Consider the following 57,671-nt stretch of genomic DNA (forward strand, 5'->3'; position numbering starts at 1 on the left):
TTTTCCGGCTCTTTACTATCAATATCCTTCCGTAAAAAATTCTTTAATGAGCGGGTTGCAAAGTTATAATGGAACAGCGGGGTATTTCAATCCTTTAACAGGAGAAGCACAAGTAAATGATCGAATCCCAAAAACAAGTTACCCAACCACTACCTGCCACGAAATGGCGCATCAGCTTGGATATGCTGCAGAAAATGAAGCGAATTTCATAGGGTTTTTAGCTGCAAATTACAATGAGGATGTCTATTTCAAATATGCTAGCTATCGCATGGCTTTTGGATACCTCATTCAGGAGGTTAGAAAAAGAGACCCTAAAACAGCTTCAGAACTTTGGAAAAAGATTCATATCGGAATTCTGAAAGATTTTCAAAATAGCAATCAATTTTGGAAAGCCTATCAAAACCCATTTGAGCCCTGGGTTAAAAAAGGCTACAATGTGTATTTAAAAGCCAACAAACAAGAAAAAGGGACTGCTTCTTATAATTATGTAGTGGATTTGTTGATTTCTTACTTTGAAGAAAAAAGTTAATTTTTTTTTATTAATTTAGACAGCTATAACAGTTTCAAAAAAATATCTATGAAAAAAGTATTCTTGTTCTGCTCCTTTTTGATGGTGTTCTCTGCCAAAGCTCAGGAGTACTTTCCAACAAATACAGGAGTTAAAACAACTCCGAGTACGATGGTCGCAATCCAAAATGCTACCCTCTATGTGACTCCTAAAAAAATCATAAAAAAGGGAACCTTACTAATTAAAGATGGAAAAGTGATTGATGTCGGGAAAACTGTAAAAATCCCAAAGGGAACGAATCTAATCGATGCAACAGGCAACACAATCTATCCTTCATTTATTGATGTATATAGTGACTTCGGAATTTCAAAACCAAAAAAAGCCGAAACTAATAGCAGAACACCTCAATATGATGCTACCAGAAAAGGCTATTATTGGAACGATCATATCCGACCAGAAACCAAAGCAAAAAACCATTTTGTATTTGACACCAAAAAAGCTACTGAATATTTAAAAGCGGGTTTTGGAGTTGTCAATACACATTTACAAGACGGAATTATACGAGGAAATGGAATCTTGGTGGCATTGAACCCAAATTCTTCTGATGCCTATCGAATGTTGGATCAAAATTCTGGTCAATACTTATCGTTTACTAAAAGTGTTCAATCACGTCAGGCCTATCCAACCTCAAAAATGGGCTCAATGGCTTTATTGCGTCAAACCTATTTGGATGCAGATTGGTATGCTAGTGGAAATGCAAAAAACAAAGATGCTTCTTTAGCAGCATTGAATGCCAACAAAAACCTGGTACAATTCTTTGATGGCGGCAATCTTTTAGATGTTTTAAGAGCAGACAAAGTTGGTGACGAATACGGAATACAGTATACTATTGTAGGTGGGGGTGATGAATTTGAACGAATAGATGACATTAAGAAAACCAATGCCAATTTCATCATTCCAATCAATTTCAGAAAAGCCTATGATGTGAGCAATCCATTGCTTGCAAAAAACATTGCTGTGAGTGATCTGCGAAGATGGAATCAAGAACCTAGCAATCTAGCAATTTTATCAAAAAACGAAGTCCCTTTTGCATTGACCACACATACATTGAAGTCCCTTGAGAATTTTCATAAGAATCTGCAAAAAGCTATAAAATATGGCTTTGATAAGGAAAAAGCTCTCGAAGCTTTGACTACAAAACCTGCAGAAATACTTGGAAAAACCAATATTGGAAATTTGAACGTGGGAAGTTATGCCAATTTCATCATTACCTCTGGAGATGTATTTGACCCAAAAACAATCCTCTTTGAAAACTGGGTTCAAGGCACGAAAAATGTTATTACCGATCGAACTATCAGAAACCTTACAGGAAGTTACAACTTATCTGTACACAATACCAACTACACTCTAAACATTACTGGACAAGGTACCAAGCAGAAAGGAGATATCACTTTAGGGGATAAAAAAATAAAATCACAGTTCTCTTATAAAGACAACTGGATTCGCATAACCATACTAGGAGACGAAGGGTACGTCAGATTGGTAGGACAAACCGTGAATGTAGCAAATGTCATGCAAGGCATTGCCTATGATGCTTCTGGAAAGAAATCGGAATGGTCAGCTGCGAAGCAAATTGCCAGAGAAAAAGAAAAGAAAAAAGAGGAAGAGAAGAAAAAAGATAGTTTGGTCTTTTCTCCTGTCAGTTATCCCAATGTTGGCTATGGAAACGTTCGTATTCCCACCCAAGAGACTATTTTAATTCAAAATGCAACTGTTTGGACCTCTGAAGAGGAAGGTATTTTGGAAAACACGGATGTCTTACTAAAAGAGGGTCGTATTGCAAAAATTGGTAAAAATATCCGTCAAAGAAATGCCAAAGTCATCGACGGAACTGGAAAGCACTTAACTGCTGGTATTATAGATGAACACTCTCATATTGCTACTTCAGCAGTCAATGAATCTGGGCATAATTCTACCGCTGAAGTTAGCATCGAAGATGTGGTGAACCCAAACGACATGAATATCTATCGGAACTTAGCAGGAGGTGTTACCACCATTCAAATTTTGCATGGATCGGCAAATCCAATTGGGGGGCGTTCTGCCATTATCAAATTGAAATGGGGTGAAAATGCAAACGGATTATTGATAAAAAATTCACCCAAATACATCAAGTTTGCCTTGGGTGAAAACGTAAAACAATCCAATTGGGGAGAAACAAATACCATTCGTTTTCCACAAACAAGAATGGGAACAGAACAAGTTTATATGGATTATTTCCAGAGAGCGAAGGAATATGATGCCCAAAAGAATAGTGGAAAACCTTATCGTAAAGACCTCGAATTGGAAACCTTAGCAGAAATCCTTCGAAAAGAGCGGTTTATTTCCTGTCATTCTTATGTACAATCTGAAATTAATATGTTGATGAAGGTTGCTGAAAAATTTAATTTTAACATCAATACATTTACCCATATTCTTGAAGGCTATAAGGTAGCAGACAAAATGAAAGCGCATGGTGTGGGTGCTTCTACTTTTTCTGATTGGTGGGCCTATAAATATGAGGTTTTGGATGCCATTCCATACAATGCTGCAATTTTAGCAAATCAAGGAGTTACCGTAGCTATCAATTCTGACGATAGAGAAATGTCTAGAAGATTGAATCAAGAAGCAGCAAAAACCATTAAATATGGAGGGATGTCGGAACTGGAAGCTTGGAAAATGATCACAATCAATCCTGCTAAATTGTTGCATTTAGATGACCGTACAGGAAGCATCAAAGAAGGAAAAGATGCCGATGTGGTTCTATGGAATCAGAATCCACTATCAATTTATGCAAAAGCAGAAAAAACAATCATCGATGGTGCAGTTTATTTTGATATTGCAAGCGATTTAGAAAAACGAAAAGCCATTCAATCCGAAAAAGGTCAATTAATCAAAATGATGCTGGATGCAAAAATGAAAGGTGGAGAAACACAAATGCCAAAGAAAAAAAGAAATCAAAACTTCCACTGTGATACAGAATAAAAAAAATAAACCAAATCAAATGAACAATAATCTGATACCAGCTTTGCTCTGCGTTTTTTGGATAGGAAATCTCTTTTCACAACAAACACCAGCACCAAAACAAACACAGGCCTATAGTATAGAGGGGGCAACAGCACATCTCGGAAATGGCAAGGTCATTGAAAACGCATTACTGATGTTCAATGATGGGAAAATTACTTTTGTTGGCAATGCAATGTCAAAAATTGCCCGTCAAGGGATTCTTATCAATGCCCAAGGCAAACATCTCTATCCAGGATTTATCGCTGCAAACGCATCCCTAGGTCTAGTAGAAATTGATGCCGTAAGAGCAACTGATGATGAAGATGAAGTGGGTACCATGCTGCCTCATATCAGAAGTCTAATTGCATACAATTCAGAAAGCAAAGTAATTGAAACTATGCGTCCAAACGGCGTGTTGATGGGGCAAATCACCCCTAGAGGAGGGACTATTTCTGGAACTTCATCAATCATGCAATTTGATGCTTGGAACTGGGAAGATGCTGTTGTTCAAAAAGATGATGCCATTCATATCAATTGGTAGGAAGTTTTACTCGGGGTCGATGGTGGCTGGGTGAAGATCCTGCCTTAAAAGAGGATCCAAAATACATTGAAAAAATCAATGAAATTAAAGACTTTTTTTTAGATGCTAAAAGACATATAGAAAGTAAGCAAGCAGTCGAAAACATCCCTTATAACGCAACAAAAGGATTATTTGATGGATCACAACGTCTTTTTGTTCATGTAAATGGTGAACGTGAAATTACTGATGCTATTGCTACAATAACAAAGCTAGGCATTCAGAAGTTGGTTTTAGTGCATGCCAAAGGTGCTGAAAATGTAGCCGATTTGATACTCAAAAATAACATTCCAGTAATTATTGATCGCTCTCATAGAATACCAGATGGGGAAGATGACGATTATGATTTGTCTTATAGAACAGCTCAGATTTTAATAGCAAAAGGAATTACTGTTAGTTTGGGAATGGAAGGACAAATGGAGCGAATGAATACAAGAAATCTCCCTTTTTATGCAGGAACCTATGCTGCATATGGAATAGATAAAGAAGAAGCCTTGAAATTGATTACTTCCAGTACCGCTACGATTTTAGGAATAGACCATTTAGTTGGTACCTTAGAAGTAGGAAAACAAGCAACTTTATTTATATCGGAAGGAGATGCTTTGGATATGAAAGGAAATATTTTGACTGATGCATTTATTCAAGGTAGAAAGATTAGCTTAGAAACTCACCAAACCAAATTGTGGAAGCGCTATTCAAATAAATACAAAGCAGAATAAGATCATTTTGTAAATCATTTTATACGTATCAATTTAAAAAATAGGTAGGATATTTGTTCAAAAATTAGTCTTTCCCCAAAACATACAAATTAGTATCTTTGCAATAATGAAAGTCATTACCAGCCCCCAAAATACTTATATAAAAAATTTACTAAAACTTCAAGACAAAGCTCGAGAGCGCAAAAAACAAGCGCTCTTTCTTATTGAAGGAAAACGTGAAATTTCATTAGCCATCAAGGGTGCTTATGAATTTGAGACTGTATTGTACGATGCAGATTTAATTTCTGAAAGCGAAATTTTGCATCTTTTCAATTCCAATATCAACAGAATCGAAATCTCTAAAGAGGTCTATCAAAAATTAGCCTACAGAGATTCAACAGAAGGGATTATTGCTTTAGTAAAAACTAAGGATTTTTCCCTGAAAAATATTGAGTTTAAGAATAACACTCCCCTTATTTTAATTGCCGAATCCCCAGAAAAACCTGGAAATATTGGTGCATTACTGCGAACAGCTGATGCAGCGAATATTGATGCCGTTTTGATTGCAAACCCCAAAACAGATTTGTATAACTCAAACATTATTCGCTCGAGTGTGGGTTGTGTTTTTACCAATCAAATTGCAACAGGGAGCTCAGAAGAAATCATTGCTTTTTTAAATCAGCATAAGGTACACATTTATGCAACCACTCTTCAGAATTCAAACGAATACCATAAAGAAAATTATACGACAGCTACAGCAATTGTAGTGGGAACAGAAGCAACGGGACTAACAGCCATTTGGCGAGAGAAAGCCACACAAAATATAAAGATACCTATGCAAGGGCAAATAGATTCCATGAATGTTTCTGTTGCTGCTGCTATCGTACTTTTTGAAGCCAAAAGACAAAGACAATTTATTTAATATGGAAGTTTTAGGAATAGATATTGGAGGAACAGGAATCAAAGCAGCAATTGTTGAAACCAAGACAGGAGAATTAATTTCCAAAAGACACCGAATCGATACCCCAAAACCTGCGACCCCTGAAGCTGTTGCAAAAGTGGTAAAAGAAATGGTTTCTTATTTTAATTGGAAGGGAATTGTTGGCTGTTGTTTTCCTACCATTGTAGTGGATGGAAAGTGCAAACACCCCGGAAACTTAAGTGAACAATGGGTCGATGTCAAAATTGACAAACTTTTCAAAAAAACTTGTGAAGGGTTGCCTTTTTATGTAAGTAATGATGCCGATCTAGCCGGACTTGCTGAAATAAAGCTAGGAGCTGGAAAAAATAGCAACGGAAAAGTATTTGTAATCACTATTGGAACCGGCATTGGCGCTGGTTTATTTTATAATGGAAAATTAATTCCCAATGTAGAATTGGGGAGAATTTATCATACAGATGGAGAAATTATTGAAAAATTTGCTGCAGATTCCGCAAGAAAAAGAGACGGGTTATCATTAAAACAATGGGCAGAAAGATTTGATCTATTTTTAATTCATATCAAAACAATACATACTCCAAAACTCTTCATTTTAGCAGGAGGTATTAGCAAGAAATTTAAAGAATTTAAAGGACATTTAACCGTAGATGTTCCAATAAAAGTTGCAAAATTTAAAAATAATGCAGGCATCATAGGTGCTGCCTTGTACGCAAAAAAGAAGCACTAATGGAAGCCACAACCGTATTTTACATTCTTATTTCTATACTTGTACTCAGCTTTATTGTAGACAGTATTTTGGGTGCACTCAATGCAAAGCATTTTAATGACCCAATCCCTGCTGAATTGTCAGACGTTTACGAAGAAAATGAATACAAAAAATCTCAAGACTACAAGAAAACCAACGAGCAATTTTCTAAAAAAACCACTATCTTTTCTGTTGCGCTTACACTCAGTTTTTTCTTTTTAGACGGATTTAAATACGTCGATGGTGTTGCACGAAACTATACAGAGAATCCGATTTTGGTTGCCTTACTCTTCTTTGCAATCATCATGTTTGGTTCTGACATCTTAACCACTCCTTTTTCTTATTATAAAACTTTCGTCATCGAAGAAAAGTTTGGATTTAACAAAACCACAAAAAAACTATTTTGGATTGACAAACTAAAAGGCTGGTTGATTTCTGCGCTTTTGGGTGGAGGAATTTTATCGCTAATTATTTGGTTTTATCAAATTGCAGGAGCTAATTTTTGGATCTATGCTTGGATATTAGTAGCTACATTTTCACTATTGATCAATCTTTTTTATTCAAAACTAATCGTTCCCTTGTTCAATAAGCAAACTCCTTTAGATGAAGGTGAATTAAAATCTGCCATCAAAACTTATGCACACAAGGTAGGTTTTACTATCGATAACATTTATGTAATTGATGGATCTAAACGATCCACTAAAGCTAACGCCTATTTTTCTGGTTTTGGCACTCAAAAAAGAATCACTCTTTTTGATACATTGATTCAGGATTTACAAACCGACGAAATTGTGGCAGTATTAGCGCATGAAGTAGGACACTATCAAAAAAAACACATAATTTTTAATTTAATGACCTCTATCCTACTCACCGGACTTACTTTATTTCTCCTATCATTATTCATCAATATGCCCATTTTTTCAGAAGCTCTGGGTGTTTCTGAACCAAGTTTTCATATTGGTTTTATTGCCTTCGGAATTTTATATTCTCCCCTATCAGAAGTTACAGGTGTAATGATGAATTATATTTCGCGAGTATTTGAGTATCAGGCAGATAATTTCGCCAAAGAAACCTTTGCTGCTGAACCCTTGATTAGCTCACTTAAAAAACTGTCCAAAAACAGTTTAAGCAATCTTACTCCCCATCCTGCATATGTTTTCATGCATTATTCCCATCCAACTCTGTTAGAAAGAGTTCAAAATTTAAAAAAGGAATAGTTGCTTATGTAATTTCTTTGTCCTATTTTCACATAGGAATGAAATGCACTAAATTTAGATGGAATACAAGGTTTCTGAAGAAGAAGAAAACAAGGAAATAGCAAGTCGTTACAAGGATTTGCTAAAGGGTACTTATGAAGTTTTATCAAAGGACGATAGAGACTTGATTCGTCATGCCTTTGAAGTTTCTGTCGAAGCGCATTCTGCACAAAGACGAAAGACAGGAGAACCCTACATTTACCATCCCATAGCAGTTGCAAAAATTGTTGCCTATGAAATTGGATTAGGAGCTACTTCCATCGCAGCGGCCTTGTTGCACGATGTAGTTGAAGACACCCACTACACTATAGAAGATATTGAGCAACTTTTTGGTGAAACAATTGCTCGTATTGTAAATGGTTTGACTAAAATTTCTCGTTTGAACAAGGAGCAAGACGCTTCAATTCAAGCAGAGAACTTCAGAAAAATGCTATTGACGCTCAATGACGATGTTCGAGTAATTTTAATAAAAATTGCCGACCGATTGCACAATATGCAAACCATGGATGCAATGCCAGCGGATAAACAAATCAAAATAGCATCAGAAACTTTATATATCTATGCACCCTTGGCGCATCGATTGGGATTGTACAATATTAAAACCGAATTGGAAGATTTGGGTTTAAAATATACCGAACCCGAAGTTTTTAAAGACATTAAAGCCAAGATTAAGGAAAGTAAAGAAGAGCAGCGTAATTACATCGATACATTTTCGGAAACCATTCAAAAAGGCTTAAACAAAGAAAATTTCAACTATGAAATAAAAGGGCGTTTCAAATCCATTTTCTCGATTCGAAGAAAAATGAGAAAACAGAATGTATCTTTTGATGAAGTGTACGATAAATTTGCGATTCGAATTATATTTGAGCCTAATTCAGTTGATGAAAAATTTGAAGCTTGGAAAATTTATTCTATAGTAACTGATTATTTCAAACCCAACCCATCTCGTTTAAGAGATTGGATTTCGCAACCCAAATCAACTGGGTATGAAGCCCTACACATAACCGTAATTGGTCCGGATGCTCAATGGGTTGAAGTACAGATTCGATCCAAACGAATGGATGAAATTGCAGAAAAAGGCTATGCAGCGCACTTTAAATACAAACAAGGAAAAATCAACGAAAATGGTCTGGAAGGTTGGTTGAATAAATTAAAGGAAACCCTAGAAAACCAAAGTTTAAATGCAGTAGATTTTGTTGAAGACTTTAAGCTGAATTTATATGCAAAAGAGATTTATGTATTTACCCCAAACGGGGATTTAAAATCCTTACCAAAAGGAGCTTCAGCCTTAGATTTTGCATTTTCTATTCATACCGATGTAGGACTAAAGTGTCGAGGAGTGAAAGTCAATGGGAAACTAGTCCCATTAAGTCATATTCTTAATAGTGGAGACCAAATTGAAGTCATTACTACCTCAAATATCAAACCCAATTCAAGATGGTTGGATTTTGTGATTACGGCTAGGGCAAGAACTAAAATTAAGGCCGCCCTAAAAGACGAAGAAAAAAAGATTGCTGACGAAGGAAAGGCTATTTTGAACCGAAAATTACGTCATTTAAAAATTGCTTTTAACGATAAAGTGGTGAATGAACTGGTTACCTATTTTAAACTCAGAACCAGTTTCGATTTGTTTTTCAGAATCGGGAGTGGAGCCATAGACAATACTCAGCTCAAGAGTTTTGTGACACAAAGAAATAATACTTTCATCAGTTTTTTTAAAAATAAACTCCGAAAATCTCCAAATAAAGATTTTATTGAAGAAGAAGAAGTTACCCATAAATATGATGCCCTAGTTTTTGGAAATGATGAAGAAAAACTAGAATATAAACTCTCTAAATGTTGCAATCCAATTGCTGGAGATGCTGTTTTTGGGTTTATCACCATAAATGACGGTATCAAAATTCATAAAAAAAATTGTCCAAATTCAATTTCTTTACAGTCAAATTATGCCTATCGTATTATCAAAACAAAATGGATCGATTCTACCAAACAGGATTTTAAAGTAATTTTACAGATCAATGGAGTTGATAATGATGGAATCATGAATAATTTGACACGAATTATATCGAACTATATTGGCGTTTTTATTCACAGCATTAATATTGCTGGAAATGAAGGAGTTTTTGATGGTAAAATTTCAATCAGTGTCAACAATAGAGCACAACTTAAAAAGCTGATTTTCAGTATTCAAAAAATCGAAGGGGTGAAAAAAGTGGTGCGTGTTAATACTTTGTAAATATCATTTATTTAAAAGCATTAATTAATTCATAAATTACTGTAAATTTGTTTTTGAAAAAATTAATAGATGAGTAATTCTGAAAACAATCAGGAAGTTGTAAAAAAAGTGTTTACTTCTTTTTTAGAAGACAATAAGCACCGAAAGACACCTGAACGTTTTGCCATTCTTCAAGAAATTTATGCTGTAGACGATCATTTCGATATTGAATCTTTGTATATCAAAATGAAAAATAAAAACTACCGCGTAAGTAGAGCCACGCTCTACAATACCATTGATTTGTTACTTGACTGTGGATTGGTTCGAAAGCATCAATTTAATGGCCAATCGATGGCGCGCTACGAAAAAAGCTACTTCGACAAGAACCACGATCATTTAATTATTACGGATACAGCAGAAGTTAAAGAATTTTGCGATCCAAGAATACAAATTATAAAAAAAACCATTGAAGAAGTTTTCAATGTAGACATCCATAATCATTCTCTTTACTTCTACGGAACAAAGAAGAAAGAGCAATCAACACATTAATTACAACACAACAAACAACAACACACTAATTACACAACAAATGGCAGTAGATTTATTACTCGGATTACAATGGGGAGATGAAGGAAAAGGAAAAATTGTAGATGTTTTAACCAAAAATTATGATATCATCGCTCGTTTTCAAGGAGGACCAAATGCTGGGCACACATTAATTTTTGACGGAAAAAAACACGTATTACATACCATTCCTTCTGGAATTTTTCACAAAACTGCATTGAATGTTGTCGGAAATGGGGTCGTAATTGACCCAGTTATTTTCAAAAAAGAATTAGAAAATTTAGACAAACACAATATTGATTATACCTCGAAATTATTAATTTCGAGAAAAGCACACTTAATTTTACCTACTCACCGACTGTTAGATGCTGCTTCAGAAACTTCAAAAGGAAAAGCAAAAATTGGTTCTACCTTAAAAGGAATTGGTCCAACGTATATGGACAAAACAGGTAGAAACGGTATGCGTGTTGGTGATTTAGAATTGGATAATTGGAAAGAAAAATACCATGCCTTGACAGCAAAACACCTCGGGATGTTGGATTATTTCAATATTCAGATTGAATATGACTTGGATGAATTAGAGGCTGAATTTGACAGAGGAATTGACAAATTAAGAACCTTACAATTTATTGATAGTGAAGAGTTTTTAAATCAGGCAATCAAAGAAAAGAAAACAATCTTAGCAGAAGGAGCTCAGGGATCTTTACTCGACATTGATTTTGGAACCTATCCTTATGTAACTTCTTCAAACACAACTGCTGCAGGTGCCTGTACTGGTCTAGGAGTGGCTCCAAATAGAATTGGCGATGTTTTTGGAATCTTCAAAGCGTATACTACCCGAGTGGGTTCTGGACCATTTCCAACTGAATTATTTGATGAAGACGGAGAAACAATGGGAAGAATTGGACAAGAATTTGGTGCAACAACGGGGAGAGCAAGACGATGTGGATGGTTAGATTTAGTCGCATTAAAATATGCAGTAGATGTTAATGGAGTTACTCAATTAATGATGATGAAAGGAGATGTACTTTCTGGTTTTAAAACCTTAAAAGTGTGTACTTCATACAACTACAAGGGAAAGGAAATTTCACACTTACCTTACAATATCGAACCCGAAAATGTTTCTGTAAATTATTCAGAATTTAAAGGCTGGAACGAAGATTTAACTAAAATGACTTCTGAAGAGCAATTGCCACAGAACTTATTAGATTATATAGCTTTTATTGAAAGAGAAACTGGCGTTCCTGTTAAAATCGTTTCTGTCGGACCAGACAGAAAACAAACCATCGTTCGATAGTTTTATCTAAATATTAAGACACTTGAGATATTCTTTTCAGTATTTTTGCCTAAAACCTAAAATCTTGAAAAGAATATTTTTTTTGTTTCTAGTGATTCTTCCTTTATGTGCAACTGCACAAGTAAAAAGGATTCTTTATAGTGCAAAGCTTCAAGATACCAACGAAGAAAAATATCCCGGAGCTACCCGATTGATAGGAGAAGTCAAAATGACACATGAAGGGGCTGTCTTAACCTGTCAACAGGCACTCTATTATAAAAAAGAAAACTTTTTTAAAGCGATTGGAAATGTGCTTTTAAAACAAGGAGACACCATTACACAAACCAGTGATTACACTGATTATGATGGGAATTCGAAACAGGTACTTTCATGGGGAAATGTCATTTTAAAAGACCCATCGATGACCTTAACGTCAGATACTTTGCAGTTTGATCGGTTAAATCAGAAATTGTATTATAAAAGTTATGCAACTATAAAAGACACCACCAATACCTTAAAGAGTAAAAAAGGGAATTACTATCTAGAAAAGAAAAAATTTACAGCGATCACTAAAGTACAAGTGGTCAATCCAAAACATACCTTAGTGTCAGATCATTTGGACTATTATACCAATACTGGTTTGACCTATTTCTATGGTCCTACAACTATTACCAATTCATCGGATCAAAACCATATTTATAGTGAAAAAGGGTTTTACAATACCAAAACAGATGTTTCTCATTTTGTAAAAAATGCAAAATTATTTTTAAAAGAACGAACTATCGAAGGAGATAGTCTCTATTATGACAAGAACCGAGGATTTGCCTCTGCTACCAATAATATTATCGTTAAAGATTCGGTTAAAAATTTTTTAACCAAAGGAAATTATGCCGAACTATTCGAGCTAAAAGATTCATTATTTATTGTTAAAAAAGCCCTAGCAATTAGTATTATTGGAAAAGATTCAATGTTTGTACATGGAGATACAATTCTGGTTACTGGTCCTCCTGAAAAAAGAATCATTCGTACCTATAACCAAGTAAAAATATTCAAGTCTGATTTGCAGGGAAAATGCGATTCAATCCATACCGATCAAGCCACTGGTCTTACCAGAATGTTTAGGCACCCAGTTTTATGGGCAGATAAAAATCAGATAACAGGAGATGTAATTCATTTAATTACCGACACAGAAACTGAAAAACTAGACTCCTTAAAGGTATTAAATAATGCATTTATCAATTCGAAAGATTCTTTGGGGATTGAAGATTTCAATCAAATAAAAGGGCGAAATATTTACGGAAAATTTAAGAACAACAGCATTAGAACCCTACTGGTAAAAGGAAATGCTGAATCTGTATACTACAATAGAAATGAAGCTACAGTTTTAGAATCCATTTCAAAAGAAATTGCGAGCAATATCGAATTCACTTTATCTAAAGGCATCATTGAAACGATTAAATATCTTAAAAGTACAGAGGGAAAAACCTATCCCCCTTCTCGACTTCCCGACGACGTAAAACAGCTCCGGGGATTTATTTGGCGTGAAAGTGAACAACCCAAAAAAATGACTGACGTTTTCATAACTGAAAAAATCTCTATACTTTCTAAAAATGCCAAACGCAAAAGAGTCATCGTAAAATCAACTTCTACACCAACCATAGAAGCCACTGTCGAAAAACCAAAGAAACCAGTCAGAACGATCAAGGCTTTGAGTGAACAATAATGAAGAAGGATTTTTTCACATATCAGGCACAAACCACTCCTCACCCACTTGCAATAGAAATATCATATGCAAAGGGTTCGTATATCTATGATACAAATGGGAAAAAACATTTGGATTTTGTTGCAGGAGTTTCTGCAAATAGCTTAGGACATCAACATCCAAAAGTATCTCAAGCAATTAAAGAACAGGTTGACAAGTATTCGCATGTCATGGTGTATGGTGAGTTTGTACAAGAAGCACCAGTGGCTTTGTGCAAATCACTCTCAGAAACCTTTCCAAATAGAAACATGGCTGTGTATCTAACCAATTCAGGAACAGAAGCTACAGAAGGTGCCTTAAAATTGGCAAAGAAACTTACTGGAAGGTCTGAAATAATTGCAGCAAAACATTCTTACCATGGAAATACACAAGGGTCAATGAGTATTTCTGGCGCAGAAGAACAAAATAGAGCTTTTAGACCCCTAGTTCCTGGAGCAAAATTTATACAATACAATAATGAAGCCGATTTAGACAAAATCACATCTAAAACTGCCGCAGTTATTTTAGAAACCATTCAAGGAGGTGCAGGGTTTATTACACCTACCAATAATTTTCTTAAAAAAGTAAAACAACGATGTGATGCAGTTTGTGCAGTGTTGATTTTAGATGAAATTCAAACAGGAATTGGAAGAACAGGAAAGTTTTGGGGGTTTGAACATTATAATGTAAATCCTGATATCGTAATTACGGGAAAAGGATTGGGTGGCGGGATGCCTATTGGAGCTTTCATAGCACCACATAAAATGATGGCATTATTACAAAATGAACCAAAATTAGGACATATTACTACCTTTGGTGGTCATCCTATAATCGCTGCTGCTGGTTTGGCAACTGTTACAGAAATTACTACTAGTAATTTAATTTCTGATACTTTACGCAAAGAACAACTCATCAGAAAACACTTACAACATCCAGCAATCCAAGAAATAAGAGGAAAAGGATTGATGTTGGCTGCTATGGTAGACACAGCAGAATTGGCTTCCGAAATCATTCTAAGCAGCCTAGACAGGGGTCTTATTCTATTCTTTTTACTTTTTGAAAAAAAAGCAATCCGAATTACACCTCCACTCACAATTTCTGACGAAGAAATTATTGAAGGCTGTACCCTATTAAAAGAAGTGATTGACAAAGTAACTCAAAGATAAAGCACTTCTTCATTTTATACAGGAGTCCAAATTCACTCCTTCTCATTAAATTGCGTTAATTTTTTGTTAAGTCTCAGAATAATTGAAACCTTTATTTTTATGGGTCGTCTTTACTGTATAAACAAATAAAAAACACATATTATGAAAAATTTAAAAATTATTATTGCCGTAGTTTCAATTGCTTTATTGACAACTTTTTCTTTACAAGCTACAGAAAAAAACAACTCCAAATCGAATAATGAATTAAGAGCAAAAATCGTTGCTGTCATCGGGACTAAAATGCCGATTCATATTAAAAAAGAAAGCACCGCAACAATTTCCTTTATCATGAATACTAAAAATGAATTGGTCATTTTAAATATTGATTCTGACAATGAAGAAGTTTCATCTTATATTAAAAATAAGCTAAACTATAAAAAAATGGATGTAGAGGGAACTCTAAGGGGAGAAACATATTCTTTAACTTTTAAAGTTAAAGTTAAAAATTAATAGCGTGCTTTTTCCGTTTAATGATAAAAAAACAAAGCTCCTAAATTTCTTTAGGAGCTTTGTTGTATTTAAAATTGAAAAGATAATTAATTGTTTTGCTTTTTAATTAAATTCAATGCTGAACCTTCTTTGTACCAATCAATTTGACCTTGATTGTAAGTGTGATTCGCAATAATACTATCTTTAGATCCATCTGCATGAACCACTTCTAGTGTTAAGGGTTTTCCTGGAGAAAACACATTTAAATCGACAAAGTTAAAAATATCATCTTCCTGTATCAAGTCATAATCAGCTTCATTAGCAAACGTAAGACCTAACATTCCTTGTTTCTTTAAATTTGTTTCGTGAATCCTCGCAAAAGATTTTACCAAAACTGCAGCTACTCCTAGATGTCTAGGTTCCATTGCAGCGTGTTCTCTAGAAGAACCTTCACCATAATTATGATCACCAACAACTATTGTTTTAATATTCGCTGCTTTGTATGCTCTCGCAGTTGAAGGAACTGCATCGTACTCCCCATCTAACTGATTTTTTACAAAATTAGTTTTCATGTTGAAGGCATTTACAGCACCAATCAAACAGTTGTTAGAGATATTATCTAAATGACCTCTATAACGCAACCAAGGACCCGCCATAGAAATATGATCGGTAGTACATTTTCCGTGAGCTTTAATTAACAATTTCACATCCGATAAATCAGTTCCTAAAGGTTCAAATGGAGCTAACAGTTGTAACCTTTCAGATTCTGGATTCACATTGATCACAACACCACTTCCATCTTCTTCTGGGGCAAGATATCCATCATCTTTTACTTCAAAACCTTTTGGAGGTAATTCCCATCCAGTAGGCTCATCTAACATTACTTCTTGTCCCTCTTTGTTAATGAGCGTATCAGTCATTGGGTTAAAATCCAAACGACCAGCAATGGTAATTGCAGCAACCATTTCTGGTGAAGCTACAAATGCGTGCGTATTTGGATTTCCATCAGCACGTTTTGCAAAGTTTCTATTGAAAGAATGAATGATTGAGTTTTTAGGTGCATTTTTAGGATCTTCATATCGTGCCCATTGTCCGATACAAGGACCACAGGCATTTGTAAAAATCTTTGCATCTAATTGTTCAAAAACATTTAAAATTCCATCTCTATCTGCAGTATATCGTACTTTTTCAGAACCTGGATTGATTCCAAATTCAGCTTTAATACCCAACCCTTTGTCTAAGGCCTGTTGAGCAATAGAAGCAGCTCTTGATAAATCTTCATACGAAGAGTTGGTACAAGAACCAATCAATCCCCATTCTACTTTTAATGGCCATTCGTTTTTGTTAGCAATAGCCGTCATATCTGAACCTGCTTTGGTAGATAAATCTGGTGTAAATGGACCGTTTAACAAAGGACTTAACTCTGATAAATTGATTTCAATTACTTGATCAAAATAGTTTTCTGGATTAGCATAAACTTCAGCGTCTCCAGTTAAATAGTCTTTTACTTCATTTGCTGCATCGGCAACATCTGCTCTATCCGTGGCGCGTAAATAACGTTCCATTGATTCATCATACCCAAAAGTAGAAGTGGTTGCTCCTATCTCTGCTCCCATATTACATATGGTTCCTTTACCTGTACAAGACATTCCGATAGCTCCTTCACCAAAATATTCAACAATAGCTCCAGTCCCTCCTTTTGCAGAAACAATTCCAGCCACTTTTAAAATAACATCTTTGGGTGCAGTCCAACCCGAAAGTTTTCCAGTTAATTTTACACCGATTAATTTTGGGAATTTTAATTCCCAGGCCATTCCAGCCATAACATCAACAGCATCTGCGCCACCAACACCAATTGCAACCATCCCTAATCCACCCGCATTTACGGTATGAGAATCGGTTCCAATCATCATTCCATAAGGAAAGCATAATTTTCTAAGACTACTTGGTGAATAATCCCTGCTCCGGGCTTCCAGAATCCTAATCCGTATTTGTTGGATACCGATTCTAAAAAATTAAAAACTTCATTACTCGTGTTCAAAGCACTTTGTAAATCAGTTCCAGCTCCGTTCTTAGCTTGAATCAAGTGATCACAGTGTGTAGTGGTAGGTACAGCAACTTTACTTTTACCTGCTTGCATGAATTGCAACAAAGCCATTTGTGCAGTTGCATCTTGTAAAGCAATTCTATCAGGGGCAAAATCAACGTAATCTTGACCTCTTACAAAGGCTTTACTTGGTGTACCGTCCCATAAATGGGAATACAAAATTTTCTCTGCCAAAGTTAGTGGTTTCCCTGTAATGGTTCTAGCAGCATCTACACGTTCTACAACATTTGCGTAGACTTGTTTGATCATCTCAATATCAAAAGCCATATATGTATATTTTTTAGTATTTTAGTATCGCAAATCTACTATATTTAATGCTAAATTTAAAAATAAATAATAGATTGCTTAAATTATTGAATAAAAAAAAGATATTTGATTCATAACTGAAGATTTAGTTACAAAAACACTTATTAAAAGCTTTAAATTTACGAATATCGTAAAAATTAATTAATAAAAATAGCAGATCAGTAAGCCGAATTCTGTCCCTTTTTTTTAAAAAAGGTTCTTATCATTTATCTCGTTCTAAAATTACTCTTAGAATCTATCTGCCTACCCTTTAGAATCGAGCGAGTCACTCTCAAGCTCTAATTTACATGGCATTGCATCGCATAGAGTTTACCTGGTTTCACTACAGCCGAACTGTACTTGCTTTCTGTTGCACTTGTCCTCAACTTACGCTGGACGGATGTTATCCGCTATGCTACTCTGTGATGTCCGGACTTTCCTTCACGCCGAGACGTGACGATAAGATAGATCTGCTATTGAATACTGTAAAAGTATAAAACTTTCCTCATAAAAAAACCCACTCATAAATGAGTGGGAAAAATTGCTATGAAAAAGAAAAAGTGTTACTGATTGCTCAGCAACACTGCAAATATATATTAAATAATTGTAATCTGATATAAAATAATATAAAAAATTATATTTTTTCCACAAAAAACTATTAATTATTCAATTATGAAAACATATCCTTTACTTTTTCAAAAAATGACTTGTCTGAAGTATTCGGGTTGGGTCTGAAGTTTTCATTGTCTAGCATTTTTTCAAAAAAGGCTCTTTGTTCTTTGTCCAATTCTTGAGGAGTCCAAACATTGATGTGAATTAAAAAATCTCCTGTCCCGTACCGCTCAATGCTTGGCAAGCCTTTGCCTTTTAAACGCAATATTTTTCCTGATTGCGTACCTGCATCAATTTTAATTTTCACTTTGCCCGTTAGGGTTTCTACTTCTTTACTAATTCCTAGTACCGCATCAGAATAATTGATGTATAAATCGAAGTGAATATTGGTTCCTTCTCTTTTTAAGGTTGGATGAGGAATTTCTTCAATAAGAACTAACAAGTCTCCTGGAATTGAATTTTTCCTGGAGCTTCATTTCCTTTTCCTCCTACTTTTAATTGTACTCCTTCTGTAACTCCTTGTGGAATATTAATGGAAACTGTTTCCTCTACGACAATTAACCCTTGTGCATCAGCATTATTGGGTCTGTTGCTGATCATTTCTCCAGCACCAGAACACGCAGAACAAGTTGTAGCAGTTTGCATTCTACCCAAAATTGTATTGGTAATTCGCATTTGCTGCCCTGAACCATTACAGGTAGAACAGGTTTTGTATTGAACTCCGTCTGCTTGTACTTTTCTACGAACTTTTACTTTTTTCTCGACACCTACAGCAATTTCCTCTAAAGTGAGTTTTACACGTATACGCATATTGGTTCCTTTGACACGAGCTTGACGTTGACCGCCACCGCCTCCAAAACCTCCAAAGCCACCTCCGCCTCCGCCGAAGATATCTCCAAATTGGCTAAAGATGTCATCCATGTTCATTCCACCGCCGCCAAAACCGCCGCCACCTTGTGGTCCATCAAAAGCTTGATGTCCATATTGATCATAACGTGCTTTTTTGTTTTCGTCGCTTAATATTTCATAAGCCTCTGCAGCTTTCTTAAAGTTCTCTTCAGCAATTTTATCATCTGGATTTTTATCTGGATGATATTTTATTGCCATTTTCCGATACGCTTTCTTTATTTCTGCTTGAGAAGCCGATTTAGAAATGCCTAATATTTCGTAAAAATCTTGTTTTGCCATATGCTTGCGTGATCCTTATCAGTGATCAGTTATCAATTATGAGCGATCATGGATCACCAATGGTTGTTCTTTGTTTATTGACCTATCACTACTTTAGGATAGCGAATTATTTTATCACCTAGTTTGTATCCCTTTTCAACACAATCAATTACTTTTCCTTTTAAATCTTCCGATGGAGCTGGAATTTGAGTAATCGCCTCGTGAAGTTCTGCATCGAAAACATCGCCAGGATTCGTTTCAATTTTGGAAATACCTTTTTGTTCAAGAGTCGTATAAAATTTTTGATATACCAATGTCACTCCCTTACTTAGTTCTTCAGCTTTTTCATCTTCTTCCAAATGTGACAAAGCACGTTCAAAATCGTCTACAACTGGCAGTAAAGATGTCAATACTTCTTGTCCTGCAGTCTTAAAAAGCTCAATCCGTTCTTTAGTGGTTCTTTTTTTATAGTTTTCAAACTCGGCAAAAAGACGTAAAAACTTGTCTTTTTCTGCTTGAAGCAACTCTTCTGAAGTAGGTTCTTCTACAACCGTTTCGGATGCAACTTCTTGATTTTCTTCAACTTGCTGTGCTTCCTCTGTGTTTTTTATTTCTTCTTCTTTGATATCTTCTTTCGTACTCATCTCTTTTGTAATCATTAAATTTCTTCTATCTATAGGCAAAAATGTTGCCAACAAAAAAATAGTGTCAAACTGACACTATTTTAGGTTGTTGTTTTCGAAAGTTCTTAATTTTCAATACGCTCTATTTTTGCCCCAATAGATTTTAATCGCGCTTCAATATTTTCATACCCTCTATCTATTTGTTCAATATTGTTAATAATGGAAGTTCCTTTTGCAGACAATGCCGCAATCAATAACGAAATACCAGCTCTAATGTCTGGCGAAGTCATGTTGGTTGCTTTTAATTGCGATTGATGGTCGTGTCCTATAACAGTAGCTCTATGCGGATCGCATAAAATTACTTTGGCTCCCATATCAATTAATTTATCGACAAAAAACAAACGGCTTTCAAACATCTTTTGATGAATCAACACAGTTCCTTTTGCTTGAGTTGCTATCACTAAAACAATACTCAATAAATCAGGTGTAAATCCTAGCCAAGGTGCATCTGAAATGGTTAAAATAGAACCATCAATATAGTTCTGAATTTCATAAGAGGACTGTTGAGGAATGTAAATATCATCACCTCTTTTTTCTAGTTGAATTCCCAGCTTTCTAAAAACATCTGGAATTTGTCCCAAATTTTCCCAGCTCACATCTTTAATGGTCATTTCTGAACGTGTCATAACGGCAACACCAATCCAAGAGCCAATTTCAATCATATCTGGTAAAACCCTGTGTTCACATCCGCCCAAAGCATCTACGCCTTCTATGATTAATAAGTTAGAGCCCACACCAGAAATTTTTGCTCCCATAGAGTTTAGCATTTTACTCAATTGCTGAATATAGGGTTCACAGGCTGCATTGTAAATTTTAGTAATTCCTTTTGCCAAAACCGAAGCCATTAAAATATTGGCAGTTCCTGTTACAGAAGCCTCATCTAAAAGCATTTCTGTTCCTTGAAGCTCCTTTGCTTCTACTCCATAAAAATGTTCTTCTTTATTGTATCTGAATGTAGCACCCAAACGGATAAAGCCTTCAAAATGGGTGTCCAATCTTCTTCTTCCTATTTTATCTCCTCCTGGACGCGGTATGTACCCTCTTCCAAAACGAGCCAATAGTGGCCCTACCAACATAATAGATCCTCTTAATGAACTTCCATCTTTCTTAAATTCGGCAGATTCTAGGTATGACAAATTAATTTCATCTGCTTGAAAAGCATAGGAGTTGCTGCTCAGCTTTTCTACTTTGACTCCCAGTTCACTTAAAATAAAAATCAGTTTATTCACATCAATTATATCAGGAACATTATGAACTAAGACTTTTTCTGGCGTTAATAAAACCGCACAAAGAATTTGTAAAACCTCATTTTTTGCTCCCTGAGGTGTAATAGTCCCTCCTAACTGATGTCCTCCTTCTATTCTAAATGATGCCATTGCTACTTATCTTTTTCTGTTTTTATTCTGATTGTTATGATGGGGTTTCTTGTATACAGGTTTTGTATTGTTCTGCCCTTGGGAATTTCGTTTTTTTAATAAATTTTTACTTTCTGAGAGTTCTTCTTTGGTTTCTCTTAGATCAATTTTACCATCAGACAGGTCATATAAATGTTTAAAAATTATTGCATCGTCTACGGTATCTTTATTCCAATTTAAATAGCATTTTTTCATATGATTGGCAATGGTAAATACCAATGCTTCTTTCTTGTCTCCATCTTCCCAACTGAGAGCTACATCAATCATTGTTTGGATATTATTCCCATAATAACGATATCTCGAGGCAGATTTAGGATATGCCAAAGCTTCCGGTTTCTCTTGCAATTCTTCTTTTGATGGTTGTGGATATGGTGATTCAGCATCCAATTTAAAATCAGACATGATGTACAATTGATCCCATAGCTTGTGCTTAAAATCAGGAACATCTCGTAAATGAGGCTGTAAATTCCCCATGACATCGACAATTGCTTTTGCCATTTTATCGCGTTCTTCTTTGCTCTCTAGAGCTACACAATGGTCTACTAATTTTTGTATATGTCTCCCGTATTCTGGAATGATCATTAACGGTCTTTCTGAATTGTATTCTAAATCGAATGTCATCTATTTGTTTTTGTGAAGAATCTTAGTTATTAAAAATAAATAAGAAATTTATATTTAAGGTCGCTATTTCATTCGACCTTACAAGATTGTATGCTACTAATATTTACCGTCGCAAAATAACATTTTATTTTTAGTTTTTTTACTGATTTCAAAAGAATTAAACAAAGTCTTTTATCCGATAATTTTTAGCTTTACAAAACGCAATAACAGGTTTTTTTTACCTGCGGTCCCAAACTGAATCATTGCTTTTTTATCGGGCCCTTTCCCTTCTAAAGAGAGGACTTCTCCTCTTCCAAAACGATCGTGTTCAATAATATTACCAACAATAATTTCATTATCAAAAAGGTTTCCTTTTGACAAGGTTTGAGAAACTTTCTTTAAATTTTTTGGAACAACAATTTCTTTCTTCAGGGCAATATCTCGTTCCATCTTTTTACGCTGAATAGGCTTTTGAAACCGAATTCCTTTGGGAGCATCTTCAAACAAGCTTTTTTCTACAAAGCGATTGATGGTTGGTTCAAGAGTTTTTGGGGTGATGTAGTGTAGATATTGGTCGTCGATTTCTTCTAAAAACCTACTAGGTTCGGCATCGACCAATTTCCCCCAACGATAACGAGTTTGGGCATAAGTCAAATAGGCAACATTTTCTGCTCTTGTCAATGCCACATAAAACAGTCTACGCTCTTCTTCCAATTCACTTCGAGTATTCATGCTCATAGCTGATGGAAATAAATTTTCTTCCAAGCCTACCACATAGACGTGCGAGTATTCCAACCCTTTAGATTGGTGAATGGTCATTAAAGAAATAGTGGGTTTATCATCCTCTTTTTTAGAATCAAAATCAGTTGCCAATGCAACATCCTCCAAAAAGGACGTTAATGAAGCATCTTCACCTTGCTCTATTTTATCGGTAATAAAATCTTTGATTCCATTCAATAACTCTTGAACATTTTCAACTTTGCTTACTGCTTCAGGAGTTCCATCTTTTTCTAAGTCTTTGATTAACTGAGTTTGTTTTACAACGATTTCAGCAATTTCAAAGGCATTTTTTGTTTGTGACTCTATCTGCAAGCGCAACATCATATTCATGAAATTCTGAAGCTTGTTCTTGGTTCCCCCATTTAATTTTAAATCAATTTTATCGATGTATTTTAAAACATCAAAAATTGATTTTTTATAGTGGTTTGCCGCAATGGTTAGCTTGTCTATTGTGGTTGCGCCAATTCCACGTGCAGGATAATTGATTATTCGCTTTAAAGCTTCTTCATCATTTGGGTTGATTAAAATCCGTAAATATGACAAAATGTCTTTGATCTCTTTTCTTTGATAAAAAGAAATTCCCCCATAAATTTTATATTCAATTCCTTTTTTTCGCAAAGCATCTTCCATTGCTCTCGACTGAGAGTTGGTACGATATAAAATTGCAAACTGATCGTTTTTTAATTGATGGTTCATCTTATTTTCCCAAATGGACTGGGCAACAAACCGCCCTTCTTCTCCATCAGAAATGGTACGCATCACCTGAATGCTCTCTCCTGCATCATTTGAAGTCCAAACCTCTTTGTCTAATTTTGTTTTATTTTTTGCAATTACAGAATTTGCTGCATTTACAATGGTACTGGTAGAACGATAATTTTGTTCTAATTTGAAGGTTTTTACCTCAGGGTAATCCTTTTGAAAACTTAAAATATTTTGAATATTGGCTCCTCTAAAACTATAGATACTTTGAGAATCATCTCCCACAACACAGATGTTTTGAAAACGATCAGCCAATGCTTTAACAATCAAGTATTGCGAGTGGTTAGTATCTTGATACTCGTCGACCATAATGTATTTAAATCGATTTTGATATTTTGCCAAAGATTCTGGAAAACGTGCCAATAACTCGTTGGTCCTTAAAAGTAAATCATCAAAATCCATCGCCCCTGCTTTGAAACAACGATCAACATATTCCTTATAAATTTCACCAACTTTAGGTCTGCTCGCATGCAAATCTGCTTCTTGTAAATCGGCATTATTGTAGTAGGCTCTAACGGTGATTAAACTATTCTTAAAAGAGGAAATTCTGTTTAAAATTTGCTTTGCTTTATAACGCTCTTTATCCAAGCCCATTTCTTTAATAATTGAGCCGATCAATCTCACAGAATCTTGAGAATCATAAATCGTAAAATTGGAAGGAAACCCCAGTTTGTCAGCTTCTGAACGTAAAATTCTTGCAAATACCGAATGAAAAGTTCCCATCCAAAGGTTTTTTGCTTCACTAGTCCCAACTACAGAGGCAATTCTCTCTTTCATTTCCCTTGCTGCTTTGTTGGTAAATGTGAGCGAAAGAATATTAAAGGGATCCACATTTTGTTGCATTAAATGTGCAATTCTATAAGTCAATACACGTGTTTTTCCAGAACCTGCTCCAGCGATAATAATCATTGGACCATCCATTTGTAAAACAGCCTGTCTCTGAGCTTCGTTTAATGAATCTAAGTAGTTATTCAAGGGTTATCTTTTAGCAAAAATGAAAGTGTGAATTTAGCCATTCTATTCCTTTAATTTGAGGAAGAAAGATACTTTTTATTCACATTTTATCATTTTCAATTTAAAGCTCAAGTCTATTAAGAGGAAGAGGGATACAAACCTTCTGTTAGAAAGTACCTTAATAAATCTTCTTTCAAATTCTTTCGCATAAGTATGAAAGTTAGATCTGAAATAATTTTGTGAATCCCTAGAATTGTAACCTCACTCCAATTTTATAATTTCTTCCACGAGTAGAAAACCCTAAAATGTCATCATAATCTTCATTGAAAGCATTTGTGATAGCTCCAAAAAGAGAGACTGTATTGTCTAAGAACTTATAATTTGCCATAAGGTCTACAACCTGATATTTGGGCAATAACCTATCGGTACCCGCAGTTCCAAAACTTCCATATCGATCAAAAACAGCTCTTGATGCGACATTTCTATAGGTCAGACTTATAAAAGAATTTACAAAGGGCACCACTTCCAAAGTAGTTACCAATTTATGCTTGGGAATATAATCGTCTGCACCTTCAAATTGATCTCTTTGAATATATGTATAAGAGCTCGCTAATGTTAAAAAATCGACAGGACTTACTTTCGCATTGATTTCTAATCCATTGGCGTCAGAAGAGCTGTTTGCATAGGTATAAGTGGTATTGTCATAAATGATAGCATCTGTTTCTTTTCTGTTAAAATAAACGGCATCCATAGAAAACCAATCTTTAAAATCGTATTCAAAACCAACTTCAAAGGTTTTGTTTGATTCCGGATTTAAAGCAATGTTCCCTGAAAACCCATCATACAACTGGTACAAACTAGGAGTTATAAAAGCAGTACTGTACGAGGCTATTCCTTTGATTGAATGCATTTCATTGATGACAAAATTCTGAGCAAAATTTCCATCATAAACAAACTGATTTCCATAAACATTATGAATATTCAATCGCCCACCAAAGTTGATGCTAAATCCGTTTTCTGCGATATAGACAACACTAGCATAAGGATCAAACGTAGTGAAATTGGCAATTTCTTTGTCTATAATTCCAAAAGGAGTAATAGAATTATTTGAATGTTTTTGATAATTGATTCCCGTAATTAATTGGAGTTGAGAAGAAAACTCATAGTGATGAACGAAGTCCAGATTGAGACTTCTTCCTCGAAATTGATATGCATCTAAGGTATTTGAATAAGAATTGAATTGATTTAATTCTCTTTCTATAGTATTGAAAGAGGCTATTAAATAAAGTTTTCCTTTTTGATAGCTGTAGGTGGGTTGAATCCCAAATCTTAATTGCTCTTGATTTCCTGTATTTACATCACTATCTGCAAAAGCTCCTGTATCGAAGTCGTAGTCAAAAGTATCATAATTCAAAAAGGTTTGCACATTGAATTTTTTGGAGAGCCTATACCCCAATTTTAACAAGCCGTTCTTTGATGCATAGCTGTCATTTTCAAAAACGATAGCCGTTTTATTTTTTGCTGATGACATCCCGTTGATACCTGTGACGCTAAATGCTCCTAAAAAGTTGAAATCTCCCAAGGTTCCACGGAGACTAAAATTTTGGGTTCCATCAGAAAACTTACTCTTGTTAGTTGATGCAGTATTATTCGTTCCTAAATGAGTCTCAAAAGATCCAGATATTTGGTCTTTAGATGCTTTTATTAAAATGATATTGATCACTGCTGTAGCAGCTCCAGAACCGTATAAAGTTGACGAAGCTCCTTTTAAAATTTCAATGGACTCTATTTGACTCAAGGACAACAAACGAAGGTCAAACTCTTGGTTGATTCCAGATTGATCTGTTACAGGAACACCATCAATCAAAACCAATACTTGCCTACTTCTTCCTCCACGAACATTGATACTTCTTGGTTCGGTTGCATTGGCATTGACTCCACGAACATCTATACCTACAACGGTATTCAAAATCTCAATAACCGATTTTCCTGCATTGTTTTGCAATTGTTCTTGGGAAATCTTCGTAATAACTTTCCCTGTGTTCTTTTTATTTAAATTGAATTTTGTCGCGGTAATTACGATCTCTTCTAATTTTTCTGCAGTCTGTGGCTGCTCTTGGGCATTCACAATTGCGTTCAAAAGACTAAAGACCAATACTCCTAATAGGATGATTTCCTTTTTCATTTTCATTGATTTAGATGAATAATTTGTTATTCCTGTATGGAAAATCTCAATAAATCAGGTAAATTTTGTGCACGAATAATTTCGATTAGTACATAAACTTTTATCCCGAAAGTTTTAAACTTTTGAAGATAGGCAGGTCTCCTGACTTGTTTTGATGTTCCTTAGCCTTCCCAAAATGAATCAGTGGCAAAAGTGAAAGTAACATCCTCTTGTGAGGTGCTGAAATTATTCAGCACAAACGTACAGTTGCGGGAACAGTTCTGGATTTTAACCAGATTCCCTTTTAATTCAATGCAAAATGAAAATCACATTAAAACCTAAAATCGATGCAAACTTAGTTTAAAAATTGTAAATACAAAATTGTTTTGTAATCTTGTTCTTTAAAATATTTTTAATGAAAATTCGTACTTTACACCTCTTACCCATTTTATTTTTATTAGTGCTTTTTTCTTGTAGTAAAAAAGTAAAAATTCCCGTCTCAAGAGAAAATTTTTCTAAAATAAAATATGCGAAAGGTTTTGAAATTATTGAAGATCAAGGACTAAAAAAACTTCGCATCAAATCTGCCTATCAAAATGCAGATCGAACCTTTGAATATTTCATTGAAAAAAGGAACACATTAGTACCCACCAAAAAAAATGTAATACAAATTCCCATACAGCACCTAGTCGTTACATCTACCACGCACATCCCGATGGTGGAATTGCTTGATGAAGAAAAATCGATTGTTGGATTTCCACATACTCAATATATTTCCTCTAAAAAAACTAGAGCGCTCATAGATGCTGGAAAAATTACAGAGATTGGAAATGAAAATTCATTAAATACTGAAATTCTATTAGACCTTCACCCTGAATTGGTCGTCGGCTTTAGCGTCTCATCAGCTGACAAGAGTCTTACTACTATTCAAAAAGCAGGAATCCAAGTGATTTATAATGGAGATTGGCTAGAGGAAAGCCCTTTAGGAAGAGCCGAATGGATTCAGTTTTTTGGAGTATTGTTTGATAAAGAAAAAAAAGCAGATAGTATTTTTAAGGTGATCGAAAAAAATTATATTGATGCAAAAAATACGGCTTTAAAAATAACCAAAAAGCCTTCTATTCTATCAGGAGCTGTTATGAATAAGGACATTTGGAATTTACCCGCAGGAGAAAGTTTTGTGGCACAATTTTTAAAAGATGCCAATTTGGATTATTTGTGGAAAGACTCGAAAGGAAAAGGAAGTCTGTCTTTAAGTTTTGAGAGTGTTTTTGATCGAGGTGTTACTGCTGATTTTTGGATAGCTCCAGGATATTTTACTTCAAAAGAGCAACTTCTGAATAGTAACCAATTGTATGCTCAGTTTAAAGCATTTCAAAATGACTAAGGTCTACACTCCAATTATAAGAAAAGGAACATCCGGAGGAGTTATTTATTATGAATTGGCAAGCACTCGACCCGATTTGGTATTGAAGGATTTGATTAAAATCACCAATCCCGAGGTATTGCCAAATTATGAGCTGACTTTTTTTGAGAAGATGAAATAAAAATTATTTTTGAATCTATGAACATCCAGCTGCAGCATCAATCGCTGTGGTGTCAAAAACAGGCACTGCAATATCATCCTATGAACTAACAAATCCCATCTTCCTTGTTTTTGAATGAAGCTATCTTTTCAAAATCAAATGAATTGATCACCACTTCTGCAGAATGAGGTTCACCATAATTCCTCGAATTTAAAGTAGTTAATAGTCGATGATAAAAAATGGTTGACTCGGGTGTAATAGCTTCTATTCAACCTATTTTGTTCATCGAATGTTTATTTAAAACAAACTTTGCTGCGAATCATCGTCTTTGCGTTCTTTTTTCTTCTGAATAGCTTTCTTCAATAGATCGTTCTTTTTATCTTCTTTATTAGGGACTTCTAAAACTGACGCTTTTTCAATTGTTGGCACATCGATTGACAAAGTATTAGAAATAATTTCTTCTTCTACCACTTCAATTTCCTCGGAACTAGGTTCTTCGGGCTCCTCAAAAGGTAAGGACTCCAACAAATTGACTTGCTTAATTTTATTGGTAGTCAATTGATTCCCTTGTGCTTTGATCCCTTTGATAGCGATAAATGATTCAAAATTTATTTGTTGAGGTGCTAAGGTTCTTTTAGAAAATACCACTTCGGCCATAGGTCTGTAATCTGTGGTTACAATCTCCAATTGCGATTTTGGATGCTCACTGATCAGAACTTCTTCTTTATCTGGAGTTTCAACCAAGAAACGTTTGATATAGTATCGTTCTTTCTCACCATCAAAATAAATGGCAGAAATCGGTTTGTTGGGTTTCCATTTTTCTAAGACAATCATGTCATCCTCAAAGTGCATTGACAAATCGGGTTTAACCGCTTTAATTTTTCCACTTTGAGTAATTATTAATAATTTATCTTCTGCTTTAAACTCACCTAGTAGAGTTCCTCTATTATCAACATTTAAACGTTGTACAGTTTCATCAAACCAAATTTTTCTCGGCTTTAAAGTGGAAACTCCAGCCGATTTAAAATCGACCGATTTGATTGCATATTTAGAAATTGTATTTCCCCTCACAGCTCTCCCTTTGACACTTAAATCGGCAAAATCAATGTCCCACTTAAGTTTTTTAACACTCCCTACAGCTCTTAAATTGACCGTAACTACTTCTGCTTCCCCATTGGGGTTTGCGGAAAAGTAATGAACAAGAGATCCCTTGTTCCCGTTTGTAAGATCGTATTCCTTATCACGTGTTACCGAGGTTACGTTGAAACGTTTCATAAAGCTAGCACCACGAGCACCATCACGATACATATAATTGTAAACCGTTCGTTGATCTTTCTTTTTAAAGACTGCAACATGAATAATTTCTTTTCCAACAAAAATTTTCGAGTCTACTTTTGTTACCATCATTTTACCATCTTTTCTAAAAATGATAATTTCATCAATATCTGAACAGTCAGTTACAAACTCATCTCTTTTTAATGAAGTTCCAATAAAGCCTTCCTCTCTATTCACATAGAGTTTAGTATTATTCATGGCAACTTTAGAGGCTACGATATCATCAAAAATTTTAATTTCTGTTTTGCGCTCCTTTCCCTTGCCATAGGTCTCTTTCAAACGTTTGAAATAGTCAATTGCAAATTCAATTAAGTTCGCTAAATGTCCTCTCACTCCAGCAATTTTATCTTCTAAGCCTTCTATAAATTGTTTGGCTTTGTCGATGTCAAATTTTGAAATTTTCTTGATACGAATTTCTGTCAAACGAACAATATCTTCTTCTGTTATGGCTCGTTTTAAATGTTTGATATGCGGTTGCAAACCAAGATCAATTGCTTTTAATACTCCTTCCCAAGTTTCAACTTCTTCAATATCTCGATAGATTCTATTTTCTATAAAAATTCGTTCTAAAGAAGAAAAATGCCATTGTTCTTCCAATTCATTTAACTGAATTTCCAATTCTTTTTTCAACAAGTCTACGGTTAAATCAGTAGAATGTTTTAGCATTTCGGAAACTCCAATAAAAACAGGCTTGTTGTTTTCAATAGTACACGACAAAGGCGAAATGGAATTTTCACAATTGGTGAAGGCATATAAGGCATCTATGGTTTTGTCTGGTGAAACATTGGGAGGTAAATGCACCAAAATCTCTACTTCTGCAGCCGTATTGTCTTCGATCTTTTTTATCTTAATTTTCCCTTTTTCATTGGCTTTGATAATACTGTCAATCAGAGTAGTTGTCGTAGTTCCAAAAGGGATTTCATTGATGACTAAGGTCTTTTTATCGAGTTGAGTTATTTTAGCGCGAACACGGATTCTTCCTCCACGTTTACCGTCATTGTAATTGGTGAAATCTGCAATTCCTCCAGTTAAGAAATCTGGCAAAATAGTAAAACTTCTTCCTTTTAAATATTTGATGGATGCATCAATCAGTTCAATAAAATTGTGAGGCAATATTTTGGTCGATAATCCCACAGCAATTCCTTCTGCTCCCTGAGCTAATAATAGAGGGAATTTAACGGGCAAATCAATCGGTTCTCTTCTTCTTCCGTCATAAGACATTTTCCAATCTGTTGTTTTTGGATTAAAAACAACCTCTAACGCAAACTTAGATAAACGAGCCTCAATGTATCGAGAAGCAGCTGCACGATCACCTGTAAGGATGTTCCCCCAGTTCCCTTGCATGTCTATTAGTAATTCTTTCTGACCAATTTGCACCATGGCATCTGCAATAGAAGCATCTCCATGGGGATGATATTGCATGGTATGACCAACAATGTTTGCAACTTTATTATAACGACCATCGTCCAAGTCTTTCATAGAATGCATAATTCTACGCTGAACTGGCTTTAAACCATCTTCTAAAGAAGGAACTGCTCTTTCTAAGATTACATAGGAGGCATAGTCCAAAAACCACTCTTTGTACATCCCTGTAACTTTGGTGATGGTTTCTTCTTGAATAACATCGTCTTGAAAACCTAAAGAATCATTGGATTCTTCTTGATTGTCAGATGCAGGATTATGTTCGTTATCGTTAATTTCTTCACTCATAGTCTAAACGTTTATTCGCTTCAGAGTTTCATCTTATTTTTTATCCCCAATTTTTGCAATTGAGTTCTTCAATTATATTTACACTTCCTCTTCCAAGGTATCCAATTCAACTTTTAAATTCTCGATGATAAATTTCTGTCGATCTGGGGTATTTTTCCCCATATAGAACTCCAACATTTGCTCAATCGACATTTCTTTGTCTAGCATCACAGGATCCAATCGGATATCATCTCCAATAAAATGGACGAATTCATTGGGTGAAATTTCTCCCAATCCTTTAAATCGGGTGATTTCTGGTTTTCCTTTCAATTTTAAGATTGCTTCTCGTTTTTCATCTTCAGAATAACAATAGAATGTTTCTTTCTTATTTCGTACTCTAAATAAGGGCGTTTCTAGAATATACAAATGTCCTTCTTTGATTAACTCTGGAAAAAACTGCAAGAAAAAAGTAATCAGTAACAACCGAATATGCATTCCATCAACATCGGCATCGGTTGCAATTACAATATTGTTATAGCGCAATTCCTCCAAACCGTCCTCAATGTTCAAAGCGGCTTGCAACAAGTTAAATTCCTCATTTTCATAAACAATTTTCTTACTTAATCCATACGAATTTAAAGGCTTTCCTTTTAAACTGAATACTGCCTGTGTATTTACATTTCTCGATTTGGTAATTGATCCAGAGGCAGAATCCCCCTCCGTAATAAACAAAGTGGTTTCTAAATAGTTTTCCTTTTTGATATCTCCCAAATGAATTCGGCAATCGCGCAATTTCTTATTGTGCAGGCTCGATTTTTTTGCACGATCTCTTGCTAGTTTTCGAATTCCAGAAAGTTCTTTACGTTCTTTCTCTGCTTGCATGATTTTCTTTTGAAGCTTCTCTGCCACTTCTGTATTCTTATGCAAATAATTGTCAAGCTGTGTTTTGACAAAATCGTTGATATAAGTTCGAACCGTAGGCAAATCTCCTCCCATTTCTGTTGAACCCAATTTTGTTTTTGTCTGACTTTCAAAAACGGGTTCCATTACTTTTATCGCTATTGCAGAAATAATGGACTTTCGAACATCGGATGCTTCAAAATTCTTTCCATAAAACTCTCGAATTGTTTTCACAAGAGCCTCCCTAAAAGCCGATTGATGGGTTCCTCCTTGAGTAGTGTACTGTCCGTTTACAAAAGAATGATACTCCTCTGAGTATTGTGTTTTACTATGAGTAATAGCGACTTCAATATCATCGCCCTTAAGATGAATAATTGGATACAACATGTCCTCTTGATTGTTGTTGTCTTCCAACAAATCTTTCAAGCCATTTTCTGAAAAGAATTTTTCACCATTAAAGATAATCGTCAAACCAGGATTCAAATACACATAATACTTCAGCATTTTAGCTACATATTCATTTCGGTATTTGTATTTCTTAAAAATAATTTCATCGGGAACAAAAGAAACTTTGGTTCCTTTTCTTCGAGAGGTTTCTTCCAAAAATTCTTGATCGTTCAAAATTCCTTGACTGAATTCTGCCGCAGCAGACTTGCCTTCTCGTGACGATTCTACTCTAAAAAAAGACGAAAGTGCATTGACCGCTTTGGTTCCAACCCCATTTAAACCTACCGATTTTTTAAAGGCTTTCGAGTCGTACTTCCCTCCTGTGTTCATTTTTGAAACCACATCTACCACCTTCCCTAAGGGAATTCCACGACCGTAATCACGAACAGTTACTTTGTTCCCTTGAATAGAAATTTCGATGGTTTTTCCAGCTCCCATAACGTATTCGTCAATAGAATTGTCCAAAACTTCTTTGACCAAAATATAGATTCCGTCATCTGGAGAAGAACCATCACCCAATTTCCCAATGTACATTCCAGGACGCATTCGGATATGTTCTTTCCAGTCTAAAGACCGAATATTATCTTCTGTATATTTTGTTTCTTGACTCATAAAATAACGAACTATAATTAACTTTGAAGTACTTGCTAAAATAGGATTTAACCGAGAAAAATAAAACGCCTTTTGGAATTAGTTATTAACAGGATTTCAACGAAAATTGATAATGCGTTCTGAAAAAGAAATACCTTACAAAAACCAAATAAATGGGAAATCATTGAAAAATGAATTTGGAATATCAATTTAAAGCTAAAGGATTCTTTGTGAGTTTTTCATCTCAAAAATCACGTAAAAATCACAATTAAAAACAATTTGTTGTATTTTTAAACAAACAACGAAAAATGAAGAGATTGTACTATTTTTGCTGAATAATAAAATATTTAAACGTGGAAAGAACACAGCTTTTAGAATTAGCAAACAAATATGGAAGTCCCTTATATGTTTATGATACAGACAAAATTGAATCACAATACAACCGATTAACGGATGCATTTAGCAGCGTGAAAAACCTAAAATTGAATTATGCTGTAAAAGCACTTTCTAATATCAATATTTTAAAATTCTTTAAAAATATTGGTGCAGGTTTGGATACTGTATCCATTCAAGAAGTACAGCTGGGGTTGACAACAGGAATTGATCCTAAGAAAATCATTTTTACACCCAATGGAGTGTCATTAACAGAAATTGAAGAAGTCGCCAAATTAGGCGTTCAAATTAATATTGATAATCTATCAATTTTAGAGTTATTTGGACAAAAACACCCAGAAATCCCTGTTTGTGTCCGTATCAATCCTCATATCATGGCAGGTGGAAATTCAAAAATTTCTGTAGGCCATATCGATTCTAAATTTGGTATTTCTATCCATCAAGTTCCTCACATCAAACGTGTTGTAGAGAATACTGGAATGAATATCAACGGAATTCACATGCACACGGGTTCTGACATTTTAGATATCGACACCTTTTTACGAGCTACAGAAATTTTATTTGATGTAGCAAAACAATTTGAAAATATTGATTTTATTGATTTTGGAAGTGGATTTAAAGTCCCTTATAAAGAAGGAGATATTTCTACAGACATTGAGCAATTAGGATTGCAATTGTCTGAACGATTCAATGAATTTTGTATAGAATATGGAAAAGACATCACATTGATGTTTGAACCAGGAAAATTTTTAGTGTCTGAAGCGGGTGTCTTTTTGGCGAAAGTAAATGTCGTAAAACAAACTACTTCTACCGTTTTCGCTCATGTTGATTCAGGTTTTAACCATTTGGTAAGACCGATGATGTATGATTCGTATCACCATATCACTAACATTTCAAATCCAGAAGGAAGAGATCGCTATTATTCTGTAGTTGGCTATATTTGTGAAACCGACACCTTTGGTACAAATAGAAGAATTCCTGAAATTTCAGAAGAAGATGTCTTGTGTTTCCATAATGCAGGTGCATATTGCTTCTCTATGGCATCCAATTATAATTCTCGTTATCTCCCTGCAGAAGTGATGCTTCATCAAGGAAAGGATTATTTAATTAGAAAGAGACAAACCATTCAAGATATATTACACAATCAAGAACTAGTCACTTTTGAAGCTCTAGAAAAAAAGAAAGCATTGTCCGTTTCAGCTTAGCAATAAAAGAATTAAATTTAACCATGAATTCGCAAATATGATCTTGTGCATTCGTGGTTTTTTTTTATTTTAAAAATATGATAAACATCCAACTGGCTAGCATTCAGAATCTACCTGATATCATGGAAATTATTGAAGAAGCAAAAACCCTTCTAGCTTCCTTTAATATTGACCAATGGCAAAACGGGTACCCCAATGCCAAACAAATTGAAAAAGACATTCATAACAACGAAAGCTATGCGGTTTTCAATACGAAAAATCAGTTGGTCGGCACGGCAATGTTCACCACCAAAAAAGAACCCTCCTATGAGATCATTGAAGGAAACTGGGTAATTCCTCCCGGCCAAACCTACGGTGTAATCCATAGAATGGCAATCAAAAAAGAATTTCTACAGCAAGGATTGGCTACGACCATCCTTGAAGCGTTTCATAAACAATTGAAAGAAAAAAAAATTCAAAGTTTAAAAATAGATACCCACGAAGAGAATTTGGGAATGCAAGCCCTTCTAAAAAAATTAGCCTACAAGTACTGTGGAATTATTTACACGGACTATGGTGCAAAAAGGCTGGCTTATGAGAAAGTGATTTTATTTTAATTGTATTTTTGTCAAAATGCTCAAATTTTAAAAAAAAGAATGCCATTACTCCCTTATCTTATAAAGCATACAAAATTTTCAGAAAAGTCTGTAAAAAATACCCTTTCACTATTGAATGAGGATGCTACAATTCCATTTATAGCAAGGTATCGAAAAGAGATGACTGGAAATCTTAATGAAGTTGAAATTGGTGAAATTCTAAAATACAAAGAGTTCTTTGAAGCTGTAGACAAACGAAAAAAAGCGATTTTAAAATCCTTAGAAGAACAGGCTGTCTTGACTGCCGAATTAGCACAGAAAATAAACAATTCAACCGATTTAATTGCCTTAGAAGACCTGTATCTACCCTATAAAAAGAAACGAAAAACCAAGGCAGAAACTGCTCGTTTACAAGGGTTAGAACCATTAGCAAAAATGGTGCTCAGTCAAAATATAAATGACTTAGCATCTACAGCTTCAAAATATACTTCTAACGAAGTTCCAACGATTGAAGCTGTATTGGAAGGTGCCCGTTTTATCATTGCAGAATGGATCAATGAACGCACAGACATCCGCAATATAATTCGAAGAGAATTGGAACGCTTTTCACAAATTTCTTCACAAGTCATCCCTGCAAAAAAAGAAGACGAAAAAGCACAAAAATTCAAAGATTATTTTGATTGGAGTGAATCTCTGCATCGAATACCTTCTCATCGTCTTTTAGCAATTTTAAGAGCAGAAAATGAGGGTTATATCCGAGTAAAGATCTTAATTGACAGGGAAAAAATAATCCACAGAATAGAATCCATCGTCATCCGTTCTCGAAACGAATGTGCTTCGCAAATTCAATTATCGATTCAGGATGCCTTCAAACGACTTTTGTTCCCATCATTATCTAATGAAGCACTATCCATCGCAAAAGAAAAAGCCGATGAAGCCGCAATTGCTGTTTTTGCCAAAAACTTAAGCCAATTGTTGTTGGGAGCTCCTTTAGGAGAAAAACGGATTTTAGGAATTGATCCTGGATTTAGATCGGGATGCAAGGTAGTTTGCCTAAACAAGCAAGGGGAATTATTGCATACCGAAAACATTTATCCACATGTACCTCAGAACAAAGCAACAGAGGCTATTGAGACTATTCGAAATTTAGTAGACAGCTATCACATTGATGCCATTGCAATTGGAAACGGAACTGCCTCAAGAGAAACCGAACAGTTGGTCAAAAATATCACTTTCAAAAATACTGTAGCAATTTTTGTAATTAGTGAAGCTGGAGCTTCAATTTATTCTGCTTCAAAAATTGCAAGAGAGGAATTTCCCAATGAAGACATAACTGTTCGAGGTGCCGTCTCTATAGGACGACGATTGGCAGATCCATTGGCAGAATTGGTGAAAATTGATGCTAAATCAATCGGGGTAGGACAATATCAACATGATGTTGATCAATCCAAATTAAAAAAATCACTAGACCTTGTTGTTGAAAGCTGTGTGAATACCGTAGGCGTAAATATCAATACGGCTAGTGAATCCTTGTTGAGTTATGTTTCAGGGATTGGCCCTAAAATTGCCAAAAACATTGTCAGTCACAGAAATGAATATGGAGCATTCACCTCTCGAGCTTCCATCAAAAAAGTTGCTCGGTTGGGAGGAAAAGCATTTGAGCAAGCTGCTGGTTTCTTACGCGTGAAAAATGGGGATAATCCGTTGGATGATTCGGGAGTTCATCCAGAAAGTTATGGACTTGTTACTCAAATGGCAAAAGACTTGAACATGAAAGTATCGGATTTTATTGGAGATAAAGTCGTCCTTGAAAAAATTCCATTGCAAAATTATGTTTCAGAACTCATTGGTTTGCCGACCTTAAAAGATATTGTCAGAGAATTGGAGAAACCTGGTGTAGATCCACGAGAAAAAGCCAAAATGTTTTCATTTGACCCAACGATCAAAACAATTTCCGACCTCAGAAGTGGACAAATTATTCCTGAATTGTAAACAATATTACCAATTTTGGGTGTTTTGTAGCCATCGGAATTAAAGAGAGTGGTTTGATTCATGTTTCTAATTTGTCGGATACCTTTGTCAAAGATGTAAATGCAATTGTGGCTTTGAACCAACAAATCATTGTAAAAGTTTTGGAAGTAGATTTTGACCGAAAAAGGATCCAGTTGGCACTAGTAAAGAGATGATTTAGTTCAAAACTTTATCAACGAATTCACAAATATTTCACTATTTTCGAACTTCATAAAACCCCTCTATAGTGAAAGTCTGTATTGCCGAAAAACCAAGTGTCGCAAGAGAAATTGCGAATATCCTAGGAGCCAACACAAAACGTGATGGTTACTATGAAGGAAACGGCTATGCAGTCACCTATACTTTCGGACATTTATGTACACTTTTAGAACCTAAAGACTACAAACCCCACTGGAAAAGTTGGGATTTGAACAACTTACCCATGCTTCCAGAACGTTTTGATACGAAAGTTACTGGTGATTCAGGAATCAAAAAACAATTCAATATCATAAAAGCCCTGTTTGAAAAAGCCTCCGTGGTGATCAATTGTGGGGATGCGGGAACAGAAGGGGAACTCATACAACGTTGGGTAATCAATCAATGCAATTACAAAGGAGAGGTACAACGTTTATGGATTTCTTCGCTTACAGAAGAAGCCATTAAAGAAGGATTTAAGAACTTAAGACCTTCTGAACAGTATGATAATCTCTATTATGCAGGGTTTTCTAGAGCGATTGGAGATTGGCTATTGGGATTGAATGCAACGCGCTTATACACCGTAAAATATGGCGGATACAAACAAGTCTTATCGGTAGGAAGAGTACAAACTCCAACCCTAGCAATGTTAGTCAATCGTTTTAAAGAAATTGAAACATTTCAACCACAACCCTATTGGGAACTACAAACGACCTATAGAAATACACTTTTCAATTATGAGGAAGGACGCTTCCAAAAAGAAGAAGACGGGCAAGTTTTAGCAGACAAGGTAAGTACCACTGAATTTGAGATTGTTTCTGTTGTAAAGAAAAAGGGTAAAGAATACGCTCCAAAATTATTTGATCTGACTGGCTTACAAGTCTATTGCAATAATAAATTTGGCTTTTCTGCGGATGAAACATTAAAAATGGTTCAAAAATTATACGAAATGAAAGTAGTTACCTATCCTAGGGTAGATACGACCTTTTTACCCAATGATGTATATCCTAAAATTCACGGAATTTTGTCAAAACTGACTTCCTATCAAACATTGACCGAACCTCTTTTAGGAAAGAAAATTCCAAAATCTAAACGTGTCTTTGATGACAAAAAAGTAACTGATCACCATGCCATCATTCCTACAGGAATACAGGCAAATTTACAATACAACCAGCAACAAGTTTATGACATCATTACGCGACGATTTATCGGTGTATTTTATCCTGATTCTGAGGTTTCCAATACCTCGGTAATTGGAAAAGCTGCTGAAGTACCTTTCAAAACTACTGGAAAAGAAATATTAACCAAGGGTTGGAGGATTGTTTTCGAAACCTCCGCTCCAAAAGAAATAACAACTGATAATAGTATAAAAAGCGAACAAGCGGTCTTGCCTGCATTTGTGAAAGGAGAAAAAGGCCCCCACGAACCCTCCTTTTTGGAAAAAGAAACCAAACCACCTAGAAATTTTACTGAGGCTAGTTTATTGCGTTCCATGGAAACTGCTGGGAAACAAGTTGATGATGATGAAATGCGTGAATTGATGAAAGAAAATGGGATTGGAAGACCCTCTACAAGAGCGAGTATTATTGAAACCTTATTCCGGAGAAAATACATTGAACGCAAGAAAAAATTGGTCATCCCTACCCAAACAGGAATTGATTTGATTGACTTGATAGACAATGAACTATTAAAATCTGCAGAATTAACGGGACGATGGGAAAAACGATTGAAAGAAATTGAACGAGGTGAATTCAATGCTGGGACCTTTATCAATAATATGAAAAATATGGTAGATCAATTGGTCTATGAGGTTCGTGCAAATACTGCTGTCAAACGCATCTCATCCAATACGGTTGCTACTACGTCCAAAAAAACAACTCACCTAAAAAAAACTGCAAAATCTAAAAAAGAAATTATAGGCAAAACCTGTCCAAAATGCAAGACTGGTAAACTTATTAAAGGTTCTACTGCTTTTGGATGTTCAGAATACAAGAACAACTGTGATTTAAAAATTCCTTTTGAGATTTACGGAAAAAAAGTATCTGAAAATCAGTGGGTTCGATTGATTGAGAAAAGCTGCACCACCAATTTGAAAGGCTTTAAACTCTCATCAGGAACAGTAGAGGGGCTTCTTCGATTTGATGAATATTTCAACATCAAATTAGAACCTATAAAACAAAAAAAACCAACAACTAGTCCAACAGAAAAAATCAGCTGCCCAAAATGTAAAAAAGGTAGTATCATAAAGGGAAAAACTGCTTACGGTTGTGCTGACTATAAATTGGGATGTGATTTTGTATTTACTTTTGATAGCATAAAAAAAATCGCCAATGGTAAGCCATTGACGAAGGAATTAGTATTAGAAATTATTCGAAAATAATTTTATAAAATATAATCTGTACTGATAAAATTAGAAGTTTTCTTATCCAATAAATTTTGTAAAATCGCATTGTTATAAGGAGTATCCTTAGACGCTAAAAAGGTTCTAATAGAAAAAGAACGCAAAGCATCATGTACACTTAGAGTTCCTACTGCAGAATCTTTCCTTCCAGTAAACGGATACACATCAGGTCCACGTTGACAAGAACTGTTTAGGTTTACACGACAAACTAAATTGACCAAGGTATCAATTAGAGGGGCCAATGTTTTGGTATCGCTTCCAAAAACACTTACTTGTTGTCCATAATTGGATGCAGCCATATCCTCCAAAGGTTCGTCAATATCCGAAAATGAAACAACCGGTATTACGGGTCCGAACTGTTCTTCGTTAAAAACTCGCATTTCTTTATGTACAGGATACAAAACGGCTGGAAAAATATAATTCTCAGATAGTTCTCCTCCTTTTTTGTTGATAATTTTTGCTCCTTTTGAAGTAGCATCATCAATTAGTTCTTGAATATAAGCTGTTTTACCGACTTCTGGTAAAGGTGTCAATTTTACACCATCATCCCAAGGATTTCCAAATTTTAGAGCATCTACTTTTTCAGAAAAACGGTTGTTGAATTCAGAAACTACATCTTCATGAACATATAAAACTTTTAGAGCAGTACAACGTTGTCCATTAAAAGACATTGCTCCTGCGATACATTCGTTAATCGCTAAATCCAAATCTGCATCTTTTAAGACAATTGCAGGGTTCTTTGCTTCCAATCCTAAAATTAAACGCAATCTGTTTTTTCTTGGATGGTGTGCTTGAATTGCATTGGCTGATGTACTATTTCCTATTAAAGCCAATACATCAACTTTACCCGTTTTCATAATAGGTGTTGCCAATGTTCTTCCACGACCATAAATAATATTTACAACTCCTTTAGGAAAACTATCTTTAAAGGCTTCTAGCAAAGGTGAAATAAGTAATACTCCATACTTTGCGGGCTTAAAGACTGCTGTATTTCCCATAATTAAAGCAGGAATAAGAAGTGAAAATGTTTCGTTTAATGGATAATTGTAGGGTCCCAAACATAAAACAACTCCAAGAGGTCCTCTTCGAACATGAGCATACACCCCGTCACTTTTTTCAAATTTAGCAGAATCTCTATCCATTTGCTTATAATCCTCGATGGTATCGTAGATATATTCTACAGTTCTATCAAATTCTTTTTCAGAATCTGGAAGAGTTTTTCCGATTTCCCACATCAAAAGTTTCACGATTTCATCTCGCTTAGTCTTCATTTTTGACCCAAACTTTTCCATGGCAGATATTCTACTTTCCACTTTCATAGTAGGCCACAAACCTTTCCCTTTATCAAATGCATCACAGGCTGAGTCTAGAGCTTCAAGAGCTTCCGCTTCACCTAGTTGAGGAACACTTCCCAAAATGGTTTGCTTATATTCTTCAGTTGAGGAGATGGTTGAAAAAACTGTTGCAGTCTCACCTGACCACTGTTTTAATTCTCCATTGATTAAATATTCTTTTTGATGGAGTAAAGAAGTAATTTTAAATTTTTCTGGAATTCCCATAATTTAAATAGTATTAATTTTAATAAAGTTTCAATTTACACCAAAAACTGAAACAAATCCGGTTTATCGTTTAAGTAATCACCATAAAAGTTTTTTTCTTTCATTTTTGCAATCAAAGGAGCTAAATCATCTGAAGATTTTAATTCTAAACCAACTACAGCTGCACCGTTCTCTCTATTGGTTTTTTTGGTGTATTCAAAATGAGTGATATCATCATTAGGTCCAAGAATATCATCTAAAAATTCTTTTAAAGCCCCTGCTCTTTGAGGGAATTTTATAATAAAATAATGCTTTAAATTGGCAAATAACAAGGCTCTTTCTTTAATTTCTGCAGTTCGAGTGATATCATTATTACTTCCACTCACTATACAAACTACATTTTTACCTTTAATTTCTTCTGCATAATAATCCAATCCAGCAATACTCAATGCACCTGCTGGTTCAACAACAATTGCATCTTTGTTGTATAAATCTAAAATGGTTTGACAGATTTTTCCTTCAGGTATCGTAAACATGTCTGATAAATGCTGCTTACAAATTTCAAAATTTAAATCGCCTACTCTTTTTACAGCAGCACCATCTACAAAAGAATCAATTGTTTGTAATGGTGTATTTTTACGATTATTGATAGAAGTGGTCATAGAAGGTGCGCCTTCGGGCTCTACTCCAATAATTTTTGTTTCTGGCGATAAGTGTTTGAATACCGAAGACAACCCAGAGGACAATCCTCCTCCACCAACAGCAACAAAGACATAATCAATTTTCAATGCTGTCTGGTCTAAGATTTCCAATCCAACTGTCGCTTGACCTTCTATTACTTTTTCATCATTAAAAGGATGAATAAATGTTTTATTTTGAGATTCACAATCTACCATTGCCGCATGATACGCGTCGTCAAAAGAATCTCCTTCAATAACCACAGTAATATATTCTTCACCAAACATTTTTACCTGCTCAATCTTCTGATTGGGTGTCGGCGAAGGCATATATATGGTCCCTTTTATTTTCAATAATTTACATGATAATGCTACCCCTTGTGCATGATTTCCTGCACTAGCACAAACAATCCCTCTTTCTTTTTCTTTTGGAACTAAGGAAGACATTTTATTGTAAGCTCCTCTTATTTTATAAGAACGAACTACTTGTAAGTCTTCTCTTTTGAATAAAATAGTCGCACCAAATTTCTTAGAATATTGAAAATTCTGACTCAATGGCGTAAGAGAAGCAACACCTTTTAAATTCAAAGATGCTGCTTTTACGTTTTCTAAACTTGGAAAATAGGATGTTTTGGTTTGCATTAATTATGCTTCTGAGGTAATTACTTTCATTGCAGTCATTGAAGCTCTTAATGTTGCTCCGATTTTTTCTACTGGGTGATTTCTAATCACGCTATTGACAGCAATCAATTCTTGATTGTCAACACCATTTACATGGGTAAAAGGTTTTCCAATGATGTTTGTTTTAACTGTTTTCATAAAATCAGCTAATAATGGTTTACAAGCATGATCAAATAAATAACAACCATATTCAGCCGTGTCAGAAATTACACGATTCATTTCAAACAATTTCTTACGAGCAATGGTGTTAGCGATTAATGGTGTTTCGTGTAACGATTCGTAGTATGCCGATTCTTCTATGATTCCAGCTGCAGTCATAGCTTCAAAAGCCAATTCTACTCCTGCTCTTACAAAGGCTACCAATAAAGTTCCGTGATCAAAATATTCTTGTTCAGAAATTTCTTGATCTGTAAGTGCTTGTTTTTCGAAAGCAGTTTCTCCTGTTGCTGCTCTCCAAGTTAATAAATTGGTATCATTGTTTGCCCAGTCTTCCATCATTGTTTTAGAAAAATGACCAGAAATAATATCATCCATGTGTTTGTTGAATAATGGACGCATGATGTCTTTTAATTCTTCTGAAATTCTAAACGCTTCTAATTTAGCTGGATTTGACAATCTGTCCATCATGTTGGTAATCCCACCGTGCTTTAAAGCCTCTGTAACAGTTTCCCAACCATACTGAATTAATTTTGCTGCATAACCTGGTTCAATTCCTTCTTCGACCATTTTGTCAAAAGATAAAATTGCTCCCGTTTGTAACAATCCACATAAAATAGTTTGCTCTCCCATTAAATCCGATTTTACTTCGGCAACAAAAGAAGATTCTAATACACCTGCTCTGTCTCCTCCAGTAGCTACTGCATAAGCTTTTGCTTGTGCCCAACCTTTATTTTCTGGATCGTTTTCTGGGTGAACTGCAATTAACGTTGGAACTCCGAAGCCACGTTTATACTCTTCACGAACTTCAGATCCTGGACATTTTGGAGCCACCATAATGACAGTTAAATCTTTACGAATTTGCATCCCTTCTTCAACAATATTAAAACCATGTGAATAGCTTAAAGTTGCTCCTTTCTTCATCAGAGGCATAATCGTTTGTACAACGTTTGTGTGCTGTTTGTCTGGAGTTAGGTTTAAAACTAGATCTGCAGAAGGAATCAATTCTTCATAGGTTCCAACAGTAAAACCGTTTGAAGTTGCATTTACAAAAGAATCTCTCTTTTGATCAATAGCAACTTGTCTTAGTGTATACGAAATATCTAAACCTGAATCTCTCATGTTTAAACCTTGGTTCAATCCTTGTGCACCACAACCAACAATAACAATTTTTTTTCCGACCAATGCTTGCACTCCATCTACAAATTCCGAAGAATCCATAAATCTACATTTTCCTAATTGTTCTAATTGATTTCTTAATGATAATGTGTTAAAATAATTTGACATTTTAATTTTTGTTTAGTTAAATGCTGCCAGCATTTGTGAAATTTCCATGGGTTGTTTTGATACTGATATTCTTCCTGAACGCGTAAATTGGAGTATTCCAAAAGATTTTAATTCTTTGTATATCAAATCAACTTCTTCTTTTCTTCCTGATTTTTCAATCACAAAAAATTCTTTATTGACTGTAACGATTCTCGCGTTGCTATCTTTAATTATATTCTGAATTTGTCGTTCTTCAAATAACAAATCAGACTTCATCTTAAAAATACAAGATTCTTGATAAATAGTGTCCTCATCGTTATGATAGTAAGCCTTTATAACTTCTACTTGTTTTTCAATCTGACCGATGATTTTTTTTACATGTTCTTCGGTGATATTCACTACAATAGTAAATCTAGAGACACCTTCAATTTCTGAAGGAGAAGTATTTAAACTCTCAATGTTGATATGCCTTCTTTGGAAAATTGCCGAAATTCTGTTCAACAATCCAATATTGTTTTCAGTATAAATTGATACTGTAAATAGTTGTTTATCTGTATTCATTTTATGATAATCTTATGTCTGAAACACTTGCTCCTGAAGGAATCATTGGAAATACATTTCCTTCTTTTTCTACACATACTTCCAAAAAGTAAGCTTCTTTGCTTTCCATCATTTCTTTGACTGCATCAGCTAATTCTTCTCTTTTGGTTACTTTTCTAGCTTTTAAATAATAGCCTTCAGCTATAGCAACAAAGTTAGGGTTGATCATTTCTGTTGAAGCATAGCGTTTGTCAAAGAACAATTGTTGCCATTGACGCACCATTCCCAGAAAGTCGTTGTTTAAAACGACTACTTTTACAGCTGCTTTTTGTTGAAAAATAGTTCCTAATTCCTGAATGGTCATTTGATACCCTCCGTCGCCTGAAATTGAAACAACCTCACGTTCTGGAGCTGCCATCTTTGCACCAATTGCAGCTGGCAAACCAAAGCCCATTGTTCCCAATCCTCCAGATGTAATATTACTTTTTGTTTTGTTAAATTCAGCATATCTACACGCAATCATTTGGTGCTGCCCTACATCCGTAACTATAGCAGCATCTCCCTTACTTTGAATATTGATTTGATGAATTACTTCTCCCATCGTCAATCCTTCTTTGGTAGGATGCAAATCATGTTGTATGACTTTATCATATTCGATTGCATACAAATCTTTAAATTGTTGGTGCCAAGCAGTATGTTTGTTTTCGTTTAAAAGAGGTAATAGCAGTTCTAAACTCGCTTTTGCATCTCCTAAAACAGCAACATCCGTTTTCACGTTTTTATCAATCTCTGCAGGGTCAATTTCAAAATGGATCACTTTTGCTTGTTTGGCATAGGTCTCTAAACTTCCCGTTACTCGATCATCAAAACGCATTCCAATAGCGATTAAAACATCGCATTCATTGGTTAGTATATTGGGAGCATAATTTCCATGCATTCCAACCATTCCTACATTTAGAGGATGTGAAGTTGGGACTGCAGAAGCTCCTAAAATTGTCCAAGCAGCAGGGATTCCTGCTTTCTCTACAACGGCTTTAAAGGCTTCTTCAGCAGCACTTAAAATAACACCTTGTCCCCATACGATAAAAGGTTTCTTTGCAGCATTGATTAAGGTTGCTGCGGCCTCTATAGCAGGTAGATCTGTCTTTGGTACAGGATTGTAACTTCTTACTTTTGTACACTTTTCATACGAATAATCGAACTCTTCAAATTGTGCATCTTTGGTAATGTCTATAAGAACAGGACCTTGGTCTTCCACTTCTTGCTATGTAAAAGGCTTTAGCTAGTACTGAGGGAATATCGGACGCTTTTGTAACTTGACAATTCCATTTTGTTACTGGCGTTGAAATACCAACAATATCCGTTTCTTGAAAGGCATCACTTCCCAGTAAATGAGAAGCCACTTGACCCGTAATACACACCATTGGAGTCGAGTCGATTTGTGCATCTGCGATTCCCGTAATTAGGTTGGTAGCGCTTGGTCCAGAAGTTGCCATGGCAACTCCAACATTTCCAGAAATTCTTGCATACCCTTGTGCAGCATGAGTTGCACCTTGCTCGTGACGTGTTAGTACATGGTGAATTTTGTCTTGAAACTTATACAACTCATCATAAACAGGCATGATTGCCCCTCCAGGATATCCGTAGAGTATTTTTACTCCTTCTTCAATTAAACAACGAACTACTGCTTCGCTACCTGAAATTCTTTCTGTAACTTTTGGTGTGGTTTCTTTGTTTTTTATGGTTTGTGTTTCCATATCGTCTTCTTTTCTTCGTTTCTTTTACTTTAAGTTAAGCATCTGTAATACATCCTTTAGACGCAGAGGCTACTATTTTAGCATATTTATACAATATTCCTTTCGAATGTTTTAAAGCTGGAGCAACCCAGTTTGCTTTTCTTAAAGCCAACTCTTCATCAGTGAGTAAAACGTTTATCGTATTGTTTTCTGCACTAATCCGAATTGTATCACCTGTTTCTATTAATGCAATAGTCCCTCCCGATTGAGCTTCTGGTGTAATATGTCCCACCACGAATCCATGGGTTCCTCCAGAAAAACGACCATCGGTAATTAAGGCAACTGATTTTCCCAATCCAGCTCCCATAATCAAAGAGGTTGGTTTCAACATTTCTGGCATTCCTGGACCTCCTTTTGGCCCCACATAACGGATAACAACCACATCACCTCTTTCTACTTCTCCGTTTGATATTCCAGTATTTGCAGCCTGTTCACCATCGTATACGACTGCTTTTCCCTCAAACAATAATCCTTCGTTTCCTGAGATTTTTGCAACCGCTCCTTCATCTGCAAGATTTCCATATAATATTTGAATATTCCCTGAAGATTTCAGAGCCTTATCTTTTGGATAAATAACATCTTGAGAGTCTTCATCAAATGTTAAAGCTTCTACGTTGGCTAAATTTTCCGCTAAGGTTTTACCTGTAACTGTTAAACAGTCACCGTGCAAGTATCCATTGTCGAGTAAGTATTTCATTACGGCTGGAGTTCCACCAACTCCATGAACATCCTCCATTAAATATTTTCCAGAAGGTTTTAAATCGGCAATTAGAGGAGTACGATCACTCACTTTTTGAAAATCGGCTAAAGTAAAGTCAATATCTGCTGCATGTGCAATGGCTAAAAAGTGTAAGACTGCATTTGTAGATCCACCCAATGCATTAACAATCGCAATAGCATTTTCTATGGATTTTTTAGAAATTATATCTAACGGTTTCAAATCCAACTCTAACAAATTCTTAATGGCCAATGCGGTTCTTTCTGCTTCTGATAATTTGTGAGGATTCTCGGCAGGAATTGATGAATTATACGGCAATGAAAACCCCATACACTCTATGGCAGATGCCATGGTATTTGCAGTATACATCCCTCCACAAGCTCCAGCTCCTGGAATTGCTCGTTTGATAATTTCTCTGTATTCATCTTCTTCAATTTCTCCAGCAACTTTTTGTCCTAATGCCTCAAAAGCAGAGACAATATTTAGTTTTTTTCCTTTGTAATTTCCAGAGGCAATGGTCCCTCCATACATCATGATTGAAGGACGATTGAGACGCAACATGGCAATAACTGCACCTTGGCATGTTCTTGTCACAACCCACTACAGAAATTAACCCATCATAACTCTGAGCATTCATGACCGTTTCTATTGAATCGGCTATAATGTCTCTCGATGCTAAAGAATAATTCATCCCCGATGTTCCCATCGAAATTCCATCGGATACACCAATGGTATTGAATCCTAAACCCACTAACCCTGCGATGTTTGCTTCCACTTTCACCTCAGCTGCCAAATTGTTTAAATGCATATTACAAGGATTTCCATCATACCCTGTACTAGCAATCCCAATTTGAGCTTTGTGCATGTCCTCATCCGTCAATCCAACCGCATACAACATTGCTTGAGACGCTGGTTGAGATTCATCCTGTGTTAATCTTTTGCTATATTTATTTAATTCCATTTATTAAATCTTCAATTTTTTGACTAAATTACTGTGTTTCTTGATTTTTTTTGAATAATTCACAATTAAATTCGTTAAATTCAGGCACCCTTATATAGGATTATTGTATTAAAAATCAACTTATTAACTACAATTTATACTGACATTCAACTCTTGAATTATTTACAAAAAAAAATTCGAAACTTTGAAAGATTAAAATTTATTGAAATAAAATTCAAGGGTTTTAAAAGTGGATTGTTTGGACTTTAAATAATCGTACTTTGTCCCATATGAATATTTTGAAAATTGTGATTACTGTCTTCTGGATTTTCAATATAGTCCGCAATAAAATCCCCAACTTTTGAAGTTGAAAAAGAAGATTCGGCATTTAGATCCTGAGTTACAATTGATAATTCCAAAGATTTTTCAACAGCTTTTTCTATGGCTTTTGCTTCTTCATGCAATCCTAGGTGTTCCAGCAACATTGCTGCTGATAAAATTGATGCCAATGGGTTTGCAATATCTTTTCCTGTTGCTTGAGGAAAAGAACCGTGAATCGGTTCAAAAAGCGAATTTTCATTTCCAATAGATGAGGATGCTAACAAACCAATAGAGCCTCCAATAACTGAAGCCTCATCAGAAATAATATCTCCAAAAAGATTTTCAGTAAGAATCACATCAAATTGTTTTGGATTTAAAATCATTTGCATCGCTGCATTGTCAATAAACAAGAACTCTAAGGTGATGTCTGAATATTCTTTAGCAATTTCTGTAACTGTTTTCCTCCACAAACGAGAAGTTTCCAATACGTTTGCTTTGTCTATTAAAGTTACTTTCTTTCTTCTATTTTGTGCTGCTTTAAAAGCAAAATGTGCAATTCGTGAAATTTCCTCAACAGAATATGAACATCCGTCAAAAGCAACTGTTCCGTCCTCACTCAATTCTTTAATTCCGAAATAAATTCCACCGGTCAATTCTCTAAAAATTGAAATATCAGTTCCTGAAATAATTTCTCTTTTCAAGGGAGAATTGTCAATTAACTGTTCGTAAGCTTTTACTGGTCTGATGTTACAAAACAATCCCAATTCGCTACGCAATTTTAACAATCCTTGTTCTGGACGTACTTTTGCAGAAGGATCATTGTCATATTTTGGATGACCAATAGCTCCAAATAAAATAGCATCCGAATTTCTACACACCGCTAAAGTTTCATCAGGTAAAGGATTTCCAGTGGCATCGATGGCACAGGCTCCCATTTGTGCTTCTGTGTAAATAAATACATGGTTGTAGGTGTTTGCAACCGCGTTCAAGGCTTTCTTTGCTTGATTGATTACTTCTGGACCTATTCCGTCTCCTGGAATTACTGCAATATTAAATTTCATTTGTAATTATTTAATGTTTTTATAAAGTAGCCTCAAAGGACTTAATCTTCTCTTTTTTACTGATTAAAAAATCGATATCATCGTATCCATTAATCATACATACTTTTTTATAAGAGTCAATATCAAATTTCTCTTCTTTTTGTGAAGTGGAGATTACTTGGTTTTCTAAATCTACACAAATTTCTACACTAGGGTTTTCTTGAATTTCTTGTAATAAACTCTTCAAAAAATCTTCTGAAACCTGTATTGGCAATAAGCCATTATTCAAGGCATTTCCTTTAAAAATGTCCGCAAAAAAACTACTCACAATGACTTTAAATCCATATCCAGCCAAAGCCCATGCTGCATGTTCTCTACTCGAACCACAACCAAAATTATTTCCTGCTACCAAAATACTTCCACCATAGCTAGGATTGTTCAATGGAAAACTATTGTTTAGGGTTCCATCTTTGTGATAACGCCAATCTCTAAAAACGTTGTCTCCAAAACCTAGTTTGTCAGTAGCCTTTAAAAAACGAGCTGGAATAATTTGATCGGTATCTACATTTTCTGTTTCCAAAGGAACTGCTCTGGACGATAATTTTATAAATTTTTCCATTAATTCAAATGTTTTGTAATGTCTATTATTTTTCCTGCAATCGCAGTAGCTGCTGCAACTAGTGGACTCGCCAAAATGGTTCTAGATCCCTGCCCTTGTCTTCCTTCAAAATTTCTATTAGAGGTAGAAACACAGTACTCTCCTTCAGGAATTTTATCATCATTCATTGCCAAACAAGCAGAACAACCTGGTTGTCTTAGTGTAAAACCTGCTGCTTCAAAAACACTTTGCAATCCTTCTTCTTGAATTTGTTTTGCCACTTTTTGCGAATAAGGGACTAATAAGGCATTCACATTCTGGGCTTTCTGCTTTCCTTTCACAAAGCTTGCGGCAACTCTAAAATCTTCAATCCTAGAATTGGTACAACTTCCAATGAAGACATAATTGATTTCTTTGTCAATTAGTGATTCCCCTTTTTTAAAATTCATGTATTCTAATGACTTTTCAAAAGACGCGTCTACTAATTCAGGAATATTTTCCGTAATTTTAATTCCCATTCCTAGGTTGGTACCATAGGTAATCATAGGACCGATATCTTCTGCTTTGATGTTGTATTCTTGATCAAAAACTGCATCCGCATCTGTAGGAAGTGTTTTCCAATACGCTACTTTTTTATCGAATTCTTCACCTTGTGGAGCAAATTCTCTTCCTTTTATGTATTCAAAAGTGGTCTCGTCTGGAGCAATCATTCCACCTCTAGCTCCCATCTCGATACTCATATTGCACACCGTCATTCTACCTTCCATAGACATTTCTTCAAATACATTCCCAGCATACTCACAGAAATAACCTGTTCCTGAATTGGTTCCCAATTTAGCGATGATGTATAAAATAACGTCTTTTGGCAAAACTCCTTTAGCTAGGGTTCCATTTACAGAAACGCGTAACTTTTTGGGTTTTTCAAGCAATAAACATTGACTTGCAAAAACTTGTGCAACTTGGCTGGTACCAATTCCAAAAGCAATGGTTCCAAATGCCCCATGAGTGGAGGTATGTGAATCTCCACAAACCATCGTCATTCCGGGCTGGGTAATTCCCAATTCTGGTGCAATAACATGAACGATCCCATTATTTTCATGGCCTAAACCATATAAGGTTATCTTATTTTTCTCACAATTTCTGGTGAGCTGTTCTAATTGATTCCTTGATAATACGTCTTTTACAGGCAAATGCTGATCTAACGTAGGTGTATTATGATCTGCAGTAGCAACAATTTTGTCAGGTCTGGCAATCGAAATTCCACGGCTTTCCAATTCATTAAATGCCTGAGGACTCGTTACTTCGTGAATTAGGTGCCTGTCGATATACAACACTTGTGGCCCATTTTCTACTACATCTACGATGTGTGCATCCCACACTTTGTCAAATAATGTTTTTCCCATTATGAGGTTGTAATTTTAGAAATTTTATTTACTTTTTCCATGATGATATGAATATCTTCATCAATCACTTCTTTTTGTTTGTCTGCAAATTCAAGAAATGCTTCATAGCTAATGTCCAATTGAACTTTAGTCAATTCGTAACCAATTTTCTTTGCTCTATATGCCAAGGCAGCCCTACCACTTCTGGCAGTTAAAACGATGGCACTTTCTGTAACTCCAACATCTTCTGGATCCATTATCTCATAGGTCTCTCTGTTCTTGATAACTCCGTCTTGATGTATTCCAGAACTGTGTGCAAAAGCATTGGCTCCAACTATTGCTTTATTTGGCTGAACTGGCATTCCCATACTTTCACGAACCATAATACTGGTATCATATAATAATTTGGTGTTGATATCTGTAACTAAATTCAAATAGGGATGTTGTTTTAAAACCATTACAACTTCTTCAAGCGCCGTATTTCCAGCTCGCTCACCAATTCCGTTAATAGTGCATTCTATTTGACGTGCTCCATTCATCACCCCTGCAATCGAATTGGCTGTTGCCAATCCTAAATCGTTGTGACAGTGACATGATAGTATTACATTCTCAATTCCTTTCACATTTTCACGTAGGTACTTTATTTTTGCTCCATATTCCTCTGGCAAACAATACCCCGTAGTGTCAGGAATGTTCAATACCGTAGCTCCTGCTTTGATGACAGCCTCACATACTTTTGCCAAAAACTCATTGTCAGTTCTTCCAGCATCTTCAGCATAAAATTCTACATCTTCAACAAAAGATTTTGAATAAGCAACAGCGTTCACTGCTCGTTCGATTACCTTTTCTCGAGTGGAGTTGAATTTAAATTTAATATGAGAATCACTGGTTCCAATTCCAGTATGAATTCTAGGAAACTTAGCAAATTTCAAGGCATCTGCAGCAACTTTAATATCATTTTCAACAGCTCTGGTCAAACCACATACTGATGCATTTTTAACAATCTTTGAAATTTCTGTTACTGAGATAAAATCACCAGGACTAGAAACAGGAAATCCAGCCTCTATTACATTGACACCCAATAAATCAAGACGTTCTGCAATGACTAACTTTTGTTTGGTATCCAGTTTACAGCATGGAACTTGCTCACCGTCTCTGAGGGTCGTATCGAAAATTTGAACTTTGTTATCCTGCATCTTTAAATTTTGTATTTCATATATATAAATCAAATGTATATATTGGTCTTGATTAAAACTGTATTTTTGCAGAATAAAATACGATTTCTAGTTGTTTTTTAAATCCCATAAACTACTAACCAACAGATACTTATGAGTAATAGTATTACATCATTCAACCAACAAAAGGATTCTTTATTTATTTTGGTAAAATCATTATCAAAGTCAGAAAAGAGACAGTTCAACCTTTATGTGAGTCGTTTGGGAGGAAATGTGGATGCTAAATTCTTTTCACTTTTCAAGTTTTTAGATAAAATGAAAACTTATAACGAAAAGGAAATTATCAAAAGTAATATTGTTACAAAACAACAATTATCAAATTTAAAAGCGCATTTGTACAAACAAATTTTAATTAGTTTACGTCTAAATCCTTCTCATCAAAATATCCGTTTACAAATCCGAGAGCAATTAGATTTTGCAACCATCCTGTATCAAAAAGGATTGTACAAACAAAGTTTAAAACTCTTAGAAAAAGCCAAAGGTTTAGCAATAGACAACGAAGAGAAAAATGTTGCCTACGAGATTGTCGAACTAGAAAAAGTAATTGAAACACAATATATTACACGAAGTATCAGCTCTAGGGCAGACATCCTATCAGTACAAGCAAAAAACCTAAGTAGGCTTAATGTGATTACCAGTAAACTTTCTAATTTGTCCCTACAACTTTACAGTCATTTGCTTCAAAATGGCTATGTGAAAAATAACGAGGAATTGGATTTTATCACGACCTATTTCAATCAAAAATTGCCAAAATATGATTTCTCTACCTTTGGTTTTCGTGAAAAATTATGGTTGTACAAGTCCCATTTGTGGTTCAGTTTATTGACTCAAAATTTCTTACAAAGTTATAAATACGCAAGTAAATGGGTTGATTTGTTCAAGGGTCGTAAAGATCTAATCTCGTTACATCCTGTGTTTTACTTAAAGGGGAAAAACTATTTCTTAGAGGCCTCTTTTTTAGCCAAAAACAATCGTAAATTCAAAGAAGAACTCGCTTATTTTGAAAAAGAAATAGAAGAAAAAAGTATTCCTTTTAATAGCAATACTGAAATATTAATATTTCTCTATTTTTATACTAACAAATTACACTTACACTTTCTAGAAGCATCATTTAGTGAAGGTGAATACTTGGTGAAAATCATTAATGCAAAAATAGAAACCTACAAAAGTAGACTCGATTACCATCATGTAGTCATCTTGTATTATAAAATTGCATGTTTGTATTTTGGAATGAATAAAAACAAAGAATGCATAGCCTATTTAGGTAAAATTATCAATACTAAAGATCTAAAAGTAGCAGAAGATTTACAGTGTTTTGCAAGAGTTTTGAACCTGATAGCCCATTACGAATGCGGTTTGGATTACGATCTAGAACGACAGTTTGTTGATACCTATAAATTTTTATTAAAGATGGAAAATTTACAAGAGGTTCAAAAAGAATTTATAACCTCTATTAGAGATTTAAGCGATGTTTATCCTCATGAGATTAAAAATGAATTTAAAAAAATACACACCCGTTTAAAAAAATACGAAAGTCATCCCTATGAAAAAAGAGCCTTTTTGTATTTAGACATCTTATCGTGGCTGGAAAGCAAAATAGAAAACAAACCCATAGCGATCATCATTAAGGAAAAATCAAATAAACTATCTAAAAGATTGTAATTTACTATTTTTTCATATCAATTTTTGGTGATTTAGTATTAATCAGTTCAGAAAGTAAAATAGTCATCAATAAAGGTTTACTTCTTGATTAATAATAATATTTTTGTAACGTGAATAATTCTATACAACATATCATCATCTCAAACATTACAGTATCTTTTACTGTTACTTCTTCTATTGGTATGATTCGCAATACTACAATTATTACCCTTTAGGGGTTATTATATTTCATATCAACTTAGGTCATTATATGTTTTCGAAAAGAACTCGAAAGCAGTTTCATAAAAAATTATTTTGTCAACTATTTATCATTAAAAATGAAAGTCTTAAAATTTGGAGGTTCCTCTGTAGCCAACGCAAAGAACATCAAGAGAGTATTAAACATTGTTGCTTCTACTTCTAAAGAATATAAAATCTTAGTCGTTGTTTCCGCTTTTGGAAAAACAACAAATGCTTTAATCGAAGGAGCTAATTTAGCGAAAAACAAAAATGATGACTACAAAAAAGTAGTTTTAGATCTAGAAAAGCATCACTTTGAAGTAATAAAAGAATTAATTCCGGTTACCAAGCAAAGTGCGATTATCAGTCATGTAAAACAATTGTTCAATCAATTAGAAACGATTTACGAAGGCTGTTATTTACTGCAAGAGTTAAGTCCAAAAACATTGGCAACAATTTCTGGATTTGGAGAGTTACTTTCTTCTTTTATCATAGCTGAAGCTTCAAAATTAGAACTCGACACAAACTATAAAGACAGTAGAGAATTAATCATTGCTTCAGATCAGTATTTAGGAGCCACTGTCGATTTCTCTTCAACCAATGAGAACATCACAAATTATTTTAAAAGTAATACTGCACAAGTAACCCTACTCCTGGATTTGTGGCACGAACAAACAAGGGAGAAACCACAACTTTAGGACGTGGAGGATCAGACTATACTGCGGCTATATATGCAGCAGCCTTAGATGTTGAAGAATTGCAAATCTGGACAGATGTAAGTGGAATGTTTACTGCAAACCCAAGCATTGTAAAACAGGCATTTGCTATTCCACACATCTCTTACCACGAAGCAATGGAACTTTCTCACTTTGGTGCTAAAGTGATTTATCCACCTACCATTCAACCCGTTTTACAAAAAGCAATTCCTATTGTCATCAAAAACACATTTGAACCGAACGACATTGGAACACTCATCACTCAAGAAACCAATACCAACAATCAGCCAGTAAAAGGAATTAGTTATATCGAAAACATCTCCTTAATCACCTTAGGGGGAAGTGGAATGGTTGGAATTCCTAGGTTTTCTAAACGATTGTTTGAAGTACTTTCACTTCACGAAATCAATATTATTCTAATTACTCAAGCCTCTTCGGAGTTATCAATCTGTATCGGAATTGAAGATAAAGATTCCCTTCAAGCACAAAAGCTAATTGATGAAGTTTTTGAATATGAAATCCAACAACAAAAGGTAAGACCTGCAGTAGTAGAGCAAGACTTGTGTATTATTGCCTTGGTGGGAGACAACATGAAAAATCATCAAGGGTTGAGTGGAAAAATGTTTAGCGCATTGGGTAAAAACAATGTAAACATTCGAGCAATTGCTCAAGGGGCTTCAGAAAAAAATATTTCAGCGGTCATTAACAAAAACGATGCAAAGAAAGCATTAAACACCTTACATGAACAATTTTTTGAAGAAAAAATAAAACAATTACATTTGTTTGTAACAGGTGTTGGAAATGTTGGAGAACGCTTTTTAGCGCAAATTCATCAGCAAAAAAAATACTTGAAAGAAAATTTAAAACTCAATGTAAAAGTTGTTGGGATTTCAAATTCTAGAAAAATGCATTTCAATGAAAATGGCATTGATTTAGAAAACTGGAAAGAAGCCCTTCAAAATGGTGCAGAAACGAGCTTACAAACATTTTTTGAAGAAGTAAAAAGCAAAAACTTACGCAACAGCGTTTTTGTAGACAATACTGCAAATCAGCAAGTTTCTGAATTTTATGAAAACTATTTAAGCGAGAGTATTGGAGTCGTTACATGTAATAAAATTGCCTGTGCCTCTTCTTTAGATAATTATAAAAAATTAAAAGAAATTTCAAGAAAAAACAATGTTTCTTTCTTATTTGAAACCAATGTTGGTGCTGGTTTACCCATCATAGATACTTTAAAAAACTTAATCGCTTCAGGTGATCGAGTTCATAAAATTCAAGCCGTTTTATCGGGAAGTTTGAACTTTGTCTTTAATAACTTTAGCGAAAAGACTACCTTTCATGATGTAGTTGCACAAGCTCAAAAAGAAGGTTATACAGAACCAGATCCAAAAATTGATTTAAGTGGAGTCGATGTTGCTAGAAAAATTTTAATTTTAGCCCGAGAAAGTGGTTATGATTTAGAATTAGAAAACATTAAAAACAATGCTTTTTTACCTGAAAACAGCTTAAAAACATCAAATAATGACGATTTTTATGCTTCATTGACACAAAATGAAGCACATTTTCAAAATGTATTTCATGAAGCAAACAGCAAAAATTGTCGTCTAAAATATGTAGCAGAATTTGAAAACGGAGAAGCAAATGTTGGCTTGCAACACATTCCTGTAGGACATCCTTTTTATAATCTAGAAGGAAGTGATAATATTGTCCTATTTTTTACAGACCGTTACCCTCAAAACCCATTGATTATTAAAGGAGCTGGAGCTGGAGCTGATGTAACAGCCTCTGGGATCTTTGCTGACATTATTAGAATTGGAAATATCTAAATCATGAATGAAATTAAAATATTTGTACCTGCTACAATTGCCAATGTTTCTTGTGGTTTTGATGTTTTAGGACTTTGTTTAGATACGGTTGGTGATGAAATGACCATTCGAAAAACTTCACAAAAAGGTATTACAATTAGTAAAATTATTGGGCAAGACTTACCACTCGATCCTACAAAAAATGTTGCAGGTGTTGCGGCTCTAGCATTGTTGGAAAAAGTAGATATCGATTATGGATTTGATATTGAAATCCTTAAAAACATCAAACTAGGAAGTGGTATAGGAAGTAGTGCTGCAAGTGCTGCCGGTGCAGTATTTGGAATTAATGAAATTCTTGGAAAACCTTTTTCATTAGAGGCATTAATTCCTTT

General features: G+C 34.9%; 33 protein-coding genes, 1 other RNA gene, 7 pseudogenes and 1 riboswitch (2 of these 42 only partly in view). Of the genes and pseudogenes, 21 read left to right on the plus strand and 20 right to left on the minus strand.

The window, feature by feature from the left end; all coding sequences use genetic code 11:
* The 12 genes and pseudogenes from RRF69_RS11350 to RRF69_RS11405 all read left to right on the plus strand — a co-directional run.
* On the plus strand, positions 1-529 hold the 3' portion of the coding sequence (locus tag RRF69_RS11350) for a DUF3810 domain-containing protein (RefSeq protein WP_316939894.1). 542 nt of this gene lie to the left of the window's left edge; only the last 529 of its 1,071 coding nucleotides appear in the window; its start codon lies off the left edge, out of view; the stop codon is at positions 527-529.
* A 48-nt stretch (positions 530-577) separates the two neighbouring features.
* The gene (locus RRF69_RS11355) at positions 578-3,529 is read left to right on the plus strand and encodes an amidohydrolase family protein (protein ID WP_316939896.1); all 2,952 of its coding nucleotides are present in this window, start codon (positions 578-580) and stop codon (positions 3,527-3,529) included.
* 19 nt (positions 3,530-3,548) lie between these two features.
* Positions 3,549-4,846 (plus strand): annotated as a pseudogene (locus RRF69_RS11360) (amidohydrolase family protein).
* Between the two features lie 106 nt (positions 4,847-4,952).
* Complete coding sequence (locus tag RRF69_RS11365) at positions 4,953-5,747, plus strand: RNA methyltransferase (protein WP_316939897.1); 795 nt, start codon at positions 4,953-4,955, stop codon at positions 5,745-5,747.
* 1 nt (position 5,748) lies between these two features.
* The gene (ppgK, locus tag RRF69_RS11370; RefSeq protein ID WP_316939898.1) at positions 5,749-6,492 is read left to right on the plus strand and encodes a polyphosphate--glucose phosphotransferase; all 744 of its coding nucleotides are present in this window, start codon (positions 5,749-5,751) and stop codon (positions 6,490-6,492) included.
* Positions 6,492-7,727 (plus strand): M48 family metallopeptidase, encoded by a 1,236-nt coding sequence (locus tag RRF69_RS11375; protein WP_316939899.1) that lies wholly within the window; start codon positions 6,492-6,494, stop codon positions 7,725-7,727. Before ppgK ends, RRF69_RS11375 begins: the two co-directional genes overlap by 1 nt.
* A gap of 58 nt (positions 7,728-7,785) precedes the next feature.
* On the plus strand, positions 7,786-10,002 hold the full coding sequence (locus RRF69_RS11380; RefSeq protein ID WP_316939900.1) for a RelA/SpoT family protein: 2,217 nt from the start codon (positions 7,786-7,788) through the stop codon (positions 10,000-10,002).
* 69 nt (positions 10,003-10,071) lie between these two features.
* Entirely contained in the window at positions 10,072-10,530 is a 459-nt protein-coding gene (locus RRF69_RS11385; protein WP_316939901.1) for a transcriptional repressor, read from the plus strand.
* Positions 10,531-10,570: 40 nt separating this feature from the next.
* Complete coding sequence (locus RRF69_RS11390) at positions 10,571-11,842, plus strand: adenylosuccinate synthase (protein ID WP_316939902.1); 1,272 nt, start codon at positions 10,571-10,573, stop codon at positions 11,840-11,842.
* Positions 11,843-11,906: 64 nt separating this feature from the next.
* Positions 11,907-13,544, plus strand: a complete 1,638-nt coding sequence (locus RRF69_RS11395) for an OstA-like protein (protein ID WP_316939903.1) — start codon at positions 11,907-11,909, stop codon at positions 13,542-13,544.
* Entirely contained in the window at positions 13,544-14,728 is a 1,185-nt protein-coding gene (locus RRF69_RS11400) for an aspartate aminotransferase family protein (RefSeq protein ID WP_316939904.1), read from the plus strand. Before RRF69_RS11395 ends, RRF69_RS11400 begins: the two co-directional genes overlap by 1 nt.
* A 141-nt stretch (positions 14,729-14,869) precedes the next feature.
* Positions 14,870-15,217 (plus strand): hypothetical protein, encoded by a 348-nt coding sequence (locus tag RRF69_RS11405; RefSeq protein ID WP_316939905.1) that lies wholly within the window; start codon positions 14,870-14,872, stop codon positions 15,215-15,217.
* A gap of 86 nt (positions 15,218-15,303) precedes the next feature.
* Here the strand turns inward: RRF69_RS11405 and RRF69_RS11410 are convergent.
* The 8 genes and pseudogenes from RRF69_RS11410 to RRF69_RS11445 all read right to left on the minus strand — a co-directional run bounded on the left by RRF69_RS11410 (position 15,304) and on the right by RRF69_RS11445 (position 26,743).
* Positions 15,304-17,570, minus strand: a pseudogene (locus RRF69_RS11410) (aconitate hydratase).
* Positions 17,571-17,755: 185 nt separating this feature from the next.
* Positions 17,756-18,065, minus strand: an RNA gene (gene rnpB, locus RRF69_RS11415) — RNase P RNA component class A.
* 193 nt (positions 18,066-18,258) lie between these two features.
* Positions 18,259-19,388: pseudogene (gene dnaJ / locus RRF69_RS11420) on the minus strand (molecular chaperone DnaJ).
* A gap of 74 nt (positions 19,389-19,462) precedes the next feature.
* Positions 19,463-20,011: a nucleotide exchange factor GrpE gene (locus RRF69_RS11425; protein ID WP_316939906.1), complete on the minus strand. Its 549-nt coding sequence runs from the start codon at positions 20,009-20,011 to the stop codon at positions 19,463-19,465.
* 104 nt (positions 20,012-20,115) lie between these two features.
* Positions 20,116-21,426, minus strand: coding sequence for a UDP-N-acetylglucosamine 1-carboxyvinyltransferase (gene murA, locus RRF69_RS11430; RefSeq protein WP_316939907.1), 1,311 nt, complete (start codon positions 21,424-21,426; stop codon positions 20,116-20,118).
* Positions 21,427-21,432: 6 nt separating this feature from the next.
* Entirely contained in the window at positions 21,433-22,086 is a 654-nt protein-coding gene (locus RRF69_RS11435; protein ID WP_316939908.1) for a DUF4290 domain-containing protein, read from the minus strand.
* Positions 22,087-22,257: 171 nt separating this feature from the next.
* The gene (locus RRF69_RS11440; protein ID WP_316939909.1) at positions 22,258-24,579 is read right to left on the minus strand and encodes an ATP-dependent helicase; all 2,322 of its coding nucleotides are present in this window, start codon (positions 24,577-24,579) and stop codon (positions 22,258-22,260) included.
* A 226-nt stretch (positions 24,580-24,805) separates the two neighbouring features.
* Positions 24,806-26,743 (minus strand): TonB-dependent receptor plug domain-containing protein, encoded by a 1,938-nt coding sequence (locus RRF69_RS11445; RefSeq protein WP_316939911.1) that lies wholly within the window; start codon positions 26,741-26,743, stop codon positions 24,806-24,808.
* A 113-nt stretch (positions 26,744-26,856) separates the two neighbouring features.
* Positions 26,857-27,079, minus strand: a riboswitch (cobalamin riboswitch).
* 58 nt (positions 27,080-27,137) lie between these two features.
* On the opposite strand from RRF69_RS11445, the gene RRF69_RS11450 reads away from it, so the two are divergent.
* Both RRF69_RS11450 and RRF69_RS11455 read left to right on the plus strand, forming a co-directional pair.
* Positions 27,138-28,109: an ABC transporter substrate-binding protein gene (locus RRF69_RS11450; protein WP_316939913.1), complete on the plus strand. Its 972-nt coding sequence runs from the start codon at positions 27,138-27,140 to the stop codon at positions 28,107-28,109.
* Positions 28,102-28,269, plus strand: a complete 168-nt coding sequence (locus tag RRF69_RS11455) for a hypothetical protein (RefSeq protein ID WP_316939914.1) — start codon at positions 28,102-28,104, stop codon at positions 28,267-28,269. The genes RRF69_RS11450 and RRF69_RS11455 overlap by 8 nt, the downstream gene beginning before the upstream one ends.
* 276 nt (positions 28,270-28,545) lie before the next feature.
* On the opposite strand, the gene RRF69_RS11460 is transcribed toward RRF69_RS11455, so the two are convergent.
* Both RRF69_RS11460 and RRF69_RS11465 read right to left on the minus strand, forming a co-directional pair.
* Positions 28,546-31,293: a DNA gyrase/topoisomerase IV subunit A gene (locus tag RRF69_RS11460; protein ID WP_316939915.1), complete on the minus strand. Its 2,748-nt coding sequence runs from the start codon at positions 31,291-31,293 to the stop codon at positions 28,546-28,548.
* 78 nt (positions 31,294-31,371) lie between these two features.
* A complete protein-coding gene (locus RRF69_RS11465) occupies positions 31,372-33,231 on the minus strand; it encodes a DNA topoisomerase IV subunit B (protein WP_316939916.1) in 1,860 nt (619 codons plus the stop codon).
* A 332-nt stretch (positions 33,232-33,563) separates the two neighbouring features.
* Between RRF69_RS11465 and lysA the strand changes: the two genes are divergently transcribed.
* From lysA to RRF69_RS11485, 4 genes and pseudogenes are all read left to right on the plus strand, one after another.
* Positions 33,564-34,808 (plus strand): diaminopimelate decarboxylase, encoded by a 1,245-nt coding sequence (gene lysA, locus RRF69_RS11470; RefSeq protein ID WP_316939917.1) that lies wholly within the window; start codon positions 33,564-33,566, stop codon positions 34,806-34,808.
* A 77-nt stretch (positions 34,809-34,885) separates the two neighbouring features.
* Positions 34,886-35,404 carry a GNAT family N-acetyltransferase gene (locus tag RRF69_RS11475; protein WP_316939918.1) on the plus strand — a complete coding sequence of 173 codons (519 nt, stop codon included), beginning with the start codon at positions 34,886-34,888 and terminating at the stop codon, positions 35,402-35,404.
* Between the two features lie 39 nt (positions 35,405-35,443).
* Positions 35,444-37,569, plus strand: a pseudogene (locus tag RRF69_RS11480) (Tex family protein).
* Positions 37,570-37,640: 71 nt separating this feature from the next.
* The gene (locus RRF69_RS11485; RefSeq protein ID WP_316939919.1) at positions 37,641-39,968 is read left to right on the plus strand and encodes a DNA topoisomerase 3; all 2,328 of its coding nucleotides are present in this window, start codon (positions 37,641-37,643) and stop codon (positions 39,966-39,968) included.
* 2 nt (positions 39,969-39,970) lie between these two features.
* Here the strand turns inward: RRF69_RS11485 and RRF69_RS11490 are convergent, their stop codons facing one another.
* The 10 genes and pseudogenes from RRF69_RS11490 to RRF69_RS11535 form a co-directional block, all read right to left on the minus strand.
* The gene (locus RRF69_RS11490) at positions 39,971-41,548 is read right to left on the minus strand and encodes an NADP-dependent glyceraldehyde-3-phosphate dehydrogenase (protein WP_316939920.1); all 1,578 of its coding nucleotides are present in this window, start codon (positions 41,546-41,548) and stop codon (positions 39,971-39,973) included.
* A 35-nt stretch (positions 41,549-41,583) separates the two neighbouring features.
* Positions 41,584-42,846, minus strand: a complete 1,263-nt coding sequence (gene ilvA, locus RRF69_RS11495) for a threonine ammonia-lyase IlvA (RefSeq protein WP_316939921.1) — start codon at positions 42,844-42,846, stop codon at positions 41,584-41,586.
* 3 nt (positions 42,847-42,849) lie between these two features.
* On the minus strand, positions 42,850-44,328 hold the full coding sequence (gene ilvC, locus RRF69_RS11500) for a ketol-acid reductoisomerase (protein WP_316939923.1): 1,479 nt from the start codon (positions 44,326-44,328) through the stop codon (positions 42,850-42,852).
* Positions 44,329-44,340: 12 nt separating this feature from the next.
* The gene (gene ilvN / locus RRF69_RS11505; protein ID WP_316939924.1) at positions 44,341-44,868 is read right to left on the minus strand and encodes an acetolactate synthase small subunit; all 528 of its coding nucleotides are present in this window, start codon (positions 44,866-44,868) and stop codon (positions 44,341-44,343) included.
* Between the two features lies 1 nt (position 44,869).
* Positions 44,870-46,604: pseudogene (gene ilvB / locus RRF69_RS11510) on the minus strand (biosynthetic-type acetolactate synthase large subunit).
* A 34-nt stretch (positions 46,605-46,638) separates the two neighbouring features.
* A pseudogene (gene ilvD / locus RRF69_RS11515) lies at positions 46,639-48,322 on the minus strand (dihydroxy-acid dehydratase).
* Between the two features lie 245 nt (positions 48,323-48,567).
* Positions 48,568-49,683, minus strand: a complete 1,116-nt coding sequence (gene leuB, locus RRF69_RS11520; RefSeq protein ID WP_316939925.1) for a 3-isopropylmalate dehydrogenase — start codon at positions 49,681-49,683, stop codon at positions 48,568-48,570.
* Between the two features lie 19 nt (positions 49,684-49,702).
* Positions 49,703-50,281 (minus strand): 3-isopropylmalate dehydratase small subunit, encoded by a 579-nt coding sequence (leuD, locus tag RRF69_RS11525; protein WP_316939926.1) that lies wholly within the window; start codon positions 50,279-50,281, stop codon positions 49,703-49,705.
* The gene (gene leuC / locus RRF69_RS11530; protein ID WP_316939927.1) at positions 50,281-51,663 is read right to left on the minus strand and encodes a 3-isopropylmalate dehydratase large subunit; all 1,383 of its coding nucleotides are present in this window, start codon (positions 51,661-51,663) and stop codon (positions 50,281-50,283) included. The genes leuD and leuC overlap by 1 nt, the downstream gene beginning before the upstream one ends.
* On the minus strand, positions 51,663-52,838 hold the full coding sequence (locus RRF69_RS11535; protein ID WP_316939928.1) for a 2-isopropylmalate synthase: 1,176 nt from the start codon (positions 52,836-52,838) through the stop codon (positions 51,663-51,665). Before RRF69_RS11535 ends, leuC begins: the two co-directional genes overlap by 1 nt.
* Positions 52,839-52,970: 132 nt before the next feature.
* On the opposite strand from RRF69_RS11535, the gene RRF69_RS11540 reads away from it, so the two are divergent.
* The 3 genes and pseudogenes from RRF69_RS11540 to RRF69_RS11550 all read left to right on the plus strand — a co-directional run.
* Positions 52,971-54,539 (plus strand): hypothetical protein, encoded by a 1,569-nt coding sequence (locus RRF69_RS11540; protein ID WP_316939929.1) that lies wholly within the window; start codon positions 52,971-52,973, stop codon positions 54,537-54,539.
* 317 nt (positions 54,540-54,856) lie between these two features.
* A pseudogene (gene thrA / locus RRF69_RS11545) lies at positions 54,857-57,300 on the plus strand (bifunctional aspartate kinase/homoserine dehydrogenase I).
* Positions 57,301-57,303: 3 nt separating this feature from the next.
* A protein-coding gene (locus tag RRF69_RS11550) for a homoserine kinase (RefSeq protein ID WP_316939930.1) crosses the window boundary here: on the plus strand, positions 57,304-57,671 show its 5' end (the start). The gene runs 562 nt beyond the window's last position; only the first 368 of its 930 coding nucleotides appear in the window; the start codon lies at positions 57,304-57,306; its stop codon lies off the right edge, out of view.

Source organism: Polaribacter sp. HL-MS24 (assembly GCF_032758595.1).
Lineage (GTDB): Bacteria > Bacteroidota > Bacteroidia > Flavobacteriales > Flavobacteriaceae > Polaribacter.

Bases quoted from the DNA above. Each gene is read 5' to 3' on its own strand.
- RRF69_RS11365 (WP_316939897.1), top strand. From the start codon at position 4,953: ATGAAAGTCATTACCAGCCCCCAAAATACTTATATAAAAAATTTACTA.
- leuD (WP_316939926.1), bottom strand. From the start codon at position 50,281: ATGGAAAAATTTATAAAATTATCGTCCAGAGCAGTTCCTTTGGAAACA.
- RRF69_RS11380 (WP_316939900.1), top strand. From the start codon at position 7,786: ATGGAATACAAGGTTTCTGAAGAAGAAGAAAACAAGGAAATAGCAAGT.
- ilvN (WP_316939924.1), bottom strand. From the start codon at position 44,868: ATGAATACAGATAAACAACTATTTACAGTATCAATTTATACTGAAAAC.
- RRF69_RS11435 (WP_316939908.1), bottom strand. From the start codon at position 22,086: ATGACATTCGATTTAGAATACAATTCAGAAAGACCGTTAATGATCATT.
- RRF69_RS11465 (WP_316939916.1), bottom strand. From the start codon at position 33,231: ATGAGTCAAGAAACAAAATATACAGAAGATAATATTCGGTCTTTAGAC.
- RRF69_RS11400 (WP_316939904.1), top strand. From the start codon at position 13,544: ATGAAGAAGGATTTTTTCACATATCAGGCACAAACCACTCCTCACCCA.
- RRF69_RS11405 (WP_316939905.1), top strand. From the start codon at position 14,870: ATGAAAAATTTAAAAATTATTATTGCCGTAGTTTCAATTGCTTTATTG.
- RRF69_RS11460 (WP_316939915.1), bottom strand. From the start codon at position 31,293: ATGAGTGAAGAAATTAACGATAACGAACATAATCCTGCATCTGACAAT.
- RRF69_RS11450 (WP_316939913.1), top strand. From the start codon at position 27,138: ATGAAAATTCGTACTTTACACCTCTTACCCATTTTATTTTTATTAGTG.
- RRF69_RS11475 (WP_316939918.1), top strand. From the start codon at position 34,886: ATGATAAACATCCAACTGGCTAGCATTCAGAATCTACCTGATATCATG.
- RRF69_RS11535 (WP_316939928.1), bottom strand. From the start codon at position 52,838: ATGCAGGATAACAAAGTTCAAATTTTCGATACGACCCTCAGAGACGGT.
- RRF69_RS11490 (WP_316939920.1), bottom strand. From the start codon at position 41,548: ATGGGAATTCCAGAAAAATTTAAAATTACTTCTTTACTCCATCAAAAA.
- ilvA (WP_316939921.1), bottom strand. From the start codon at position 42,846: ATGCAAACCAAAACATCCTATTTTCCAAGTTTAGAAAACGTAAAAGCA.
- murA (WP_316939907.1), bottom strand. From the start codon at position 21,426: ATGGCATCATTTAGAATAGAAGGAGGACATCAGTTAGGAGGGACTATT.
- ppgK (WP_316939898.1), top strand. From the start codon at position 5,749: ATGGAAGTTTTAGGAATAGATATTGGAGGAACAGGAATCAAAGCAGCA.
- RRF69_RS11375 (WP_316939899.1), top strand. From the start codon at position 6,492: ATGGAAGCCACAACCGTATTTTACATTCTTATTTCTATACTTGTACTC.
- RRF69_RS11355 (WP_316939896.1), top strand. From the start codon at position 578: ATGAAAAAAGTATTCTTGTTCTGCTCCTTTTTGATGGTGTTCTCTGCC.
- ilvC (WP_316939923.1), bottom strand. From the start codon at position 44,328: ATGTCAAATTATTTTAACACATTATCATTAAGAAATCAATTAGAACAA.
- RRF69_RS11390 (WP_316939902.1), top strand. From the start codon at position 10,571: ATGGCAGTAGATTTATTACTCGGATTACAATGGGGAGATGAAGGAAAA.
- leuC (WP_316939927.1), bottom strand. From the start codon at position 51,663: ATGGGAAAAACATTATTTGACAAAGTGTGGGATGCACACATCGTAGAT.
- leuB (WP_316939925.1), bottom strand. From the start codon at position 49,683: ATGAAATTTAATATTGCAGTAATTCCAGGAGACGGAATAGGTCCAGAA.
- RRF69_RS11540 (WP_316939929.1), top strand. From the start codon at position 52,971: ATGAGTAATAGTATTACATCATTCAACCAACAAAAGGATTCTTTATTT.
- RRF69_RS11425 (WP_316939906.1), bottom strand. From the start codon at position 20,011: ATGAGTACGAAAGAAGATATCAAAGAAGAAGAAATAAAAAACACAGAG.
- RRF69_RS11385 (WP_316939901.1), top strand. From the start codon at position 10,072: ATGAGTAATTCTGAAAACAATCAGGAAGTTGTAAAAAAAGTGTTTACT.
- RRF69_RS11455 (WP_316939914.1), top strand. From the start codon at position 28,102: ATGACTAAGGTCTACACTCCAATTATAAGAAAAGGAACATCCGGAGGA.
- RRF69_RS11445 (WP_316939911.1), bottom strand. From the start codon at position 26,743: ATGAAAAAGGAAATCATCCTATTAGGAGTATTGGTCTTTAGTCTTTTG.